Annotated in this window: 42 protein-coding genes and 1 pseudogene; 9 read left to right on the top strand and 34 right to left on the bottom strand. The window is 65.8% G+C overall.

Features of this window, described 5'->3' with window-relative positions; genetic code table 11:
• The 3 genes from JKG68_RS20635 to JKG68_RS20625 form a co-directional block, all read left to right on the top strand.
• Window positions 1-438: GTP 3',8-cyclase MoaA family protein (locus JKG68_RS20635; RefSeq protein ID WP_512699486.1), on the top strand; the 438-nt coding region annotated here is incomplete at its 5' end.
• Between the two features lie 10 nt (window positions 439-448).
• Window positions 449-1,255, top strand: coding sequence for an ABC transporter substrate-binding protein (locus JKG68_RS20630; protein WP_202063244.1), 807 nt, complete (start codon window positions 449-451; stop codon window positions 1,253-1,255).
• 47 nt (window positions 1,256-1,302) lie between these two features.
• Window positions 1,303-2,181, top strand: coding sequence for an NAD(P)-dependent oxidoreductase (locus JKG68_RS20625; RefSeq protein ID WP_281399180.1), 879 nt, complete (start codon window positions 1,303-1,305; stop codon window positions 2,179-2,181).
• A 52-nt stretch (window positions 2,182-2,233) separates the two neighbouring features.
• Here the strand turns inward: JKG68_RS20625 and JKG68_RS20620 are convergent, their stop codons facing one another.
• The 8 genes from JKG68_RS20620 to cobT all read right to left on the bottom strand — a co-directional run bounded on the left by JKG68_RS20620 (window position 2,234) and on the right by cobT (window position 6,744).
• Window positions 2,234-2,440 (bottom strand): hypothetical protein, encoded by a 207-nt coding sequence (locus tag JKG68_RS20620; protein WP_202063242.1) that lies wholly within the window; start codon window positions 2,438-2,440, stop codon window positions 2,234-2,236.
• Window positions 2,441-2,452: 12 nt separating this feature from the next.
• On the bottom strand, window positions 2,453-3,244 hold the full coding sequence (locus JKG68_RS20615) for an enoyl-CoA hydratase-related protein (protein ID WP_202063241.1): 792 nt from the start codon (window positions 3,242-3,244) through the stop codon (window positions 2,453-2,455).
• 132 nt (window positions 3,245-3,376) lie between these two features.
• Window positions 3,377-3,583 (bottom strand): hypothetical protein, encoded by a 207-nt coding sequence (locus JKG68_RS20610; protein WP_202063240.1) that lies wholly within the window; start codon window positions 3,581-3,583, stop codon window positions 3,377-3,379.
• 155 nt (window positions 3,584-3,738) lie between these two features.
• Window positions 3,739-4,089 (bottom strand): hypothetical protein, encoded by a 351-nt coding sequence (locus JKG68_RS20605; protein ID WP_202063239.1) that lies wholly within the window; start codon window positions 4,087-4,089, stop codon window positions 3,739-3,741.
• A 90-nt stretch (window positions 4,090-4,179) separates the two neighbouring features.
• Entirely contained in the window at window positions 4,180-4,389 is a 210-nt protein-coding gene (locus JKG68_RS20600; protein ID WP_202063238.1) for a CsbD family protein, read from the bottom strand.
• A gap of 122 nt (window positions 4,390-4,511) precedes the next feature.
• Window positions 4,512-5,147 (bottom strand): uracil-DNA glycosylase family protein, encoded by a 636-nt coding sequence (locus JKG68_RS20595; RefSeq protein WP_202063237.1) that lies wholly within the window; start codon window positions 5,145-5,147, stop codon window positions 4,512-4,514.
• Window positions 5,148-5,209: 62 nt separating this feature from the next.
• Window positions 5,210-5,722 (bottom strand): thermonuclease family protein, encoded by a 513-nt coding sequence (locus JKG68_RS33585; protein ID WP_202063236.1) that lies wholly within the window; start codon window positions 5,720-5,722, stop codon window positions 5,210-5,212.
• Window positions 5,719-6,744 (bottom strand): nicotinate-nucleotide--dimethylbenzimidazole phosphoribosyltransferase, encoded by a 1,026-nt coding sequence (cobT, locus tag JKG68_RS20585; protein ID WP_202063235.1) that lies wholly within the window; start codon window positions 6,742-6,744, stop codon window positions 5,719-5,721. Before cobT ends, JKG68_RS33585 begins: the two co-directional genes overlap by 4 nt.
• 78 nt (window positions 6,745-6,822) lie before the next feature.
• On the opposite strand from cobT, the gene JKG68_RS20580 reads away from it, so the two are divergent.
• The 3 genes from JKG68_RS20580 to JKG68_RS20570 are packed head-to-tail and all read left to right on the top strand — an operon-like array spanning window position 6,823 to window position 8,593.
• The gene (locus JKG68_RS20580; RefSeq protein ID WP_202063234.1) at window positions 6,823-7,659 is read left to right on the top strand and encodes an adenosylcobinamide-GDP ribazoletransferase; all 837 of its coding nucleotides are present in this window, start codon (window positions 6,823-6,825) and stop codon (window positions 7,657-7,659) included.
• A 14-nt stretch (window positions 7,660-7,673) separates the two neighbouring features.
• Complete coding sequence (locus tag JKG68_RS20575; protein WP_202063233.1) at window positions 7,674-7,889, top strand: DUF1289 domain-containing protein; 216 nt, start codon at window positions 7,674-7,676, stop codon at window positions 7,887-7,889.
• A complete protein-coding gene (locus JKG68_RS20570) occupies window positions 7,886-8,593 on the top strand; it encodes a retropepsin-like aspartic protease family protein (RefSeq protein WP_202063232.1) in 708 nt (235 codons plus the stop codon). The genes JKG68_RS20575 and JKG68_RS20570 overlap by 4 nt, the downstream gene beginning before the upstream one ends.
• 67 nt (window positions 8,594-8,660) lie before the next feature.
• On the opposite strand, the gene dusA is transcribed toward JKG68_RS20570, so the two are convergent.
• Complete coding sequence (gene dusA, locus JKG68_RS20565; RefSeq protein ID WP_202063246.1) at window positions 8,661-9,668, bottom strand: tRNA dihydrouridine(20/20a) synthase DusA; 1,008 nt, start codon at window positions 9,666-9,668, stop codon at window positions 8,661-8,663.
• Between the two features lie 223 nt (window positions 9,669-9,891).
• Here dusA and JKG68_RS20560 point away from each other — a divergent pair, with 223 nt between their 5' ends.
• On the top strand, window positions 9,892-10,680 hold the full coding sequence (locus tag JKG68_RS20560; protein WP_202063231.1) for a phospholipase A2 family protein: 789 nt from the start codon (window positions 9,892-9,894) through the stop codon (window positions 10,678-10,680).
• Window positions 10,681-10,693: 13 nt separating this feature from the next.
• On the opposite strand, the gene ybaK is transcribed toward JKG68_RS20560, so the two are convergent.
• The 7 genes from ybaK to JKG68_RS20525 form a co-directional block, all read right to left on the bottom strand.
• Window positions 10,694-11,164, bottom strand: a complete 471-nt coding sequence (gene ybaK, locus JKG68_RS20555) for a Cys-tRNA(Pro) deacylase (protein WP_202063230.1) — start codon at window positions 11,162-11,164, stop codon at window positions 10,694-10,696.
• A gap of 27 nt (window positions 11,165-11,191) precedes the next feature.
• Window positions 11,192-11,842: an urease accessory protein UreE gene (locus tag JKG68_RS20550; protein WP_202063229.1), complete on the bottom strand. Its 651-nt coding sequence runs from the start codon at window positions 11,840-11,842 to the stop codon at window positions 11,192-11,194.
• A gap of 73 nt (window positions 11,843-11,915) precedes the next feature.
• Complete coding sequence (locus JKG68_RS20545; RefSeq protein WP_202063228.1) at window positions 11,916-12,401, bottom strand: nucleoside deaminase; 486 nt, start codon at window positions 12,399-12,401, stop codon at window positions 11,916-11,918.
• Between the two features lie 273 nt (window positions 12,402-12,674).
• Entirely contained in the window at window positions 12,675-13,604 is a 930-nt protein-coding gene (gene xdhC / locus JKG68_RS20540; RefSeq protein WP_202063227.1) for a xanthine dehydrogenase accessory protein XdhC, read from the bottom strand.
• Window positions 13,601-15,931: a xanthine dehydrogenase molybdopterin binding subunit gene (gene xdhB / locus JKG68_RS20535; RefSeq protein ID WP_202063226.1), complete on the bottom strand. Its 2,331-nt coding sequence runs from the start codon at window positions 15,929-15,931 to the stop codon at window positions 13,601-13,603. Before xdhB ends, xdhC begins: the two co-directional genes overlap by 4 nt.
• Window positions 15,932-15,935: 4 nt before the next feature.
• On the bottom strand, window positions 15,936-17,417 hold the full coding sequence (gene xdhA, locus JKG68_RS20530; protein WP_202063225.1) for a xanthine dehydrogenase small subunit: 1,482 nt from the start codon (window positions 17,415-17,417) through the stop codon (window positions 15,936-15,938).
• Between the two features lie 153 nt (window positions 17,418-17,570).
• Entirely contained in the window at window positions 17,571-18,011 is a 441-nt protein-coding gene (locus JKG68_RS20525) for a VOC family protein (protein ID WP_202063224.1), read from the bottom strand.
• A 192-nt stretch (window positions 18,012-18,203) separates the two neighbouring features.
• On the opposite strand from JKG68_RS20525, the gene pepN reads away from it, so the two are divergent.
• The gene (pepN, locus tag JKG68_RS20520; protein WP_202063223.1) at window positions 18,204-20,855 is read left to right on the top strand and encodes an aminopeptidase N; all 2,652 of its coding nucleotides are present in this window, start codon (window positions 18,204-18,206) and stop codon (window positions 20,853-20,855) included.
• Window positions 20,856-21,158: 303 nt separating this feature from the next.
• Window positions 21,159-23,375 carry a PAS domain-containing sensor histidine kinase gene (locus tag JKG68_RS20515; RefSeq protein ID WP_246515667.1) on the top strand — a complete coding sequence of 739 codons (2,217 nt, stop codon included), beginning with the start codon at window positions 21,159-21,161 and terminating at the stop codon, window positions 23,373-23,375.
• 87 nt (window positions 23,376-23,462) lie between these two features.
• On the opposite strand, the gene JKG68_RS20510 is transcribed toward JKG68_RS20515, so the two are convergent.
• From JKG68_RS20510 to JKG68_RS20430, 18 genes and pseudogenes are all read right to left on the bottom strand, one after another.
• Window positions 23,463-25,679 carry a calcium-binding protein gene (locus JKG68_RS20510; RefSeq protein WP_202063221.1) on the bottom strand — a complete coding sequence of 739 codons (2,217 nt, stop codon included), beginning with the start codon at window positions 25,677-25,679 and terminating at the stop codon, window positions 23,463-23,465.
• Window positions 25,680-26,208: 529 nt separating this feature from the next.
• Complete coding sequence (locus JKG68_RS20505; protein WP_202063220.1) at window positions 26,209-29,166, bottom strand: bifunctional [glutamine synthetase] adenylyltransferase/[glutamine synthetase]-adenylyl-L-tyrosine phosphorylase; 2,958 nt, start codon at window positions 29,164-29,166, stop codon at window positions 26,209-26,211.
• A 184-nt stretch (window positions 29,167-29,350) separates the two neighbouring features.
• Window positions 29,351-30,784: a HAMP domain-containing sensor histidine kinase gene (locus JKG68_RS20500; protein ID WP_202063219.1), complete on the bottom strand. Its 1,434-nt coding sequence runs from the start codon at window positions 30,782-30,784 to the stop codon at window positions 29,351-29,353.
• Between the two features lie 10 nt (window positions 30,785-30,794).
• The gene (locus tag JKG68_RS20495; RefSeq protein ID WP_202063218.1) at window positions 30,795-31,493 is read right to left on the bottom strand and encodes a winged helix-turn-helix domain-containing protein; all 699 of its coding nucleotides are present in this window, start codon (window positions 31,491-31,493) and stop codon (window positions 30,795-30,797) included.
• Window positions 31,494-31,631: 138 nt separating this feature from the next.
• Complete coding sequence (locus JKG68_RS20490; RefSeq protein WP_202063217.1) at window positions 31,632-32,837, bottom strand: S1C family serine protease; 1,206 nt, start codon at window positions 32,835-32,837, stop codon at window positions 31,632-31,634.
• Window positions 32,838-32,943: 106 nt separating this feature from the next.
• Window positions 32,944-33,408: a cytochrome c-type biogenesis protein gene (locus tag JKG68_RS20485; protein WP_202063216.1), complete on the bottom strand. Its 465-nt coding sequence runs from the start codon at window positions 33,406-33,408 to the stop codon at window positions 32,944-32,946.
• Between the two features lie 3 nt (window positions 33,409-33,411).
• A complete protein-coding gene (locus JKG68_RS20480) occupies window positions 33,412-35,394 on the bottom strand; it encodes a heme lyase CcmF/NrfE family subunit (protein ID WP_202063215.1) in 1,983 nt (660 codons plus the stop codon).
• Window positions 35,395-35,409: 15 nt separating this feature from the next.
• On the bottom strand, window positions 35,410-35,868 hold the full coding sequence (gene ccmE, locus JKG68_RS20475) for a cytochrome c maturation protein CcmE (protein WP_202063214.1): 459 nt from the start codon (window positions 35,866-35,868) through the stop codon (window positions 35,410-35,412).
• The gene (gene ccmI, locus JKG68_RS20470; RefSeq protein ID WP_202063213.1) at window positions 35,865-36,965 is read right to left on the bottom strand and encodes a c-type cytochrome biogenesis protein CcmI; all 1,101 of its coding nucleotides are present in this window, start codon (window positions 36,963-36,965) and stop codon (window positions 35,865-35,867) included. The genes ccmE and ccmI overlap by 4 nt, the downstream gene beginning before the upstream one ends.
• Before the next feature lie 65 nt (window positions 36,966-37,030).
• Complete coding sequence (locus JKG68_RS20465; protein WP_202063245.1) at window positions 37,031-38,407, bottom strand: sensor histidine kinase; 1,377 nt, start codon at window positions 38,405-38,407, stop codon at window positions 37,031-37,033.
• A gap of 17 nt (window positions 38,408-38,424) precedes the next feature.
• Window positions 38,425-39,096: a response regulator transcription factor gene (locus JKG68_RS20460; RefSeq protein WP_202063212.1), complete on the bottom strand. Its 672-nt coding sequence runs from the start codon at window positions 39,094-39,096 to the stop codon at window positions 38,425-38,427.
• Window positions 39,097-39,246: 150 nt separating this feature from the next.
• Window positions 39,247-39,525, bottom strand: coding sequence for a PepSY domain-containing protein (locus JKG68_RS20455; protein WP_202063211.1), 279 nt, complete (start codon window positions 39,523-39,525; stop codon window positions 39,247-39,249).
• An 82-nt stretch (window positions 39,526-39,607) separates the two neighbouring features.
• Window positions 39,608-39,817, bottom strand: a complete 210-nt coding sequence (locus tag JKG68_RS33580) for a hypothetical protein (RefSeq protein WP_246515665.1) — start codon at window positions 39,815-39,817, stop codon at window positions 39,608-39,610.
• 320 nt (window positions 39,818-40,137) lie between these two features.
• Window positions 40,138-40,365: pseudogene (locus JKG68_RS34765) on the bottom strand (glycosyl hydrolase 108 family protein); the annotation flags it as partial.
• Window positions 40,366-40,376: 11 nt separating this feature from the next.
• Window positions 40,377-41,915, bottom strand: coding sequence for a DUF2793 domain-containing protein (locus JKG68_RS20445; RefSeq protein WP_202063209.1), 1,539 nt, complete (start codon window positions 41,913-41,915; stop codon window positions 40,377-40,379).
• 42 nt (window positions 41,916-41,957) lie between these two features.
• Window positions 41,958-45,812: a baseplate multidomain protein megatron gene (locus tag JKG68_RS20440; RefSeq protein ID WP_202063208.1), complete on the bottom strand. Its 3,855-nt coding sequence runs from the start codon at window positions 45,810-45,812 to the stop codon at window positions 41,958-41,960.
• 6 nt (window positions 45,813-45,818) lie between these two features.
• A complete protein-coding gene (locus tag JKG68_RS20435) occupies window positions 45,819-46,253 on the bottom strand; it encodes an NlpC/P60 family protein (protein ID WP_202063207.1) in 435 nt (144 codons plus the stop codon).
• Window positions 46,254-46,531: 278 nt separating this feature from the next.
• Window positions 46,532-47,422, bottom strand: a complete 891-nt coding sequence (locus tag JKG68_RS20430; RefSeq protein WP_202063206.1) for a phage/gene transfer agent baseplate hub protein — start codon at window positions 47,420-47,422, stop codon at window positions 46,532-46,534.
• Window positions 47,423-47,540 lie beyond the last annotated feature (118 nt).

The raw sequence follows: 47,540 nt of genomic DNA, 5'->3' as shown, positions 1-47,540 counted from the left end.
ACCCTCATCGAGGTGATGCCCCTGGGCGAGATCGACGGGCAGCGCATCGATCAGTTCCTGCCCCTCTCCCTGGTTCGTGCTCGTCTCGGGGCACGGTACACCCTGGAGGATCTGGAGGATCGCACCGGTGGCCCTGCCCGCTACGTGCGGGTGAGGGAGACCGGCGGACGGCTCGGCTTCATCACGCCGATGACCCACAATTTCTGCGAAAGCTGCAACCGGGTGCGGCTGACCTGCACGGGCCAGCTCTTCATGTGCCTGGGACAGGAGGACGCCGCCGACCTGCGGGCCCCGGCGCGCGCCTCCCAGGACGATGCCCTGCTCCGGCAGGCCATCGTGCATGCCATCGCCCGCAAGCCTAAAGGGCATGACTTCATCATCGACCGGCGCCATGCCCGCCCGGCGCTGAGCCGCCACATGAGCGTCACGGGGGGATAGGCGCTTTTCCATGAGTACGAGAGTTTCGATCTTCGGGCGCAGGGTGGCCCTTCTCGTGGGCCTGCTGGTGGCGTTCGGGGGACATGCGTCGCTTGCGAAGGAGGCCGCTCCGTCACCGCTGCCTGAGATCCGCATCGCCGTGGAAGGGGCCTACCCGCCCTTCAACTTCATCGACGCCAACAATGAGCTGCAGGGCTTCGAGGTCGATCTTCTCAATCGCCTTTGCGAGGCGATGAACGCCGCCTGCGAGCTCGTGCCCCATGCATGGGAGGGGATCGTCAAGGGGCTCCTGAACCGGGAATACGATGCGATCATGTCGTCGCTGGAGATCACGGAACGGCGCCAGAAGCGGATTGCCTTTTCCGATCCCTACTACCGGATTCCGGCCGTGTTCATCGGCTCCAAGGACGTGCCTCCGGGCGAAGTCTCTCCTGCGGCGCTCGTCGGCAAAAAGATCGGCACCATCGAGCGCAGCGATCACGAGACCTACCTGAAAACCTTCTACAGGGACTCCGAAATCGTCCTCTACGCCAAGGCGGACGAGGCCAATCTCGACCTGCTGGTCGGGCGAGTGGATGCCGTCTTTGCCGATGAACTGCTCCTTTCCAAGTTCCTGGAAAGCCGCGAAGGCGGCTGCTGCCATATCCTCGGCCACTCGCCTGCGGAGCCGGCCTATCGGCGCGAGGCCTACGGCATCGGCCTGCGCAAGGAGGACGAGAGCCTGCGGGAGCGTTTCAACCGCGCGATCGCGCAAGTGAAGGCCGATGGAAGCTACGACCGGATCCGAGCCAAGTATTTTTCCTTCGACACCAAATAGAGTCGTTTGACCCCGGCATTCTCTCTTCCTAGAACGAGAAGCGAATGATGGAGCACACGATGGCGAAGGTTGCTTTTCTCGGTCTTGGCGTGATGGGCTGTCCCATGGCGCGCCACCTCAAGGCGAAGGGTCACGAGGTCACGGTCTATAACCGCACGGCATCCAAGGCCGAGCAATGGACCTCGGAGCACGGCGGGCGTTCGGCCACAACCCCGCGCGAGGCTGCCCAGGGCCAGGAGATCGTGTTCGCCTGCGTGGGCAACGACGACGATCTGCGTCAGGTGACGCTGGGTTCCGACGGGGCCTTCCAGGGGATGAGCGCCGGCGCGATCTTCGTCGACCACACCACCGCCTCGGCGGAGGTGGCCCGCGAGCTTGACGCCGCGGCCCGGGAAAAGGGTTTCTCCTTCATCGACGCCCCGGTCTCGGGCGGCCAGGCAGGCGCTGAGAACGGCGTGCTCACCGTGATGTGCGGCGGCGACCAGGAGGCTTACGCCAGGGCTGAGCCCGCCATCATGAGCTTCGCCCGCGCCTCACGCCTCATGGGTCCGGCTGGCTCCGGCCAGCTCACCAAGATGATCAACCAGATCTGCATCGCGGGCCTTGTGCAGGGCCTCGCCGAAGGCATTCACTTCGGCAAGAAGGCGGGCCTCGACATCGAGGCGGTGCTCGAGGTGATCTCCAAGGGCGCGGCCGGCTCCTGGCAGATGGAGAACCGCGGCAAGACCATGAACCAGGGCAAGTTCGATTTCGGCTTCGCGGTCGACTGGATGCGCAAGGACTTGTCGATCGTGCTGGGCGAAGCCCGCAAGAACGGCGCGAGCCTGCCCGTGACGGCCATCGTCGACCAGTTCTATGCGGAGGTCCAGGCCATGGGCGGCAAGCGCTGGGATACGTCGAGCCTGATCGCCCGGCTCGAGAAGTAAATCTTAGAGCAGAAAGCAAAGCGCCGGAGCTTCCCCGCTCCGGCGGACAGCGTCAGCGCCGCGTCATCGAGAGGTAGACGACGAAGGCGCCGATCGCGAGGGCGAGCCCCATGATCACCATCTGGCGCGCCTCGCCCGTGAATGCCGCATCGCGATACATCTGCGAGAGGCGCCCGGCGCGCTCGGGGTCCTGGGACATGAACATCCCGATGACGATGCTCAAGGTGGCAAGGCCGATAATCCAGTAGGTGGGACGCATGCGCTTGTCTCCTTACCGTCCCTCGAACCGGGGTGCGCGCTTTTCGCGGAAGGCCGCGACTCCTTCGGCGAAGTCATGGCTGGAGCCTGCCTCCGCCTGAAGCCGGGCCTCCAAGGCAAGCTGCGCCTCCAGATCGTTCGACAGGCTTTGCGCCACCGCCTGCTTGGTCAGCCGGTAGGCGAGCCCCGGTCCGGCCGCGAGCTTCGACGCGAAGGCGGCAACATCGACCGCAAAGGAGGCATCGTCGAACACCTTGTAGACGAGGCCCATGTGCTGCGCCTCCTCGGCAGGGATCGACTCGGCGCTGAGCATGAGGGCGAGGGCCAGCTTGGGACCGACGAGCCGGGGCAGGATCCAGGTGCCGCCGGCGTCCGGGATCAGGGCGATCTTGGCAAACGCCTCCTGCAGGTAGGCCGAGCGAGCGGCCACCACGATATCGCAGGCCAGCGCGATGTTCATGGACGCGCCGACCGCCGGCCCGTTCAAGGCGGCGATCGTCGGCTTGGGATAATTGGAGAGCTTGAGGATCAGCGGGTTGTAGTCGCGGGTGAGAGCGGGTCCGAGATCGATGCGCCCCTCTTCGTCGCGCTTCAGGTCCACCGTCAGATCCTGCCCGGAGGAGAAGGCCCGCCCCTCCCCGGTCAGCACCACCACGCGGACCGCATCGTCCCGCTCGCACCGGTCCAGTGCGTCGCGAAGTTCGGCATGCATGGTGGCGTTGAACGCGTTCATCTTGTCGGGCCGGGCGAGCGTGATGGTCGCAACCGGTCCGTCGATGATGCAGCGCAGGGTGGTCAGGCTCATGCCTCAAGCTCCTTGTCGTCGAGCTTGAACATAGGGCGACCGGCCCGGTGAAGCACGAGCAAAAAATCCGGTTCAGACGAAGTAATGATCCCTCAAGGGACGGCAGCCCCCGCCGATCCGAGAGCTAAGGTCCTAGAGGCCTTCGGCCCGGGCGCTCAAGTCACTCTCGAAGGCAGCCCTGGTATAGGTTTCGCCCACGGCTTTGATCTCGTAACGGGGCTCTTCGCCGCCGGAGGGAAGAAGCTTGGTGACCACGAAGGCTCCGGTCCAGGCGGGACCGATGAAGCGCTTGGCCGTGAGCGTGACATGCTGGCCCGTGGCAAAGAGGTAGTTGGACATCGCTTGTTCCTTTCAGGACGTGGATCGGACTTGGTTTGCTGCTCAGAGAACCAGGATGCAGAACAGGCCGAAGGAGAAGATGACGCCCAAGCCTGCGAGGGACAGGAGGGTTCTGCCGTTCTTCGTCGGACCGGATTGTCGCGCGAACAACACTGCTAGTGCCTCAGCTGGCGGGGCTGCTCGTTCTTGTGCCGCGCCCGGCGAGGCAGGCTTGCCCAGGGCACAAGGTTGAGATTGGCCGCCTCGCTCATGACGTTCGAATCCACGAAACCCGGGATGTCCATTTCCTGAAATGCGCCGAGGGGCAGACCCTCGTGGCTGAGTTCGCCCTCGCCGGCCACGCAGTCGCAAGGACGGGCCGCGGAGCGGATCTGATATTGCGGTTCGGGACGCTTCGAATCCAGGCACCGGACGATGGTGTAAGGCTGCTTGCAGATCAGATGAGGGAAACGCTGCTCCGTATAAAGAACGCGTTGTCCGACGGCATAATGATGATGGGCTGTCATAGGGTATATCCTTCGTTCGCGGCATCCGTGCAGGCCGCCATACACGAACGGAGGTTCGCACCCATGCGGTCGATCGGCAGATTGATTCGATCAGAGGCGCCGATCAGAGCCCCAGATCTCGACATCCTGGGCTGCCACCTCGTGGGACATGCCGTACTGCTCTTCCAAGCGCGCGATCAGCTGCGCCTTGGTTTTGATCTGCGCGAGATCCGATATCGTGAGGCGATCCCATTTGGCTTGGATGTGGCGGATATGCCGTCCGGCGAAGATGTTGGTTTGGTCGACAGAACCATGCGTCATGAAAATGTTTAACCTGTGCAATGTAAACGTTCTCGGAACTCCGATGTTCCAAGATATTATTGTATATAGCTACCTTTTTACTTCTCGGCCCAAATAGACCTCGAGTACTTTATTTCGGAGCATCACTGGTCCTTCTTGAGCAGCCCCTCGACCTCCGCTTGGAGCACGGGCAGCAGCTCGGCCTCGAACCAAGGATTGTTCTTGAGCCACCCGTTGTTGCGCCAGGACGGATGAGGCAGCGGCAGAATGCGGGGCTTGTCCGGGCTTTCCAGGATGTCCCGCCAGCGCCTCACGGTCTCGGTCAGGCCATCGCGGAACCTGTCGCCCAGATGCCAGGCCTGGGCGTAATGGCCGATCAGGAGGACGAGTTCGAGATTGGGCATCGCCTCGAAGAGCGGCCGGCGCCAAGCCTCCGCGCATTCCCGGCGAGGGCCGAGATCGCCGCCCTTGGCGTCCTGACCCGGAAAGCAGGAGCCCATGGGCACGATGGCGACCCTGCTGGCGTCGTAGAAGGCGGCCTCGCCAATGCCGAGCCAGGAGCGCAGCCGGGATCCGGACCGGTCCGCGAAGGGAATGCCGCTCGCATGAGCCCGCGTTCCGGGCGCCTGGCTTGCGATGCACAGCCGTGCGGACGGGCTGCCCTGAAGAATGGGCCGCGGCTCATGCGGCAGGGGCGTTCCGTAGCGCGGCGCATCGCGGCAGATGCGGCAGGCTCTTAGTCGTATCGCGAGATCGTCGAAACCGGCGGGGAGGTTCATACCTCTCAGATGGGGAGCGCGGGGGCGTTTATCGAGGCTTCGGCAAGGGCGTGCCGGCCCGGTCAGCCCCGCCCCCTATGCTGCCTGCGCCAAGCCTGCGGGCGCTCGAAATCACCCTCCCACAGGCCCGCCGAACGGCGCTGAGCGCGAGCCTCCTCGGCATCGTAGTCCCGCCCATAGGAGACGGCCCAGCCCCTCTCCACCATATGGGCGCCGATGTCGCTGCCGTTCACGGTGCAGCGGGCGAGAACCCGTTTGTAACGATCGCGACCCGAGGCGCGGCAGCGGACGGTCTCGCCGGAGACAAGCTCGATCAGCTCCCGGCGGGCGGTCTCGCCGCAGGCATAGGAGCGCCCCGAGCGGGTGCATCTCTGCTCCATCTCCGGCGCATCGACGCCCTTCAGGCGAATGCGGGTCTCGCCGATGCGGATCGTGTCCCCGTCGGTCACTTGGGCCCGGCCCTCCAGCGCCCGTCCGTTGGGCTTGAGAGCAAGCGCAGCCACACCCGCGAGCGCCAGCGCCAGGATCAGCGACCCGATACCACTCGGCCGGGAGCGGCGGCTTGGAAACCTCACGACAGGCGCTCGGAGACTCCCGCCTGCCCGAAGGTGGCCATATCCCGGTGAACGGCGGCGGCGGCCTTCACGAGGCCCGCCGCCAGGGCCGCGCCCGAGCCTTCGCCCAGGCGCATGCCGAGCGCCAGGAGCGGGATCTTGCCCAGGCGCTCCAGCACGTCTTGGTGCGCGCCCTCGGCGCTGAGGTGCCCGGCGATGCAGTGATCGATGGTGGAGGGATGGATCGCGTGGAGGATGGAAGCGGCGGAGGTTGCCACATAGCCGTCGAGAACCACCGGAATGCGCTGGAGCCTTGCGGCCAGGATCGCACCCGCCATGGCGGCGATCTCGCGTCCGCCGAGGCGGCGCAGCACTTCGAGCGGGTCCTTCAGGTGATCGCCATGATGAGCGACGGCCGCCTCGACCGCCGCGACCTTGCGCGTCAGCCCTTCGTCGTCGAGGCCCGTGCCGCGCCCCACCCAATGCTCGGCCGGTCCGCCGTAAAGGACCGTGTAGATGGCGGCCGCGATGGTGGTGTTGCCGATGCCCATCTCGCCGATGGCCAGAAGATCCGTACCGCCGGCAATCGCCTCCATGCCGAAGGCCATGGTGGCGACGCAGGACTTCTCGTCCATGGCGTCGGCCTCGGTGATATCGCCGGTCGGCATGTCGATGGCGAGATCGAAGACCTTGAAGCCCAGCCCATAGGCGGCGCAGATCTGGTTGATGGCGGCCCCGCCCGCCGCGAAGTTCTCCAGCATCTGGCGGTTCACGTCGGAGGGAAAAGCCGACACACCCTTGGCGGTAACCCCGTGGCTTGCGGCAAACACGCAGACGAGCGGACGGTCGACGCTCGGATTGGGCTTGGCCTGCCAGGCGGCGAGCCACTCGGCGATCCATTCCAGGCGGCCGAGGCTGCCGGCGGGCTTGGTGAGCATGCGGTCCCGCGTCCGCACGGCCTCGACGGCGGCCTCGTCCGGACCGGGCATGGTCGTGATCAGGCGGCGGATATCGTCGAAAGGTGAGGACACGGCATCGGTCATGAGGGGCTCCAGCCCGCAAGGGCATTGCAGAACGCGAAGAGCCGTGACCTATAACGGCCCATCGACGCGGGGTGAAGCATGTCGGAGCAAATTGAGCAGGGTGAGGCGGAGCCCCTGGCAGCCTGGAAGGCCGTCACGGTCGATCTGGCCCATTGCGTGCGCTTCTATTCCCGCCTGCCGGTGCCGGTCCTGCCGTGGGAGCAGGACCCCCATGCGCTGCCGAGTTTCCCGCGCCTCGTGCGCGTCGTTCCTCTGGCGGGTCTGGTGATCGGGCTGCTCCCGGCGCTTGCGCTGGGCGGCGCCCTCCTGCTCGATCTCGGCCCCTGGCTTGCCGCGATCCTCTCCGTCGCCGCCATGACCCTGACGACCGGGGCTTTGCATGAGGATGCGCTGGCGGATACCGCCGACAGCTTCGGCGGCTCGACTCGCGAGAAACGCCTGGAAATCATGCGCGACAGCCGCATCGGCTCGTTCGGCGCCTCCGCCCTGTTCCTCTCGCTTGCCCTCCGGATCGGGGCCCTCGCGGCCCTTGCCTCGCGCATTGATGGAGGCGCGGTCATGGCGGCGGTGCTCATCGCGGCGTCCGTGTCTCGCACGGCGGGCCTCATGCCCCTGGCCTTTCTCGCCCCGGCCCGCCGAGACGGACTCTCGCAGGCGGTCGGGCAGCCCTCACGGGAAACCTTCTGGCTCGCGGCCGGGCTTGCAGGTGGCATTGCGGTGGTCCTGGGCGCATTGGCAGGCCTTCCGCCCCTCGGGATCGCCCTGATGCTGGCGCTCTCGGCTCTTTCTGGCCTCGCCTTCATCCGCTTCGCGGACCGGCACCTGGGAGGACAAACGGGGGATGTTGCCGGCGCGGCCCAGCAGGTCGCCGAGATTGCCGCGCTCATCGGCCTCTTGACCGCTCTCCAGCCATGACGACATGAAAGCATATGAGCCGAGCAACCAGCCCCTGCATCCGCGTCTGCACCCTCGATCCCGGCACAGGCCTCTGCGAGGGCTGCGGCCGTACCCGTGAGGAGATCGTCAGGTGGTACAGGATGACCGAGGAGGAGCGCCTCCAGATCATCGCCGAGTTGCCGGAGCGCATGCGCGCAGCCTTCTTCCCTGAGGGGGCCCTGACTCCCCAATCCGACCGGGCGGAATGATGCCGGGGATTCGCGGCGCAGGCCTTCTCCTGCTCATCGCGGCGCTCCTGGTGGGGCTCTTCGCCGATGAGGCAATCGGGGAGTTCTCGCCTCTCGAGGCCTCGGCCCTGCTGAGCCTGGGCGGCGTCACCCTCCTGATGGCCGCCTCCATCGTCGAAGGGTTCTCCCGCCATTGGACCTATGGGGTGCAGGCCATCGCCGTCAGCGGCGGCCTGTTCATCGCCATCCTCGTGACCTACGCCTCCCGGGACGAGTTGCAGACCGTGCTCGACCGCGCCATCGGGGACATTTCGGTGGGCCGGACCGTCGTGACGCCGGAAGGCGAAGTGGTGGCGGCCCGCAGGACCGATGGAAGCTTCGTGGTCAGGGGCGAGGTGAACGGCCGCGAGACCCCGTTCATCTTCGACACGGGCGCCAGCACCGTGGTCCTGCGCGCCGAGAACGCCGCGGCCCTCGGCTTCAAGCCGGAGAGCCTGAACTATTCCATTCCCGTCTCTACCGCCAACGGCAGCGCGCTCGCCGCGCCGGTGATCATCGAGACCCTGTCGGTCGGCTCGATCACGGAGCGCAATGTTCGCGCGCTGATCGCCCGCTCCGGCGTCCTCCACGCCAACCTCCTAGGGATGACTTTCCTGGAGCGGCTGGGATCTTACGAAGTGCGGGGGAACAGGCTGATCCTGAGGGGCAAGGGCAGCGCGGGTTAGCAGCGCCATGTGATCCCAGGTCCGCGCAATGATGCCCGCCTGTGCGGGGATGACTATGAGGGCGGTTCTATTCCGCAGCGCTGAGCCTTGCTTCCGAAGGCGCGGTCTCAACCCGAGACACCAGCGCCACCGCGTCCCGCAGGGTTTGCAGGTTCGCCCCAGGCTTGGTCGCTTCCGTCGCGAGGTGGCGGCGGTAGGCCCGGGCGCCTGGGCGGCCTGTGAAGAGCCCGAGCATGTGGCGGGTCATGGTGTGGAGCCGCTCGCCTTCGGCGAGGCGTGCTGCGATGTAGGGCTCGTAGGCCTCGACGGCCTCGAACCCGTCCGCCACAGGCGCTTTCTCGCCGTAAAGCTCAGGGTCGACGCAAAGCAGGATCTCCGGCTCGTGATAGGCCACGCGGCCGAGCATCGCGCCGTCCACGTGCTTCAGGTGCTCGTGCACCTCGGCAAAGGTCTTGATGCCGCCATTGATGGCGACCGGCAGATCCGGGCGGGCGGCCTTGAGGCGATAGACGCGGTTGTAGTCGAGAGGCGGGATGTCGCGATTTTCCTTCGGCGACAGGCCCTTCAGCCAGGCCTTGCGGGCATGCACCGTCAGCTCGTCGCAGCCGGGCGCGACCACGCAATCGGTCAGGCGGTCGAGAGCTTCTTCCGTATCCTGATCGTCCACGCCGATCCGGCACTTCACGGTGACCGGCAGGGACACGGTAGCCTTCATGGCCGCCACGCATTCGCCCACGAGCACGGGCTCCTGCATCAGGCAGGCGCCGAAGCGGCCGTTCTGCACCCTGTCCGAGGGACAGCCCACATTGAGGTTGATCTCGTCATAGCCGAAATCGGCGCAGATCCGCGCGGCCTCCGCCAGATCCTTCGGGTCCGACCCGCCAAGCTGCACCGCCACCGGATGCTCCACCCCGGAAAAGCCCAGCAGGCGCTCGCGCGGTCCATGGATGACCGCGCCCGTGGTCACCATCTCCGTATAAAGCCGCGCCCGGCGCGACAGGACGCGATGGAACGCCCGGCAATGCCGGTCGGTCCAGTCCATCATGGGGGCAACGGTGAAAAATTTCTGGGTCATCATCGATGCAATTTTTAGGAGAGCTTTCCGGTCCATCGGACCTTTAAGCAGGCTTTTCCGATATGGTGGCTCCGATCTCAAGGAAAATAAGCGGTCAGCGATGTCACAGAGCCGCAATCGATAAGGCCACGCTACCGCAATCTCGCCCGAATACGCCTGTGACCTGACTGTTCGGTCGGGCTGAACCGCCCCGAAACCAGACGCTTCAGGAGAGGATCGATCCATGGAGATCAATTGGCTGAAACTGACGGAAGGTCCCGAGGGCATCCCGGTCCCAACCTATGGTCAGTACGGCGGCCCCAACTGGTCAGGAGGCAAATTTGTCGGCGATGACGAGCCGGGAAACTACACAGTCAAGCCGGAGGACCCGCTCGATAAGCTGTTCAAGGACCATGACCAAGCCTACGATCAGCCGGATACTCTGCTGCGTGCCAAGGCCGACCTCCTGCTCATTCAAGATATCCTGCGGCAGTCTCCTGATGAAGTGAGGGGCGAAGGCGATCTCTATGCGGGCGCGGCGGCGCTGGCGATGCTCTACCAGATCGCCGTGGTCAACGGCCGCCCCGAACTCCTGCTCAAGGTCGATGTTGAGGAGATCGTCCACGGCGCCATCGATCGCATCGAAGAGGGCCGCGTCACGCCCGAGGCGCACGAGATCGCCGGACTGGTGGAGTGGCTCGGCAAGATCGGCCAAGCGCTGGCTGCCTCGGACAGCCCGGTTGCAAGAGCGATAGCCGAGCCGATTCTCGACTTTGCCGCCTCACTCGCCTCGGCCCCGCCGGCGGGTTTCCAGGATGCGCTCACGGATGGAGCGATCGACTTCATCCACGACGCGCTCCCGCAGCTTGCGGACACGGTCGAAGCCATCATCGATCCCCTCCCTCATTTTCCCGTCGAGAAGCTGTTATGCGAGGTCTCCGATCGGCTCGAAGATGCGGCGCCCTACCTCATACCTTCGGAATCGCTCAAGGTCGTAGCGAACAAGTTTGCAATCGGGGACTTCTTCTCCTGATGTAGAGCCCATCTCAGACCAGGGCAGCGGCTTTCGCGTCGAGGGCCGAGGCGGCATCGCGCGGATTGAGCCGGACCTGCAATCCACGCTGGCCGCCATTGATGAAAACGCTCGTGTGTTCGAGCGCGGATTGCTCGATCACGGTCGGGACGCGCTTCTTCTGGCCGAAGGGGCTGATGCCGCCGACGTGGTAGCCGGTGATGCGCTCCGCATCCGCAGGCTTCATCATCTGGGCCGACTTGCCGCCGAGAGCCGACGCAAGCTTCTTCAGGTTGACCTCCTGATCGGAGGGCAGGATCACGCAGGCAGGCTTGTTGTCCACCAGCACCATCAGGGTCTTGAGGACGCTGGCAGGGTCGGCCCCCATGGCTTCTGCCGCCTGCAGGCCGATGCGCTCTGCGTTCGGATCATAGTCGTAGCTGTGAACCGAGAAGGCGATGCCGGCCCCCTGAAGGGCCTGCGTGGCGCGGGTGGTCTTGGACATGGCCGAAGGATCGAGGCTCAGGACCGATCAGTGATCGTGCTTATGGCCATGATTGTGGCCGCATCCGCAGCCCGGGCCGTGCTCGTGATTATGGTGATGATGGTCATGCGCGTGATCATGGCTGTGGTGCCCATGGTCGTGGTGAGCATGGTCGTGATGCGCATGAGCGTGCGCATGGGCATGCGCGTGGCTCTCGCTGTGGCTGTGGGAGTGGCTATGGCTGTGACCATGATGATGGTCGTGGTCGCAATGGTGGGCGCTGCGCTCCGGCCGGAAGGGGCGCTCCACCGGGGTTGCCGTGCAGCCCTGCCCGCGCACCAGCTCGGCCACGGCCGGGTTGTTCTCCACGTAGAGGGCGTCGGCTGCCACCTCCACCAAGCCATGCTGGCTGCCGAGGTGCCAGGCGAGCCGCGTAAGCCGCAGCGGGTTTTCGGCCTTCACCTCCAGCAGGGGCTCGGCCGCGGCCTTCACCTGCACGAGGCTTCCGTCTTCCAGCCGCAGGGCATCGCCGTCGTTGACGGTGGTCTCCATGTCGAGATCCAGCAGGATCTCGGTGCCGCCCTCCCCTTGGAGCCTGGCCTGGCGGCGGTTGCGGGCCTCGTGATCGAGGGTGATCGTGTCGACGATACGGTCGGCCTTCACGGCGGGCTTGCGGACGATGGTGGTGACGCGGGGCATGGGCTCGTCTCGGTAAAGATGGGGTGGAACTCAGATAGGAAGCCTTGCCGGATGCGGCTATCCCGTCGGCCGATTAATAGCCCACCTTGTCGGGCTTGACAGCCCAGGCATCGAACACCGCCTTGGCCTCCAGGCTCGGCTGATGGTCCATGGGGATGATGCGCTCGGAGATGGGCTTGGGGATTTCGTCGTAGATCAGGCTGTCGTCGAAGCCGATATCGGCCGCATCCTGCCGGGTATTGGCATAAACGATGCGGGAAACCCGTGCCCAGTAGGCGGAGGCCAGGCACATGGGGCACGGCTCGCAGCTCGTGTAAAGGGTGGCGCCTTCGAGGGAGAAATCGCCGACGGCCTGGCAGGCGCGCCGGATCGCCGTAACCTCGGCATGGGCCGTCGGGTCGTTCGCCGAGGTGACCTGGTTCCATCCCTCGGCCAGAACCCTGCCGTCACGCACGATTACGGCGCCGAACGGCCCACCGGCGCCCTCCTCCATGTGCTCGCGGGACAATTCGACGGCGCGCGCGAGATGGCGCTGATCTTCGAGTTTGTTGGTGCTCATGGGGCCTATTTACCGTTTGAGGCGGCGGGAGGCGAGAGATTTTCCGTGGCGTCATCCTCGGGAGGGTGGGAAGCGCGGGAAGGGAAATTCAGAACGCTGGGCGCGTGAGTGGATCCCCTTCCCTCGCCTGCGGCTCGCCGGGGATGACAGGGCGGCGCTGACCTTGGTGTCATTCCCGGCCGAAGCGCAGCGCAGGGGAAGGGAATCCACTCACACGGGCACCGCCGAGGCCCCCCTTCCCGCGCTTTGCGCGCCGGGGATGACGGTGGGACGTCAGTCTTTCATGACCTTCTCCCGAACCTGCAGGAGCTGCGCGGTCACGGAGGCCGCGATGATGGCAGGGTCCTTGTCGGCAATGCCGTGGAGGCCGATGGGGCAGACGAGCGAGCCGATTTTTCCCTGGGACAAGCCGAGCTCCCGAAAGCGTTTCTCGAACCGCGCCCGCTTCGTGGCGCTGCCGATGAGGCCCACATAGGGAAAATCCCGCTTCAGGGCCGCCGCCGTAATGGCCATGTCGAGTGGATGGTCGTGGGTCATGACCAGGACGAGGGAGCCCGGCTCGGCTTCCGCGATCTCCGCCTCCGGGTCCCGCATGCGCACCGCTTTTGCGTTGGACGGAAGGTACGACGGAAAGGCATCCTCCCGGGCGTCGAGCCAGCGCACGGCGAACGGCAAGGGCGCGAGCGACAGCACGAGGGCGCGGCCCACATGTCCAGCCCCGAACAGAAGAACGGGCGTGCGGGCCTCCCCGTGAGTTTCGCGCCAGCCAGCCCTAGGGCCATCGCCCACGGACGACGAGACCTCGCGTCTCACCCGGCCCTCCTCAAAGCGGCACGCCACCTCGAACAGGCGATCCCTGGCTTCCACCTCCGCCAACCCTGCGAGGTCTTCCAAGTCCTGGGGCCCGAAGGTCTCGATCAGGATCTTCACCCGCCCGCCGCAGCACTGGCCGAGATCCGGCCCGAGCGCCTGGTCGACGATCCGCGCCGGCCCGCGCCCTTGCGCCAGCATCTCGCGGGCGATGTCGAGCATGCGGAATTCGAGCTGGCCGCCGCCGATGGTCCCGTGGAAGGCGCCGTCCGGGCGCACGACCATATGGGCGCCGGTCTCCCGCGGCGCGGAGCCTTTCACGTCATGCACGGTGATGAGGGCGGCGCTTTTGTGCCTTGCCACGAAATCGGTGAGCTGGCGCCAGACCCTCACCCCATCGGCCTCCCTCGCAGCGCCTCGCAGGCCCTGAGGATAGCCTCCGGCGTCGCAGGCGCGTTCAGGGGCACGGGCTTCGACGGATCGAGCGCATGAACCGCATCGGCCAGCGCGCAGAACACGCTGTTCGCCAGCATGACCGGCGGCTCGCCCACGGCCTTGGAGCGGTAGATCGTCTCCTCCCGGTTGGAGTTGGGATAGAGCGCCACGTTGAAATCGGCCGGAATGTCGGACGCGACCGGAATCTTGTAGGTGGAGGGCGCATGGGTGAGCAGATGCCCCTCCTTGCTGAAGACCAGCTCCTCGGTGGTGAGCCAGCCCATGCCCTGCACGAACCCGCCCTCGATCTGGCCGATGTCGATGGCCGGGTTCAGGGAGCGGCCCACATCGTGCAGGATGTCGGTTCGCAGCAGCCGGTTCTCGCCTGTAAGCGTATCGACGATCACCTCGGAACAGGCTGCCCCATAGGCGAAGTAGAAGAAGGGCCGACCCGTGGCCTTCTCGCGGTTCCACGTGATCTTCGGGGTCTTGTAGTGCCCTGCCTCCGACAGCGACACGCGGGCCAGAACGCATTTCTTCACCAGCTCGTCGAAGCTCACGCTCTCGTTGCCGACGAAGACCCGGTCGTCGCGGAACACGATCTGCTCCTCGGGGACGTTGTAGGTCTCGGCCGCATGGGCAATCATGCGCCGCTTGATCGCTCCGGCCGCAACACGCGCCGCCATGCCGTTGAGATCGGACCCGGACGAGGCCGCCGTCGGCGAGGTGTTGGGCACCTTCGCGGTTGTCGTCGCGGTGATGCGCACCCGCTCCATGGCGATGCCGAACTCCTCGGCCACCACCTGCGCGACCTTGATGTAGAGCCCCTGCCCCATCTCGGTGCCGCCGTGGTTCAAGTGCACGGAACCGTCCTGGTACACGTGCACCAGGGCGCCGGCCTGGTTCATGTGGGTGAGCGTGAAGCTGATGCCGAATTTCACCGGCGTCAGCGCGATGCCGCGCTTCATGATCGGCGAGGACGCGTTGAAGGCAGCGATCTCCTCGCGCCGTGCCCGGTAGTTCGAGGTCTGCTCGAGGGTGCGCACGAGATTGACCAGGGTGTCCGTCTCCTCGACCTCCATTCCGTAAGGCGTGAGGTTCTCACCCGGCCGGTAGAAATTCGTGTAGCGCACGTCGAGCGGATCGCGTCCCGTCGCCCAGGCGATCTGATCCATCACGTGCTCGATGGCCAGCATACCTTGCGGACCGCCGAAGCCGCGGAAGGCGGTGTTGGAGACCGTGTTGGTCTTCAGCCGTTTCGAGGCGATGCGCACGCTCGGCATCCAGTAGGCGTTGTCAGCGTGGAACATCGCCCGGTCCACCACGCCGCCGGAGAGATCCGCCGAATTGCCGCAGCGGGCGAGCAGATCGACCGCATAGCCTTGGATGCGCCCATCCTCGTCGAAGCCGACATTCCAGTCGCAGCGGAAGTCGTGGCGCTTGCCGGTGAGGATGAAGTCGTCGTCACGATCGAGGCGCAGCTTGCAGGGCCGGCCGGTCGCGCGCGCCGCGAGCGCTGCCGTGACGGCCCATTGCGTTGCCTGGCTTTCCTTTCCGCCGAACCCGCCGCCCATGCGGCGAGTCTCGCAGGTGACATAGGCGTCGGGGATGTTCAGGACGCGGGCGACCACATGCTGCACCTCGGTTGGGTGCTGGGTCGAGGAATAGACATGAACGTCCCCGTCCTCGCCGGGAATCGCGAAGGCCACCTGGCCCTCGAGGTAGAAGTGCTCCTGCCCGCCGATGCGGAACCCACCGTCGAGCCGGCGCGGCGCCTGCGCAATGGCGGCATTCGGATCGCCGCGTCCGTAAGCGTAATCCGGCAGCACGGTCTCCCCGCGCTCCAGCGCGTCTTCAACGGTGATGCTGGGCGTCTCGGCTTCGATCTCCATCACCGCCTTCTTCACCGCCCGGCGCGCAACGTCGCGGGTCGTGGCGACGACCGCGAAGAGCGCTTGGCCCAAGAAGCTGATTTCGCTGTCGACGAACAGCGGATCATCGCCGAAGGCAGGCGACACGTCGTTCTTGCCGGGAATGTCGGCCGCGGTGAGCACGGCCACGACACCGGGGAGGCTGCGCACGGCCGAGACATCGAGGGAGATCAGGCGCCCGCGCGCCTTCGGCGACTGGCCGACCGCCACGTGGAGCGTGCCCTCGGGCTCACGGATGTCGTCGATATATTGCGCGGAGCCCTGGACGTGCTTGACGCCGGAATCGTGCGGCAGGGGCTGACGCACATGGCGGAGTGCCTCCGCATCCATCGTCGGTTTGGTGGGTGCGTTCATGGCCCTACTCCGCCGCCTGGAGCGCGTCGCGCTGGCCGACGATCCGCGTCGCATGGGTCTCGCCGGATGCGGTCTCGCTCAGGGCCTTGAACACGAGATTGCGGGCCACCGTCGAGCGGTACGAGGCCGAGGCGCGATGATCGTCGAGGGGCTGGTAGTCGCGGGCGATGGCCGCCATCGCCTCGCCCCAGGATGCGGGCTCGTCGAGGGAAAGGCCAACCAGGGCCTGTTCGGTCTCCTTGGCACGCTTGGGGGTTGCCGCCATGCCGCCGAAGGCCACCCGCGCTTCCGCGATGCGGCGTCCATCGAGGGTGAACTTGAACGCGCCCATTGCGGCCGAGATGTCCTCGTCGAAGCGCTTCGAGATCTTGTAGGCGCGAAAGACCTCGCCCACCTTGAGCTTCGGCACCGTCACGCGGCGCAGGAATTCGCCCGGCAGACGGTCCTGCCTGCGATACGCGATGAAGAAGTTGTCGAGCGGAATGGTGCGGGTGTTCTCGCCCTGGCGCAGCTCGAGTTCCGCGCCGAGAGCGATCAAAGCCGGAGCGAGATCGCCGATGGGAGAGCCGTTGGCGATGTTCCCCCCTACCGTTCCGGAAGCCCGGACCTGCGCCGATCCGAAGCGGCGCATGAGTTCGCCGAGATCGGGGTCGATCCGCGCCAGCGATGGATAAACCTCCGCATGGGTCACGGTCGCCCCGATGCCGAGCGCCTCGGCGCCATCCTCGATCAGATCGAGACCGGCCACGCGCCCGAGCCAGATGATCTTCTCGATCTCGGCCATGCCTTTGGTGATCCACAGGCCCACATCGGTGCAGCCGGCGACCAGGGTTGCGTCAGGGTGCTGGGCGTAGAGGGCTGCAAGCGAAGCTTCGCTTGAGGGGGCGGCAAAGAAACGGGTCTCATCGCCGATGAAGACATCCTGCCCGTCGGCAAGCCGTGCCAGCCCCTGGACCGTCTGTTCCATGCTTTGGGTAAAAGTGTCGTCCGGCCGCCGGCCGCAAGCCTGAAGCGCCGCATCGGCAATCGGCCTGTAGCCCGTGCAGCGGCAGAGGTTGCCGGCGAGCGCATCGTTGACGCTCTCGCGGCTCAAAACCTGCTCGCCTCCGTGGTAGAGGGTGAACAGGCTCATCACGATGCCCGGGGTGCAGAAGCCGCACTGGGAGCCGTGGCTTTCCACCATGGCGGACTGGACCGGATGCAGGTCGCCATGGGCGGCCAGATCCTCGACGGTCACGAGTTCCGCTCCGTCGATCTGGCCGAGGAGCAGGATGCAGGCATTGAAGGGTTCGTAATGGACGCGCCCGTCCCTCACCCGCCCCAGAGCCACGGTGCAGGCGCCGCAATCGCCCTCCGCACAGCCCTCCTTGGTGCCGACGCGGCGCTCCTGAAGTCTCAAGTAATCCAGAAGCGTGGTGCGCGGGCGAAAGCCTGAAACCTCGACTGCTCGTCCTTGCCGCCAGAAGCGGATAGTGTCTCGTACCACGATGATCCTCCGCCGGTTGGACCCGGCCTTGTTATGGTGGGCCGGGTAGAATGACGGAGCAAGGCCTTTTCGCCAAGGGGATCGAACGGAAGGGGATCGAACCAGAAGTCGCACCCGGGGGAGCGAGCCGGTTCGACCGCCCCGGGTGCCGGCTTACCAGGTGCCGGTGTTCTGCATCGACGCCCAAGGCTCCTGCGCGGGCTTCGGATCGCCGCGCTGGAGCAGCTCGATGGAAATGTTGTCGGGAGTTTTGACGAAGGCCATGTAGCCGTCGCGGGGGGGACGGTTGATGGTCACGCCCGCATCCATCAGCTTCCGGCAGGTCTCATAGATGTCGTCGACCCGATATGCGAGGTGGCCGAAATTCCGTCCGCCCGCATATTCATGCTCGTCCCAGTTGTAGGTGAGCTCCAGAAGCGGCGCCCTCGTGTGCTCGGCCTTCTCCACATCCCCGGGAGCCGCCAGGAAAACAAGGGTGAAACGCCCCTTCTCGTTCTCGATCCGGCGCACTTCGACAAGGCCGAACTTGTTGCAGAAGAAGTCGAGGGATTGATCGAGATTCGAAACGCGAACCATCGTGTGAAGGTATTCCATGGTGTCTCCCCTTACGCTCGGGTAGGTCATGGCGTATTTGCCGGAGAGATCAAGAGGTACCTTTTTATCGCGCCCGAAATGCCTTGGATTTGCTCAAGAAAGGATGACTTTAAACAAGCTCTGTTTCACACAGCCTTGCAGCCTGTCGCCGCAGCCCCAAACTTAAACTTTATTACAGTCAAGAGAGTTTTCATGCGAACCGATACAGCCCAGATCGTCCGCCTTGTGGACTACCGGCCCAGCGACTTTCTGATCGACAGCGTCGAACTCGATGTCTCCCTTCATCCGACGGCAACACAGGTCAGGGCGACGCTTGTGGTGAGGCCCAATCCGGACGGGCGCCCGGGCGCTCCCCTCGTTCTCGACGGCGACGAACTGAACCTCAAGGCCGTGGCTCTCGACGGACGCTCCCTGGCTGAGGAGGAGTTCGAGGCCTCGCCGCAATCCCTGACGATCATGCAGCCACCGCGGCAGTCCTTTACGTTGACCGTCGAAACGGAGCTCAATCCGACGGCGAACACCAAGCTGATGGGGCTTTATCGGTCGAGCGGGAATTACTGCACGCAATGCGAGGCCGAGGGTTTTCGGCGCATCACCTATTTCCTCGACCGGCCGGACGTGCTGGCGGTCTATACCACCCGCATCGAGGCGGACCGCGACGAGGCGCCGGTTCTTCTGGGCAACGGCAATCCCGTGGAGAGCGGATCCGTCGAAGGCTCGAACCGGCACTATGCCGTCTGGGAGGACCCGCACCCCAAGCCGTCCTATCTCTTTGCTCTTGTGGGGGGAAGGCTCGGCCGGGTGTCCAAGTCCTTCACGACCATGAGCGGCCGCGCGGTCGAGCTTGCGATCTATGTGGAGCCCGGCAAGGAGGATCGCGCCGACTATGCCCTGGACGCGCTTGAACGCTCCATGGTCTGGGACGAGCGGGTCTTCGGCCGCGAGTACGACCTCGACGTGTTCAACATCGTTGCCGTGTCCGACTTCAACATGGGCGCGATGGAGAACAAAGGCCTCAACATCTTCAACGACAAATACGTACTGGCGAGCCCGGAGACCGCGACCGATATGGACTATGCCCATATCGAGGCGATCATCGCCCACGAGTATTTCCACAACTGGACAGGCAACCGGGTCACCTGCCGCGACTGGTTCCAGCTCTGCCTGAAGGAAGGCCTGACGGTCTTCCGCGACCAGGAATTCTCGTCAGACGAACGCTCCCGCCCGGTGCATCGCATCGCGGAGGTGAAAACCCTGCGGGCGCGCCAGTTCCTGGAGGATTCGAGCCCCCTGGCCCATCCCGTGCGGCCGACCCAATATCGCGAGATCAACAACTTCTATACCGCCACGGTCTACGAGAAGGGGGCCGAGATCGTCCGCATGCTCAAGACGATCATCGGGAACGAAAGCTTCCGGCGCGGCATGGATCTTTACTTCGAGCGTTGCGACGGCACCGCTGCCACGGTCGAGGATTTCCTGGAGGCCTTTGCGGAGGTCAGCGGCCGCAGCCTGTCTCATTTCGCCCGCTGGTATGAACAGTCGGGCACGCCGCGGGTTACGGTCAAAAGCCATTATGATAAGGCGGCCGGGACCTACCGCCTCGATTTCACGCAGAGCACGCCGCCGACCCCCGGGCAGCCGAACAAGGAGGCAATGGCGATTCCGGTCGTCCTCGGCCTGGTCGCCCATGACGGGTCCTCCGTCGAGGCGGCCTGCGAGCAGGTGGATGAGCGGGGAGTCTTCATTCTCGACAAAGCCGCGGACAGCCTCACCTTCACGGGCGTGACGTCGCTTCCCGTCCCTTCGCTCTTCAGGGGCTTTTCGGCTCCCGTGAAGGTCACCCTGGATCTGCCGAACGAGGAACTGCTCGTCCTCCTGCAGCACGACTCGGATGCATTCAACCGCTGGCAGGCGGCGCAGACCGTCGCGATGCGCCATCTGGCGGCTCTCTCGAATGGAGCCCAGGTTTCAGACGAGGAGATCGACGCCTTTTCGACTGCTCTCTGCTCCTTCATGGACACGGATGCGCTGCGGGATCCCGCCTTCGCGGCCCTTGTCCTGACCCTTCCCAGCGAAGCCGACATTGCGCAGGAGATCGGAAAGGATGTGGATCCCGATGCCATTCACCGGGCGCGGTCGGACATGCGCCGGCGTATCGGAAAAACCTGCTCCGCGCATCTGCATCGCTTCTACGAGGAGCTGGCCGATTCAGGCCCCTACAGCCCCGATGCGGCAAGCGCCGGGCGCCGTGCCCTGCGCAACGCCTCTCTCGACCTCATCGCAGCGGCCGACCAGGCAGCCGGCGAAGAGCTCGCAGCGGCACAGGCCGAGTCCGCGAGCAACATGACGGACCGCCTTGCCGCCCTCAGCGTCCTGACGACCCTTCCGGGCGCGGCGCGCGAGGAGGCGATCACCCAGTTCGGCGAGCGCTACCGCAACGAACCGCTTGTTATGGACAAGTGGTTCACCTTGCAGGCGGCCATCCCGGAGGATGACACGCTGGAGAGGGTGAAGGGTCTGATGGAGCACCAGGCCTTCTCAATCGGCAATCCAAACAGGGTGCGCTCGTTGATCGGCAGCTTTGCGATGCTGAACCAGGTTCAGTTCAACCGCATCGACGGCGCAGGCTATGACTTTCTTGCCTCTATCGTGCTTCGAGCGGACGAGCTGAACCCGCAATTGGCCGCACGTCTCCTGACGGCCTTCAGCACCTGGCGGATGATGGAAAGCACCCGTCGGGAACATGCTCAGCGGGCCCTCTGGACGATTTCCAGAAAGCCCAATCTTTCCCGGGATGTAGGCGATATCGTGAGCCGAACGCTCGATGGTGACGACGCTAAATAACCTATATGTTTGAAGAGGTTGCATGACTTATCCAAGCTTTCCCCAGGGCACTGCGCAGCAGGGAATTTTTTATTAACCCTCGGGTTCTACTAACTAGACAAATCACCTTCCCAAGATTCTATTGTTAGTGATTCGGAGAGATGCGGCACGTCCTCCGAAACAGGACGAAAATGGTTCCGGAGGGAGCATCGCATGGCGGGGGCGGTGACCGCATGCGTACCCGCGCGTGCGGGTACGATTCTAGGGGTGACGCGGTCAGACGCGAACCCGACATATCGACGGCTCGAGCAATATGAGCCCTTGTTGAGACTGGCCGTTCCGGCCCTTCTCATCCTGTTTCTCGTCACGTTGGCGGGAAGCGCCTGGATCCAGATTCGGGACGGTCGCAAGGACACTCTCTTCGACGCCATCAACGACATCGACATCATCGCATCGCTTTCGGCCGCAAAGCTTGGAGGCTATTCGGCGCCCGCGAGCTCGGTCGAGGCTGCTGCGCATCTTGAGCTGCTGGCAAAGGACATGCCGCCGAGCGCATTGACGCAAAGCCGCACCCTGATGCTGGTCGACCAGACGGGCGCCATTCTGGCGGTCTACCCGCCCCTGGAGAATGCGCCCGGCAAACTCAGCGACATCCTGGGCGATGCGCAGCCCCTGGCGCTCTTTGCGGATCGTGCCGGCGTCATGACCATCAAGCTGCCCGGCGGCCATGAGGGCATGGCCACCGTTCGCGCGCTGCCGGCCTCCTCCGGCCAGATCGCGCTCGTGCAGCCGATGCCTCACATCCTGTCCGGCTGGTGGACGCGCACCATCGGGCACGTGTCACTCCTGGGCGCCACCATCGTGGTTCTTCTCGGGATCGGCGTAGCCTATGTGATGCAGGCCAACCGCGCACGCGCAGCCGACGAGGTCTGCGAGAAGGTGCGCGATAGGATCGACTCCGCTCTCAACCGCGGACGCTGCGGCCTGTGGGACTGGGATATCGGCCGCGGACGCATCTACTGGTCCGATTCCATGTACGAGCTGCTCGGCTACGAGCGGCAGGACGAGTTTCTCTCCTTCGGCGAAGTGAATGCCATGATCCATCCCGAGGATCAGGATCTCTTCACCCTGGCCGAGCAGCTGGCCTCCGCCAGCACGTCGCTCGTCGATTACGAGTTCCGCATCCGCAGCCTCACGGGCGACTGGGTGTGGCTGCGCGCCCGCGCCGAGCTGATGAACGATCCTGACGACGCGGCGAGCCATCTCGTGGGCATCGCCGTGGACGTGACCGAGCAGCGCGGCCTGGAAGAGAAGACCGCCAAGGCCGATGCACGCCTGCACGACGCCATCGAGGCGATCTCCGAAGCCTTCGTGCTGTGGGATGCCAACAACAACCTCGTGCTCTGCAATTCGAAGTTCCAGAAGCTGCACGAGCTGCCGGCCGACGCGCAGCTTCAAGGCAAGCCCTATGCGGAAGTGATGGCGCTCGGCCGGCCGCCGGAAGTGCAGCACCAGTTCCTGCGCCGCGAGCAGCAGGATGTGGGCGCCCGCACCTTCGAGGCGCGCCTTCAGGACGGCCGTTGGCTTCAGATCAACGAGCGCCGCACCAAGGACGGCGGCTATGTGTCCGTCGGCACGGACATCACCGCGCTTAAGCGTCATGAACACCGCCTCGTCGAATCCGAGAAGGAGCTCATCGCCACGGTTCTCGATCTGAAGCAGTCGCGCCAGAAGCTCGAAGCGCAGACGCATCAGCTCGCCGACCTTGCCGAGCGCTACCTCGACCAGAAGGCCCAGGCCGAAAGCGCCAACCGCGCCAAGTCGGAGTTCCTGGCCAACATGAGCCATGAGCTGCGCACGCCGCTCAACGCCATCATCGGCTTTGCGGAAGTGATGCAGAGCGGCATCTTCGGCTCGCTCGGCTCGGACAAGTACGAGGAGTACTGCACCGACATCCGCTCGAGCGGCGAGTACCTTCTTTCGGTGATCAACGACATTCTCGACATGTCGCGCATCGAGGCGGGCCGCACGACGCTCACCAAGCAGCCGCTCGAGGTGCATGCCTCGATCCAGCGCGCCCTCAAGCTCGTGGGCGAGCAGACCAAGGCGAAGAACCTCTCGGTCAGCGTCGACGTCAACCCGGACACCATCGTGGTGCCGGCCGACGAGCGCGCGCTGCACCAGATCCTGGTCAACCTGCTCCAGAACGCCACGAAGTTCACCAGCGACGGCGGCTGCATCACGGTGCGCACACGCCAGGCCGGCAACGCTGTGAACATCTATGTGGAAGACAACGGCATCGGCATTCCCGATCACGCCCTGCACAAGCTGGGACAGCCCTTCGAGCAGGTCGAGACCGAGTTCTCCAAGAGCTACAAGGGCTCAGGCCTCGGCCTTGCCATCGCCCGCTCGCTCACCGAGCTCCATGGCGGGTCCTTGCGCATCAAGAGCCAGGAGGGAGTCGGCACCATCGTGCTCGTCCACCTGCCGCTGACGGAAGCCACCCACGCCGACATCGCATTGGCGGATGCGGCGGCATAAGTCGCATCCGTTTCCAGAGCTCAATAAGAAAAGCCGGCGCGTTGCAGCGCCGGCTTTGTTGTTCGTCCTGTGCTCAGCGTGCTGGGTTTAGGCCCAGATGAGGGCGAAGCTTGAGGCGGAGAGCGCGAGGCCTTTGCCGATGGTGGCAAACTGCACCTGGGCGGCACCCCCCGCCCCGTCCGCATCGTACGACACCGCACCCGTGCTGCTGTTGTAGATCAGCCGGTGCGACGCCGCGCTCGCCGCAGCCCCGATCGTGAACTGCCACGAGTCGACCGAGCCCTGGTTGGCAAAGGCCGTAAACACCGACCGGCTCAGCTGCAGCAGATCAGGCCCGCCATAGCCGAAGTCGTTCACAACATCCACGTTGCCCGCACCCAAGGCGCTGTCGAAGCGGAAGATGTCCGTGCCGTTGCCGCCACTCAGCGCATCACAGCCTGCGCCACCCACCAGCAGGTCGTGGCCCTCGCCGCCCACCAGCCAGTCGCCGTCGCCCAAGCCGAACAACTCGTCGTTGCCGTTGTGCCCGAACAGCTCGTTGTAGCCCTCGTTGCCGGTGAGATGATCGGCATAGGCCGAGCCGGACAGCGCCTCGATCGACACGAACGTGTCGCCCGAAGCCTCACCCGCGCTGCTGCCAATCGCAAAAGCCGTGACCGCCGACAGGCTGGCCCGCACGCCGGAGGCGGCATGGTTGTAGCAGGCAAAGTCGAAGCCGGCGCCACCGTCGAGCACGTCCGCGCCAGTCCCGCCATAGAGCCCGTCCGCGCCGTCACCGCCGGAGAGCGTGTCGGCACCGCCATCGCCATACAGCTCGTCGTTGCCGCCCTCGCCGAGGAGCCGATTGGCGGCCTCGTTGCCCGACAACCCGTCATTGAAGCTCGAGCCGATCAGGCCCTCAATGGACACATAGGTGTCGCCGGCGGCTCCGCCGGAGTTGATCCAGGGCAGGCCGAGCCGCGCCTGCACGCTGCCCCAGGAGGAGGCATAGCTGACGAGATCGAAGCCCTCGCCGCCGTCGAGCGTGTCGGCGCCCGCCCCGCCTTCCAGCCGGTCGTCGTCGTGGCCGGCGAGCAGGTGATCGTTGCCGGACATGCCGACGAGGATGTCCTGACCAGAGCCGCCATGGATGATGTTGTGGTCGTTGTTGCCGGTGAGGTGGTCAGCATAGTTGGAGCCGAACAGACCCTCGATGCTGTCGTACTCGTCGCCCGCCGCATCGCCGGTGTTGCGCCAGCTCTCGAGCAGGTTGGCAGTCACGGCCGTGTTGTAGGCGGCGGAGTCGAAGCCGGCACCACCGATCAGCCAGTCGCCGCCGGCCCCGCCCGAGAGGGTGTCGTCGCCAGCTCCGCCGACCAGGTAGTCGCGGCCGACCAGCCCTGAGAGCCAGTCGTTGCCGTCATGGCCGTACAGGTTGTTGTTCTCACCATTGCCGGTCAGGCTGTCGTCGTATTTCGAGCCGGCCAGCGCCTCGATGCTGTCGTACGTGTCACCCTTGGCCTCGAACGTATTCTGCGAGGCATCGGAGAGGTTGGCCACCACCCCGGCAAAGGCATTATAGTAGCTCGCAAAGTCGTAGCCTTCGCCGCCGTATAGCAGGTCACCGCCCACACTGCCCTCAAGGGTGTCGTTGCCGCCGTTGCCGTAAAGCACATTGTTCAGAAAGCTGCCGGTGAGTTCGTCGGCATAGGCCGAGCCTTCAAAGCCCTCGATCAATTTATAAGTGTCGCCCCCCGCCTCGCCCGTGTTCTCGGCCGCGTTCGATAGGTTCGCGACGACACCGGCAGAAGATTGCGCATAGCTGGCGAGGTCGAAACCCTCGCCGCCATCAAGGATATCAGCGCCGAGACCGCCGGTCAGGATGTCATGACCGAGCCCGCCCGCCAGCAAATCATTGTCAGAGCCGCCCATGAGGGTGTCGGCCCTGTCGCCACCAGTGAGAGTATCATCGCCCTCGAAACCCGACAGACCTCCATTTCCGACCAAGTGGTCAGCCTTAGCCGTCCCTCGCAGAATTTCCACAAAGTACGCGTTCCCACCGACGACGAACTGTGCGACTTTGTGGACAGGCTGAGGATTCTCCGGAGTTTCAGGGTCTGAGCCGACCGTAGTGGCACCCCAGTCAGTATCCTGCTCGATCTCTCTCGGGTCTCTGGGAGGACCTAAGAGGAATCCGGCGATGACTGCACCGATTGGAATGGTGATACCAATGGCGGCTAAGCTGTAACCGCGGCCAATGATGCCAAGGGTGGAGGCTTCAGCCCCGACGATGCTGGCGGTATAGGGGGCAGCCGCGTCGCTCATGCTCGTGAGGCCGAATACAGAGGCCTCCACAAAAAACACAGAATCAAAGACAACATAACTCGCAACGGTGTGTATTCCTGCAAAAAGTGCCCAATCGGACCAATCATTAAGGCCAGCCGTCCCTGCAGTGCCCGAACCGCCGGTGCCACCTGTGTCGGTGCCACCTGTGCCTGTCCCGCTAGAAACAGGCGGCGTGGTAGGAGTTGACGTATTGGAACTCGAGTTTGGGGTTTGAGCGACGATAAAAACCCCGCTCCCGTACCAATTGGACACCGCTGCGCAACCTGACTCCTGACGGCAAAAATCGTCCCATATTGACCATGCCATTGATGCCATTGAACTGCCCCCATAATTCTGAGGTGCAATTTTTACTTTCTATTGAGAGTCACAACTCTCCGTTCGAGCAGTATGGCTATTATCATTCAGTATTTTTAAGAGATTTATTACTACAGATATCTATTTCCTAAACGTCAGATAACTTGCTAGTTGCAATTGTTCTGTAAATCTCAAGCCAGAAGATCACTCAGCTTCAGTGAGCATCCATGGCTACCCTAAACACCTCCCGCACTCTTCCGCACATCCCACCCAAATGCTCCAGCAAAACCTTCGCGCTCGGCAACCCGGCAACGGTGGCGAGGCGCTTGAGGATGACCGGCGGCACCTTCTCGGCATCGAACGAGCCCTCGATGGTCAGGCGCTGCCATTGGAAAATGTCGTTGAAGAGCCTGTGCGCCTCGATGAGTATCCTTGCGTCATCTGACTGCAGCAAACCAAGGGATTGAGCCTCAGCGAAAGTGGTCTCGGTTGAGAGGCCAGCCAGCAAAGGATGCGTGTGCGCATGAGCCAGCACCAGGCCCTGCGCCATGAAGTCGAGATCGGTGAGGCCACCGCGGGCAAGCTTCATGTCCCAGGGGTCGCTGTCGCCCTTCTCCTGCGCTATCAGCTCGCGCATGGTGCGGACCTCCTTGAAGACGTTTTTCGGATCGCGCTTCGTGGTGAGGATGTCCTTGACGGCCTGCGAGACTTCCGCACCGAAAGCCTCGTTACCCGCTAGCACGCGGGCGCGGGTGAGCGCCATATGCTCCCACAGATCGGCTTCGCTCTTCTGATACGCGACAAAGCCCTTGAACTGGGAGGCGACGGGTCCCTTGCCCCCCTGTGGGCGCAGGCGCAGGTCCACTTCGTAAAGCAGGCCGCGCCGGGCCGGTACCGTCAGTGCCGAGACGAGACGCTGCGTCAGGCGCGTATGGTAGACCACTACATCGAGGCTGCGCGGGCCTGTGCTTTCGCGGGCATTCTCGTCGAAATCGTAGATCACCACGAGGTCGAGATCGGAGCCTGCCGTGAGCTCGCGGCTGCCGAGACGCCCGAGGCCGAGGATCGCCACGCGGGCGCCGGGCACCACGCCATGATCGGCTTCGAAAGCGCGCCGCACTTCGTCGAAAGACGCACGGATCACGGCGCGCGCAATGGCGGCATAGGACTCGCCGGCCTGTGCTGGCGAGAGAACGCCGGAGAGAAGCCTTGCTCCCGTGACAAAGCGCATCTGTCGCGCCGCATCGCGGATGCGGTCGAGGAAGTCCTCGAAGTCGCGCGGAGGACCGATGAGCTGCCGGATCTGCTCCTCGATCGCAGCATCGTCTGTGGTGGGCGTACCGAAGGCGGGATCGATGAGCGCATCGAGCACATGGGGCGACAGCGCCACCGTGTCGGCGAGGCGTGGCGCGGTGCCGAGAAGATCGGCGAAGAGGAGCCGCAGGCGGTCGTGGGATTGCAGGATGGTGAGGAGTTCGACGGCAGCCGGCATGCGCCCGAAGGCGCGGTCGAGGGCAGCCAATGCCCCGTCGGGATCGGCGGTGCCGCCGAGCGCCGACAGCAGCGCGGGCGTGAGTTCGGTCAGCACCTCGCGGGCGCGGGCGCTCTGGATCGCGGGACGACGGCCGAAATGCCAGCCGCGCACGGTCTCGGCCACGCGCTCGGGCTCGTGGAAACCCATGCGCTGGAGGGTTGCAAGCGTGTCGGGATCGTTGTCCGAGCCGGTGAACACGAGGCTGCCCACATCGGAGGCGAGCTCCGGCCCTTCCTCGAACAGAAGCGCGTAGTGCCCCTGCACGATCTTCGCCTGATCGGTCAGCGCTTTGGAGAAGGCCTTGAGATTGGAATAGCCGCAGAACCGGGCGAAGCGCCGGAGCTGCTCCTCGTCGGAGGGCAGGCGCTGGGTCTGCTCGTCCGCCACCATCTGCAGCCTGTGCTCGATGGTGCGCAGGAAGCGATAGGCGTCGGAGAGCTCGTCCCGCGCGTGTGCCGTGATCCAGCCCTCGTCGTGGAGCGCTTTCAGCATGTCGAGGGTGCGCCGCCCGCGCAGGCCAGGACGGCGCCCGCCGAAGACGAGCTGCTGCGTCTGCACGAAGAACTCGATCTCGCGGATGCCGCCGCGACCGAGCTTGATGTCGTGGCCTGCCACAGCGATCTGGTCGTGCCCGCGCACCGCATGGATCTGCCGCTTCATGGCGTGAACGTCGGCGATGGAGGCGAAGTCGAAATACTTGCGCCAGATGAAGGGGCGCAGCTCCTTCAGGAAATTTTCGCCCAGCGCCAGATCTCCTGCGATGGGTCTCGCCTTGATGAAAGCCGCACGCTCCCAGTTCTGCCCGACGGTTTCGTAGTAGACATAGGCTGAGGACAGGGACACGGCGGTGGGCGTCGAGCCGGGATCGGGGCGCAGGCGGTAGTCGACACGATGCACATAGCCGTCGGCGGTGCGCTCCTGCAAGAGCTTGGCGAGCTGCTGCGCGATGCGGGTATAGACCGTTGCGGCCTCGGAAGGATCCCGCAGCACCGTCGTTTCCGGATCGAAGAAGATGACGAGATCGATATCGCTGGAATAGTTCAGCTCCCCTGCCCCGTGCTTGCCCAAGGCCAGCACCGTGAAGCCGGAGCCCTCGCCTGGAGCCTCGGGATCTCGAAGAGCGATGCGTCCAAGACCGGCGGTTTCGGTGAGCACCAGGTTCACGCCGCCGGACACCGACGCATCCGCGAAATCGGAGAGCGCCTGGACGACCTGCTCCGTGCTCCAGAGGCCGCCGATATCCGCAAGAGCCACCAGCAATGCGTGGGTGTTGCGGTTCTGCCGGAACGCCTGCACGGCATCGTCGCGCGTGATCGTGCCGGAGCGCAGCTCGCGAAACAGGCCGGTCTGGTTCTCGACGAGGGCGCGGTGCACCTCCTCGGGCGCCTCGAAGGCAAGCCTCGCCATGCGAGCCGGGTCGTTGACGATCAGCTGCCAGAGAAATGGGGAGTGGTCCGCCAGCCCAAGGAGGAGATCGCATGGAAGGCCGCCGTCGAGATGCCCCAACAGGGCTGCAGCCCGGGGCTCCTCCCTTGCACGCGCGACAAAGTCCTTCAGCTGCGCCTTCGCCCTCCCTTGATCGGCAACAACAGGAGCTTTGGAGAGACGGCTGAGAAGGGATCGACTTGATTCCGGCACGGGCGTTCCATCGGGTTCGGGCGAATGGCCCGAGTGTTCACGCCGGGGAGCCGGAGGCAACCGAAAAGTGCCGTGGCGCCCTGCCCTAGAGCTGTTTCCATTGACATGGAATCAGCTCTTTTCTTGGCTGTGCCGCCTTTTCAAAGGTGAGCCGGATCCACTTCACCTGAGAATGCTCTAGGGCTCAGGCGGCCGATTGAAGCGACGGCTGGGGAAGCTCGGCGGCTTTGAGGGGCAGGGCCAGCACGACCCGCAGCCCGGGCTCGTTGCTCTCGAGCCGCAAGGTCCCGCCATGAAGCCTGGCGACGGCGGCGGCCAAGCTGAGCCCCAAGCCGAATCCGGGCCGGGACCGCGCCGTTTCCAGTCGGACGAAGCGCTCGAGCACCCTGCCCCGCTCCGCCTCCGGGATGCCGGGACCCCGGTCGGCCACCACGATCCGCATTTCGCCGTCCGCCCGATGGGCCGATACGCTGATGGCCCGAGCCCCCCCGCCGGCTGCGGCGCCGTATTTCAGCGCATTGTCGAGAAGGTTTGCCATGGCCTGCCCGAGAAGCTCGCGGCTGCCATGGATTGGCAAGCCGTCCTCGACGGAAACCTCCAGCGCGACCCCGGCCTCTTCGGCCAGCGCTTCGTAGAGCTCGGCCACATCGCGCACCGCCTCCGCGGCATCGAAGTCGTCCAGACCCTCGCGGGCATTGCCGGCCTCGAGCCGCGCGATCATGAGCAGCGCATTGAAGATGCGGATCAGGTTGTCGCTTTCCTCGATGGTGGCCTCGAGGGCGGTTTTCAGCTCGTCAGGGGTGCTTGCCGTCCGCAGGGCCTCGTCGGCTTTGTTGCGCAGGCGCGTCAGCGGCGTCTTGAGGTCGTGGGCGATGTTGTCGGAGACCTCCTGCATGCCGCGCATCAGTTCGCCGATCCGGTCGAGCATGTCGTTCAGGTTCTGGGCGAGACGATCGAGCTCGTCGCCGGTTCCGGCCACCTTCAGCCGCCCGCCAAGATCGCCGGCCATGATGTGGCGCGTGATCTCGGTCATGTCGTCGACGCGCTTCAGCACGCGCCGGGTGATAAACCATCCGCCGACGCAGCCGAGGACGCCTATGAACAGGAGCGAATAGCCGAAGGCGCGGTGAATGATCTCCTGCAGGCGCCGTCGCTCCTCGATGTCGCGGCCGACGAGGAGCTTGAATCCGCCGGGCAGGAGATAGACGCGCACGATGGCTGCATCCGGCCGGGTCTCCGTCTCGTCGGTGCGGTTGTAGAGCGTCTCGAACTGGCCTGTCCGCCCGAGCACGTCAGGAGGCAAGGCGCCGACATTGCCGGCGACGCGTTCGCCCGCCTCCGTCGTCACGAGATAGAGCAAGGCGCCCGGCGCCCGCGACCGGCGCTCGACGCTGTTCACGAGACGGCGAAGGCCCCCGAATCTGTACAGGTTGGACAGGCTGTCGATCTCGCTCTCGATGGTGGAGATGAACTGTTCTGTGAGAAGCCGCTGGGCGTTCCAGGCCACGTAGCCGAGCCCCACGAAAGCAAAGATGGTGAAGATGAGCAGATAAGCGAAGGACAGCTTGAACGCGGTCGTGCGCACCAGCTTGCCGAGAGCGCTCATGGAAGCGTTCATCGCCGCACGCTCATTCCTCGTCTCCCTCCGCGCCCACCCGCACCATGTAGCCCGCGCCCCGGATGGTGTGGATGAGAGGCTTATCGAAGCTCTTGTCGATCTTGGCGCGCAGGCGCGAGACATGGACGTCGATCACGTTGGTCTGAGGATCGAAGTGGTAATCCCATACATGCTCCAGCAGCATGGTGCGGGTGACAACCTGATTGGCGTTCTTCATGAGGTATTCGAGCAGCCGGAACTCGCGCGGCTGCAGCACGATCTCCTGCCCCGAGCGCGTGACGCGATGCGACAGGCGGTCGAGTTCGAGATCCGCGATCCGGTAGACCGTCGGCTCCGCGTTGGGAGCCGACGCCCGGCGGCGCGAGAGAACCTCCACGCGGGCCAGGAGTTCGGAAAAAGCGTAAGGTTTGGGGAGGTAATCGTCGCCGCCCGCGCGAAGACCCTTGACCCGGTCGTCGACCTGGCCGAGGGCCGAGAGGATGAGAACGGGCGTCTCGACCTTCTGCTCGCGCAGGGAGCGGATCAGGGAGAGACCATCGAGCTTGGGCAGCATGCGGTCGACCACGAGCACGTCGTAATCCCCTGCCTCCGCCATGGCGTAGCCGTCGAGGCCGTCGGCGGCATGATCGGCCACATGGCCTGCCTCGCGAAACGCCTTGACGAGGTAGGAGGCCGCCTCTTTGTCGTCCTCGATGATCAGAATCCGCATAAGCCTACTGTCACGCACGAAAAAGCCCGACGGCAGGCCGGCCCTGGAGGGGAAAGGCCAGCCTGCCGTGGGCAGAAGACACCAGGTGTCGGGGGCAATCAACACTAAAGCTCTGGCGTCCTACTCCGTTTTGAAGGATCAGACGCCCTTGGGCTGGCTCGCGACCTCGAGGGTCACGGTCCGCTCCTTGCCCTCACGCCAGAGGGTGAGCGACACGGTCTTGCCCGGGGCGACGTTGGCCACCTTGCGGGACAGGTCCTTGGCCTCGGCGATGGGCTGCCCGTCGACGGCGATGATGGTGTCGCCCGTCTTGACGCCGGCCTTGGCGGCAGGACCGTCCTTCATGGCCTCTGCCACGAGGGCGCCCTTGGGCTCCTTCAGGCCGATGGCTTCCGCGATCTCCTTGGTCACCGGCTGCATCTGCACGCCGATGAAGCCGCGGGTCACGGAGCCCTTGTCCTTCAGGGAGGCCACGACGGTCTCGACCGTGCTTGCCGGAATGGCGAACGCGATGCCCACATTGCCGCCGGACGGCGAGAAGATCGCCGTGTTCACGCCCACGACCTCACCGGACAGGTTGAAGGTCGGGCCGCCGGAATTGCCCCTGTTCACCGAGGCGTCGATCTGGATGAAGTCGTCGTAGGGGCCTGCGCCGATGTCCCGGTGCTGGGCCGAGACGATGCCGGCCGTGACCGTGCCGCCGAGGCCGAACGGGTTGCCGATGGCCACCACCCAATCGCCGATCCGCGCCTTCTGGCCCGCCATTCGCACGTAGGGGAAGTCGCTGCCTTCCACCTTCAGGAGGGCGAGGTCGGTCTTCGGATCCGTGCCCACGACCTTGGCGTCGAGCGTCTTGCCGTCATCCATGGTGACCTGCACCTCGGAGGCGTTGTCGACCACGTGATTGTTGGTCACGACGTAGCCGTCGGCTGAGATGAAGAAGCCAGAGCCGAGCGACTGCCCGAACTGGCGCGGCCGCTCACGGCGCTGGCCGCGATCGCCACGCTCGCCATCGCGGAACTGGCGGAAGAAACGCTCCATCGGATGGCCCGGGGGCAGATCGGGCATCGAGAACTGCTGGCCGTCATCGTCGTTGTTGCGGTCGGCCACGTTCTGGACCTTGACCTTCACGGCCACGACGGCGGGCTTCACCCGCTCGATCACATCGGCGAAGGAAGGCCCGCCCTGCACCGGCTGCGCCATGGAGCGCAGTTCCGCATGGGCGGCATTGGGGGCAACCAGACCGCTCTCGACGGCGCCGCCGGCGATCAGGGCGGCAACGGCCGCAGCGCCGAGCCATTTCGCGGTGCGCTTGCGGACGGGAGTGGAAACCTTGTCCAACATGTCTTGTCTCTCCTGGATGAACCCTTCTCGGTTCGTCATGAGAGCAAGATAGGGATGGGCGCGTTACGGTACCCTCACCCGGAGATGAAATCTTGGTAAGGTTTGCTCAGGAAGCGGATCGGTCCCGCTGCAGCAAAGCCTCCAGTGCCTTGCGCTCGTCATCGTCGAGCGCGGCCGCGCTGGCTTGGGGGCGCCGTCGCATCGCCGCGTAGGCGCCGATCCCGCCGAGCACCAGGACCAGGGCCGGAGTCAGCCACAGCAGCAAGGTGTGAGCACCGAAGGTGGGCTTGAGCAGCACGAACTCGCCATAGCGCTGAACGAGAAAAGCCTCGACCTCCTGGTCCGTGTCCCCGGCGACCAGGCGCTCGCGCACCAGGAGGCGCAGGTCCTTGGCGAGCTGCGCGTCGGAATCGTCGATGGACTGGTTCTGGCAGACCAGGCAGCGCAGGCCCGTCGAGATCTGGCGCGCGCGCCTCTCGAGCGCCGGATCCTTCAGCACCTCATCCGGCTGGACGGCGAAGGCGGAGCCGCTGAACAGAAGGGCGGCGATGAGAGCCAGGACGAAGCGCATGGCCTACTCCGCCGGCACCGGTGCGGCAGGCCCGACCTTCGCGCGAACCGGAGCACCGATGCGCAGGCGCCGGTCCGTGAGCGACAGGGCCCCGCCGGCCGCCATCACGACGGATCCGAGCCAGATCAGCAGAACCAGGGGCTTGTGGTACAGCATCACGCCCACGGAGCCGTCCGGCTGGATCTCGCCGAGGCTCGCATAAACCTGGCCGAGGCCGACCGTCATGATGCCGGCTTCCGTCGTCGGCATGCCGCGGGTCACGTAAAGACGCTTCATGCTGTCCACGGTGCCGAGTTCCTGCCCGTTGCGGAAGATCGTCAGGGTGGCGGCATCCTCCCGATAATTCGCCTCGACCCGCGGGACGACGCGCTCGAGCCGGGCCTCGTAAGCGCCGGCCTTGAGACGCTCGCCGGTTTTGAGAGTGCCGAGCCCCTCGACGCCCCAGGCGGTCGCCGCAATACCGATCACCGTCAGCCCAACGCCCGCATGGGCAATCGACGTGCCCCAGGCGGAGCGCGGCAGGCCGCTCGCCTTGCGCCAGGCGACGGCCAGGGAGTTCCCCTTGGACCAGGAACGGGTGACGATCTCGTTGAGGGATCCGAGGATCAGGTAGACGCCGAGGCCTACGCCAATTGGGGCAGCGACCGGCCCGTCGTAGGTGAAGGCGAACATCGCGACCGTTGCCACCAGCGACAGACCGAACACCGCATAAAGGCGCTGGGCCGTGCCGAGGAAGTTGCCCCTCTTCCAGGCGAGCGTCTGGCCAAGCGGCAGAAGCAGCAGGAGCGGAACGATCAGCGGCAGGAAGGTGAAGTTGAAGAACGGCGCGCCGACGGAGATCTTCTCCCCCGTCAGCACCTCCAGCGCCAGGGGATAGAGCGTGCCGATGAACACGGTGGCGCAGGCGGTGGCGAGAAACAGGTTGTTCAGGACCAGAGCTCCCTCGCGGGAAACCGGCGCGAACAGGCCGCCCTGCCTCAGCATCGGCGCGCGCCAGGCGAACAGCGCCAGGGAGCCGCCGATGAACAGGATGAGAATGCCGAGAATGAAGGTGCCGCGCTCAGGGTCCACGGCGAAGGAATGCACCGAGGTCAGCACGCCGGAGCGCACCAGGAAGGTGCCGAGGAGCGACAGGGAGAAGGTCAGGATGGCGAGCAGGATGGTCCAGACCTTCAGGGCATCGCGCTTTTCCATCACCACGGTGGAGTGCATCAGGGCGGTGCCGGCAAGCCATGGCATGAGCGATGCGTTCTCGACCGGATCCCAGAACCACCAGCCGCCCCAGCCGAGCTCGTAATAGGCCCAGTAGGAGCCCATGGCGATGCCCAGCGTCAGGAAAGCCCAGGCGCCCAGCGTCCAGGGGCGAACGATTCGGGCCCAGACAGCATCGATGCGCCCGTCGATGAGCGCCGCGCAGGCGAACGCGAAGGAGATCGAGAAGCCCACATAGCCGATGTAGAGAAGCGGCGGATGGATCGCGAGGCCGGGATCCTGGAGCAGCGGATTGAGGTCCTGCCCCTCCGCAGGCGCCGGAACGACCCGCGTGAAGGGATTCGAGGTCGTGAGGATGAAGAGCAGGAATGCGATGGTGACGGCCGCCTGCACCGCAAGCGTGTTCGCCTGGAGCCGCATGGGAATGGTGTTGCGGGACACGGCCACCACCCCTCCGAACAGGGCCAGGATCAGCACCCACAGGAGCATGGAGCCCTCATGGTTTCCCCACACGCCCGAGATCTTGTAGATCAGCGGCTTGGCCGAGTGCGAGTTCTGCAGCACGTTCAGCACCGAGAAGTCGGAACTCACATACGCAAAGGTCAGGGCCAGGAACGAGAAGGCGAGGCAGCCGAGCACGGCGAGCGCGCTCGTGGGCGCGACGGCCATCAGAACCGGATCGTTGGCCCGTGCGCCCCAGAGCGGCACGACGAATTGGATCAGAGACAACCCTAGCGCCAGCGCGAGCGCAAAATGTCCGGCCTCGACCAACACGAGGGTTCTCCCTTGTTACTGCGTCTTGGGCGCGGCGTTGGCCTCGCCCTGCCAGTGGCCCTGCTTCTTGAGCGTATCCGCCACCTCGCGGGGCATGTAGTTCTCGTCGTGCTTGGCCAGCACCGTGTCGGCCCGGAACACGCTGGGGCTTTCGAGCATGCCCTCGGCCACGATGCCCTGCCCTTCGCGGAACAGGTCGGGCAGCAGGCCCTTGTAGTTCACCCGAATCGAGGCCTGCGCGTCCATGACCTCGAAGGTGATCTGCTGGTCGCCGCCGCGCTGGACGGTGCCCTCCTTGACGAGGCCGCCGAGGCGGATGCGCGTGCCGGGCTGTACGCTCTTGGCCTGGATGTCGGCCGGAGAATTGAAGAACACGATGGTGTCGTTCATGGCGTAGAGCACAAGACCGAGCGCGACCGCGAGGACGCATCCTGCGACACCGATGAGGGTCAAGCGGCGTTGTTTTCTGGTCATGGCTGAGCGTCGGTCAGTTTCAGTTCCTGCGCCATCGTATCGATGGTTTTCAGCGCAGCGTCGTCCTGGGACAGGGCCTGTCGGGCGCGCTGGGCTGCGGCAACGGCTTTATCACGCTGCCCCAGGACCGCATAGGAGCGCATGAGTCGCGCCCATTCGTCGGCGGTGCCGCCTTGCGCTTCCAGGCGGTTGGCGAGGCCCGAGACCATGCGGGCGATGTCGTCCGCCCCGATCTGCGGCTCGCCCTGTTGTCCTGCGGCCGGCTGCGGCTCCCCGAGGGCGGCCAGTTCCTGCTTCACCGCTTCCGTCCAGGGCGCATCGGCAGGCGATGCGGACAGAAGTTCCGCATAGGCTGCCCTGGCCTTGTCCGCATGCCCATCCTGGGCGGCGGCGCGGGCCAGATAGAAGCGGGGTTTCGGCAATGCGGGCTCGAGCTTGAGCGCCTCCTCGAACGCCGCCTGCGCCTGCGCGGACACCAGGCCGTCCTTGGCGAGCACCAGCACTTCGCCGTAATTGGCCAGCCGGTTCGCCTCCGGGCCGAGATAGCGGATCGCCGCCTCGTAGGCCCTCGCGGCATCCTCGGCGCGTCCCATGCGCAGATAGACCGGGGCGATGACCTCCCAGCCACGGCCGTCCTGCGGGTTCTGCGCCAGATGGGATTCGATCTGGGCCACGGCCGACATCAGATCGAGACTGCCCGCCCGCTGCTGCATCTGCACGCCGGGGGGCTCGGCCAGCAGTTGCGGCGAGCCATAGATCTCGTAGGTCGCCAGCGCCAGGATCGGAATGACGGACAGGGCCAGGGTGGATGCGGCCCGGCGGCGGCGCAGGGCCGGCTCGCCGACGGCAGCGAAGGCCTCGCCCTGCATGCCCGTGGCGCGCAGGAGCCTGCGGCCGGCCTCGGCCTTGGCGGCCTCCGCCTCGCTCGGCAAGAGCACGCCGCGAGCCTGGTCGCGCTCGATCTCGGCCATCTGCTCGCGGTAGAATTGCGTGTCCGGATCCCCTTGGCGCCCGACGGCATAGTGGCGCGACAACGGCCACAGCACCGCCATCACGGCCGCCGCCGTCATTGCCAGGAGAATGATCCAGATCACCATAAAGTCCTATTTACTGCGTGTCCTCCTCAAGCACGACGGTGGCACGGTGTCACGCGTAAATGTCCTTACGTCTGGCTCCTATCCCCCGGGAGTTCGAGGATCGCCCGCAAGCCGCCCATGGGGGAGGCGTCGAGCTTCAGGGAACCGCGGTAGAGCGCCGCCAAGTCGCTGACGATGGACAGGCCGAGCCCGGAGCCGGGCTTCGTCTCGTCGAGGCGCCGGCCGCGCTTGAGCATCTCCTCCCGCGCCGCCTCCGGCAGGCCGGGCCCGTCGTCGTCGATCAGCAGGCGGAAGCGGGGCCGGTCCTCCTCGCGCAGGGTCTCGACCGTCACCGACACCTTGCGCGACGCCCATTTCGCTGCGTTGTCGATGAGGTTGCCGGCCATCTCCTCCAGATCCTGCTTCTCGCCGCGGAAGCGCAGATCCGGCGGAACCGCGAGCTCGACCTCCAGGTCCTTGTCCCGGTAGATCTTGGCGAAGGTGCGGGCAAGACCCGCGATCACGGGCTCGGCCTCGGTCAACGTGCCTAAAGTGCCCGCCAGTGCCGCGGCTCTTGCCCGGTCGAGATAGTAGTTGACCTGATCGCGCATGAGGGCAGCCTGCTCCCGCACCCGGGCGGCCACCTCGTCGGGCGCATTCTCCGCCTCGTTCATGATGATGCTGAGCGGCGTTTTCAGCGCATGGGCCAGATTGCCCACCTGGGTGCGGGCGCGCTCCAGGATTTCCCGGTTGGTGTCGAGGAGCAGGTTCAGCTCGCTGGCAAGGGGCGAGATGTCCCGGGGGTACTCGCCCACGATGCGCTCTGCCTCCCCCTGCCGGATGGCGCCAAGCGCGCTGCGCAGATTGGCGAGCGGCCGCAGGCCGAAGCGGATCTGAAGCAGCGTGGTGAAGCCGAGCGCCAGCCCCAGCAGCGCGAAGGTGACGGTAAGCGCGAAGATGAAGTCTCGAACGCCGGCATCGATCTCGTCCGCCGGCCCCGCAACGCGGATGATGTAGCGCCCATCCTCGCCAAGGTCGATGTCGCGCTCGATGATGCGCAGGGAGCGATCGTCGGGCGCGTTGCCGTAGCCGCGGCGGATCTGGCCGAACCGGTTGTCGCCCGAGGCGAGGGTCGGCAGCTGCCCGCCGAACAGGGATTTGGAGGAGCGGATTTCGGCCGGAGCCGCATTGGGGCGCGCCACCTGCCAATACCAGCCCGACAGGGGCAGCTCGAACCGGGGATCGCCGATGGGGCCGAGATCCCGGTCGGGATCCCCCGGCGCGACAAGGTTGGACGCGAGCGTGTTGGCATACACGAGGAGGCGCTGGTCGAAGGCGCGCTCCGTGTTGTCCCGGTAGAGCGTGGACAGGATCAGCCCTGCGATCAGCAGGATCGCGAAGCTCCAGAAGACGGAGGAGACGGCAAGGCGAACCGCGATCGGCCGCCCTGCGAAACGTTGCACGAGCGGTCGGAACCCGGTCACGTCTTCGTCTGGCCCGCATCGAGGAGGTAACCCAGTCCGCGCACGGTCTGGATGATGTCCACGCCGAGCTTTTTGCGAAGCCTGCCGATGAAGACCTCGATGGTGTTGGAGTCCCGGTCGAAGTCCTGGTCGTAGAGATGCTCGGTCAGCTCGCCCCGCGAGACGATGCGGCCGGTGTGGTGCATGAGGTAGGACAGGAGCCGGTACTCGTGGGAGGTGAGCTTCACCGGGTTGCCGTCCACGGCCACGCGGCCGGAGCGGGTGTCGAGCTTCACGGGCCCGCAGGCGATCTCGCTCGTGGCATGGCCGGTGGCCCGGCGCAGCAGGGCGCGGACGCGGGCGAGAAGCTCTTCCATGTGGAAGGGCTTCGTCACGTAATCGTCGGCGCCGGCGTCGAAGCCCTGCACCTTGTCGCTCCAGCGGTCGCGGGCGGTGAGGATGATGACGGGGGTCTTGCGTCCCTCGCGCCGCCAGGCGGTCAGCACGGAGACGCCGTCGACCTTCGGCAGGCCGAGGTCGAGGATGATGGCGTCGTAGGGCTCCGTATCCCCGAGGAACTGCCCCTCCTCGCCATCCATGGCGGTGTCCACCGCGTAGCCCGCCTGTTCGAGCGCGGTCACGATCTGCTGATTGAGGGTTCTGTCGTCCTCGACAACGAGTAGGCGCACGGTTGGAGCTTTCTCTGCAGCATCGGACTAAAAAAGCGATTTGCACTCAAGGGATCGATCCGATGCACGATCCCTCCAGTGGCGCATCGTTCGAAACCGGAAAACCGGTCCGCTTTTCGCGGACGCGAACCTCCGGTTCCGCACGCTGCGCTATTTAACCGATCTCACGCGCCCGGAGGAGCCGTCGATCATCACTTGCACGATGCGACCGTCCTTTTGCAACGCCATGATCACATAGACAAGGGCATCGCTGCTGCGGCAGAGGCTGGCCCGAACCACGTCGGCGTCAGGAACCTGACGCCGCGCCGTGATCACGGCGGCGGCGGGCGCGACAACGCCCTTGGAGGCCACCGCCTCCTGCATCTCGCGGGGCGGCAGGCAATTCTTGAGGGCGGCCGACGCGCTTTGCGCATACGCTGCCTCCATCATTGCCCACAACCCGATGACCAACCAAACCGGACGCATAACAGAACGATGCCTTTGCCGCACTGAACAAAGCCTGAATGTCCGTTTAGTTCATGATTTGCTTGGTGGCGAGGATCCGAAACACGGTCGAGGCCATGAAGCTTCCCGCCGCGATCAGCTGAACGAACGCCTCCTCGAAGGCTCCCGTGGCGAGGGTGGAGGTGTCGAAGCCGAACAGGCCGAGGACAAGGGCTGCGAACCCGATGAGGTTGGCCCAGATCGTGCGGCTGGCCAGAATGGTCTTGGTTTCGAACAAGGCAAGGCTCCTTGAGACGGATGGGGAATGGACGCGAGCCGGAGAGCCTCCTGCTCGACGCTGAGAACCCGCCGGCGCCAGCCGCGCCCGAAGACGGGCCAGACCCCGAGGCGGGAGAGAAAGCCGAGGCGTGCCCGGGTCAGGCGGCGGATGGCATCCCCTGCATCGGCCTGCCGGGCGGCCTCCAGGGTGACCGGGCCGACGACCCCGTCCGCCTGCACGCCGAGCAGGCCCTGGAGCGTCCGCGCGGCCTTGGCCGGTCCCGAATGAACGGCAAAGTCGAACACGGCGAGGTCGAGCCCGGGCGGAAGCTCATCGGCCAGCACCGCATCCCAGTAGAAGCGGCGGTAGATCGAGGCTGCCTCCTCTTGCGTGAGGTGGCGAACGTCGTCGACGGAAGCGGAGCGCCCCCGCGCCCGGGACAGGGTTTGGCGGGTGATGCCGAGATTCGTCGCCCCGCCGGGATCCCTGGGATGCCGGACGAAGCCGCCCTCGTGCCGCAGCACGAGGGCGAGGGACAGATCGAAGCGCGATTGAGTGCGGGCCATATGCGCCGTCCTCACAGCTCTGCCTGAAGGGCGATATAGGCCAGACTGCCCAGGTGAAGATGGCCGATGCTTCCGGCCGTGCCGCTGAAGGCGGTGCTGGCCTGGAGCCGCAGAGCGATGCAGGAGGGGCTGACGGGAGCCGCCGTCGTCACGCTCAGGGTGCCCGTGAGGGTCGCCCAGGCCGCGCCGCTGTTGTTGTAGAAGCCGACCTGGTTGCCCGTGGGAGACCCATTGGCCCAGCTGAAGGCGCTCCCCACGACGGCCGGATCGGCTCGCATCGGCACCGGCAGGGTGCAGAGAAAATCGATGGCGTTGGTCGCGACCCTCTGCCCCGGAGCACCGAGAAGCGCAGGGGCTCCGCCGGAGGCGGCAAGCCGCTGGTAGTAGCGGCGGCAGCGCAGTTCCTGGAACTCGAACGGTTCCCCGGTCCACGGGCTGGCCTGGGCCCCGAGTTCCAGCTTCACGCGCTTGAAGGAGCAGGAGCCCGTCGCCTGGAGGCGCACGGTCACGTTGCCCGCCTCCGACCCGTCCAGCGTGACCGTGGCCGAGCGTCGGCCGGAACCGGCCGGGATCGTGGCTGCTTTCGACCCTATGGTCACCGAGAGGGGCGAGGAAGGATCCTCGACCGACAGGGTCAGGGTCGCGCCCGCCAGGCTGGCGAGGCCTGTTTCGGCAGCCGCCTGGGCAGCATCGACCACCTGATCGAGGGCGCCGGACAACGTCATCGTTCCGTCTGCCGCCCGGCTGAGCGTGCAGCTGCCCGTTCCCGCCTTCCAGCGGTCGAAACCATAAGCGCCCGTCCCCAGGAGGCCGCCTGCAAACCTGCGCTGGTTCACGGCGAAGGCCGGGTTGAGCAGCAGGTTGGCTCTGGACACGTCGGCGATGCCGTTGGGAAACGAGACCATGCCGGTCTCGCGGCTGACGAGCATCGCATCGCGCCATTCGCTTCCGTCCGGGGACACGCGGATGCCGAAATCGTCGCTGCCGATCAGGCCCGTTTCCGCGCGCCCGCTGTAGCCCCGCTGATAGACCTGCGAGAGAACGCCGCCGGCTTCGCTCTTGCTCAGCACGAAGCGCAGATCGCCGGTTCCTCCCTCCTCCGCGGCCAGTGCCGCGAACAGGACGGCGTTGAGCTTTGCCGAGAGCCGGTTCAGGCCGTCCGCCGTGGTGCCGATCCCGAGCCGATCCAGGTTGTGGAGCTGCTCGGGAACCGAGCCGGATGCCTTCCATTCGGCGCCGTCGAACGCCACGAAGATGCTTTCGGCCTCCACATAGGCCTGCCATCCGGGCCGCGGGGTGAAGAAGCGCCAGGCGCCGAGGTCGAACAAGGCGATCCTGCTCTCCTGGCCTGCAAAGCCTCCGGTCGCGCCGGAGCCGACGAGATAGCGGTCTCCCTCGGCCGGAGAGGCCGGCGGCGCGGCGCGCCCGCGCTCCTTGACCGCAAGATGCACGAGCGCATCGAGGGACACGATGGCCTCGTTGTGGGTGACGTGCTTTTGCGCCTGCGCCGCGGCAAGCAGCGGCAGGTCGAGATGAGGTGTTTGGGACATGAATGAGCTTGCTGCGAAAGAGAAACGAAAGAGACCGAGCCGTCAGCGAACGGGTATCGTGACCCGCCGCTCGAAGCCGCGTCCGGCAGTGGCGCTCAACTGCCCGACGCGAAGGGTGAGTGCCGATCGAGGCCCGCCGAAATCGGCACTCTCCTGAGCGGCGGGGTAGAGAACGGAAGGTTGCGTGCTCGCAAGAGTCCTGACCACCGATCCATCCCTGAGAAGGTCGACCTCGTAGCGCTCCGCATCTTCGCCAAGCGGCACGTCGGCGGCCTCCCATCCGTCCCCGCTCCGGCGCGTGCGGCGCGTCCATGCGATGCGGATGCCGCCCGCCTCCCGGCGCGCCGTCACATGCACGGGGCTGAGCGGCTCGAGCGCCTCGCGCCCAACGGTCGCAACGATCTCCGCGACCGCGGGATCCGCATGGTCGCGCCCTGAGGGGCCGATCCGGTAGCGCCAGGTCTGCCCGAGATCCTGCAGGCTCGCGGTCAGGGGAACGACGGCCTCGTCGAGCCTGACGATCAGGGCGCCCGCCGGCACCGTGCGGCCCGCCTCGGTCTCGGATCCCGCAAGGCCCCTCAGGAACCGGGAGAGCCGATAGGTGCGCTCCCCGATCATCTCGGCGCGCGCGGCGGACAGGATCTCCCATCGGTCGTCGCCGCCCCGGAGGGCGAACAGGTTGCCGCCAGCAAGAGCGGCCTCGTCGTCGATGGAGCTCAACGCGCCTGAGGAGATCTCCACATCGAGAACGGCCCGCGTGTCCCAGCGCCAGAGCGGGCCTGGAACGAGCGCCGTCTTCGTCCGCCCGATCACGGCGGGAAGGTCGAGGATGCGATGGGGCGTGAAGCTTGCGCCGTTGCCCGAACGCCAGACGGTCACGGCGCCCGGCCAGGGGTCCGCCGCCACGGCGATATGCTGCAGGGGCACGGGATCGCCGAGGGCGGCCGGCAGGTCGAGCACCACGGCCTGCGGCTTGCCCGGCACCGGCGGCGGGCGCTTGACCGGTCGCTGGACGAAAGAGCCCGGCCGTTCGAACACGGCGGGCTCCACGGCCCGCGTTGTGACCTTCCGCGTGGGCCCCTCGGCGATGCGCGTGATCCGGTGCAGCTTCGGCCCGCCATCCGTCGGAAGGGAGATGACGTCTCCCGGCTCCAGTTCCATGCGCCTGGGCGACAGCTCGAACTCGGCCCCTTCCCGTCCGGCCCACAGATCCTGCAGCCATGTATCCGCAAGGCGTTGCGCCTCGGCCCGGCGGGTGACCACCGCGCAATCCGCCCGCGCCTCGCGGCGGCTCGAACCGGACAGGCGGCGCGAGGCGACGGCCGCGCGGCGGTAATCCGTGTCGCCTTCCGTGAAACCGATCTCCACCTGCTGCGGCAGCTCGGTCTCCTGCGCCCGGGTGAGCTTGAGCGAAGGCTCCTTGTCGCCCAGCACGAGATCGTCCTTCGTGAGCTGCAGCACCGCGCGGCCGCCGCGTCCCCTCCAGACGACCCTGCCGCCGCCGGCAACCGCATCGACGCCGAAGAGGCGCATCAGCGGCTCGAGGGCGCCACGGGCCGACAGGGGCCGGTCGATCACGTAGCCGTCAGCGAAGCCGTCGACGGGCATCGCACCCGGATCGTCGAAGCCGTAATCCTTGAGGATGGCCGCGATCAGGCGGTCGAGAGCCACGCCCTCGATCCGGCCGGTGATCCAGTGCCCGGTCTCCCAGTTGCCGCCGTCGGCCCACACGGCGCTGAAATCGGGAAAGGCCGGAAAGGGCCGCGCGTCCCAGGCCCACACATAGATGTTGTCCGGGTCCACCATGCGCGCCCCTGACGGCGACACCGGATTGTACTCCGGCAGGAAACCGCCCAAGCCGGGATCGAAACGGGACAGGATCGCCTCCAGCGCCCGCGCCTGGATGAGGTCGTCGCGCACGCCGCGCGAGAAGGGCGGATAGGCCGATTCCGACGACTTGGGATCGGGAAAGACGTTCGGCCCGTTGGGGCCCTTGTCGACGGCCGGAACGCCGATTTCCGTAAGCCAGATCGGCTTCGAGCGCGGCTGCCAGGCGGTTGCGCCGGTCTCGACGCCGTTCACGCGCTCCACATGCGGATTCGACCACCAGGAGACGAGATCCTTCGGGCGAAAGATCCACGGTTTTCCATAGGCGCCGTCGGTGATGGGCGTTCGCGCCTGCGCCGCCCGGCTCGCGGCGTCCGCGTAGTACCAGTCGAAGGCCTCGCCGCTCCCGAGCCGCGCGCGCAGATAGTCCACGTCGTAGATGCTGCGCGCCGCCGCGAGGTCCGCGTGGCCCGGACCGTCGCGCCAGTCGGAGACAGGCGGGTAATAGTCGATGCCGACCGCATCGATGGCGCTGCTTGCAAACAGCGGATCGAGGGGAAAGCGAACCTCGCTGCCGCCGTTCAGCACATGCGCGCCGTATTCCGTCCAGTCGGCCGCATAGACGATCTTGGTGGCGGATCCGACGATGCCTCGCACCTGCGCCGCAAGGGCCCGCAGCCGCGCGGTGGCGGGATAGACGCCGCTCGATGACCGCACACGGGTGAGGCCGACGAGCTCGCTGCCCAGGATGAAGCCGTCGACGCGGCCGGCCTGCTTGGCCAGGTTCGCATAGTGAAGAACGAACCGGTCGAAGCCCCAGCTTCGGCTGAACCATTGGTCGACCTGCGCGGCGGCCGCACCCGTCCCGTCCGGCGAGCCGGTTCTGCCGGGAGCCGGATTGCAGGTGATGCGCCCGCGCCAGGGATAGGGCGGCTGACCGGTGCCGCCATAGGGATCCGGCAGGGTGTTGCCGGAGGGCACATCCATCATCACGAAGGGATAGAGCACCACCTCCAGCCCCCGCCCCTTCAGGTTCCGGATCAGGCGAATGACGGATTCATCCGAGGGCGTGCCGCCATAGGCGGGAGCACCCTCGACCAGGGACACGGCCTTGGCGCCCTGCCGGGTCAGGCCGGCGACCGACCAGGTGGCGCCGTCAGTGGTTTTGACCTTCACGTCCACGCGGGGCTCGATGGCGCAGGAGCCGGCCCTGAGATCGTCCCCGAACCAGCTCACCACGAGGGAGACGCGCTTGAGATTCGGGCACAAGGCCTGCAAGGCATCGAGGGAGGCAGCCGCATCGCTCGTGCGCTGGAGCTGATAGCGGTTCTCGGGCCGTGTCTTGCCGAGATCGAGAACCTGCGTCACGGGCAGCGTATCGTAGCCGAACTCGCTCGCGCCCGGAATGAGGCACACGGCGCGAACCATGCGGTGAAGCCCGCCGACGGGACGGATCACCTCAAAGGAGAATTGCGGGATGCGGTTGCCGAAATCGGCAAGCGGCAGGCGCTCGAACACCACATAGGCCAATCCGCGATAGGCCGGAGCATTGCCGACGCCCTCCTTGGCGACGATCAGCGGATCGGGATCCTGCGTCTGCGAGCCCTCATGCACCCGCATGGTGAGGGTGCTCAAATCGAGCTCCCGTCCATCGGCCCAGACGCGGCGGATGAAGCCGATGCGCCCCTCGCACAGCCCGACCGCGATATTGGCGAAGTAGGAATAGCTGGTGGTGACGGTTTTCGGCCCGCCCATGCCTTTGCCGCCCTGGCCGGAGCGGTCCGTCTTGGTGTTGACCACCTCCTCCAGGCGCGTCGCCCAGATGAGCTGGCCGCCGATCCTGGCCCGGCCATAGACCCGCGGGATCGGCGCACCCTCGGAGGAGGTCAGGCCGTCGATATCCTTGAGGCGCGGCCCCTCCACATGCTTCGTGGTGTCGCCGCCCATGAGCGCGTTGTCGATGGCGGCACCTGCCAGGGCGCCGAGCGCGCGGCCCGCCATGGCGCCGACCGGTCCGCCGACCATGCCGCCGACCACGGAGCCTACGGTTTGCAATACGATTGTGGCCATCGGGGTTTATCCGCAGGATCTGTCGGGAAAACGAAACGCATAGGCAAGATGTCGCCGCCACCACGGGTGGACCGCCACCTCCACGACCGATGCGCCGTCATGGGCATGGATCATGGTGTCGGGCGAGGCTGCGACGGCGCAGTGCTTGGCCGGCAGGGCGTCACGCCACCGGAAGAGCAGCACGTCGCCCGCCTCGAACGCCGCGCGGTCGATCTCGACGAGATGGCGGCGTGCGGCGGCCACCAGCGTGTCGGCCCCGGCTTCCGCCCAATCGGCCGAATAGGGCGGCGGCAGCTCGGGCTCCTGGCCCATGACGCCGCGCCAGACGCCGCGCAGCAGCCCGAGGCAGTCGCAGCCGACGCCCTTGAGCGAGGCCTGGTGGCGGTAGGGCGTGCCGATCCAGGAGCGGGCCTCCGCGACGATGAGGTGGGGTGTGGGCATGCGTTGTGTTCTTCCTCCCTCTCCCTTGCGGCGAGGGGCAGCCGCGGCAGCAGCCGGATGGGTGCGCAAAGTCGGAGCTCTGCGCCTTATTCAGGGGCACGAGGCGGCTACAGAGCCTCCCCTCTCCCGATTGGGAGAGGGGCAGGGGTGAGGGTGTGGCGTTTGACCGGAGAAGCGCTGTCATCTCGGCTGCAGACGGATGCCTCGGCCCCTCTTCCGGCATCGACCATCCCTCACCCCGGCCCTCTCCCACAGGGGAGAGGGAGAAGCGGCGCGCCTCACCGGAACAGGCTCCCGCCATCGAGTCCCGGCTCGCCCTGCTGCGGCATGCGGATGATGAAGTCGTTGCCCGGCATGTGCGGAAAGCCGCGGAAATTGAGGACGTTCCTGAACTTCGCCCGGCACACCGCATGGGTCTTGTCGCAGCCTGCCGTGACGCGGAAGGTGTCGCCGGGCTTGATCGCTTGGGGCGCACGCTGCCACAGGTCGAACTCGTCCGTGCCGTTGATCGCGCGGTGGATCTTGATCTCGACCGAGATGCCGCTGTTGCTGCCGCTCGTCCAGGTCAGCCTGCCGCCCGTGCACCAGCCGTCGGCAAAGCCGATCCCGGACGCCGCGATGCTCAGATGCCCGTCCGTTCGGGTGACGGTGCCCGCATCGGAATAGGCCGACGCGGCAAGATCGACGCCGCACGATCCATCGCCCAGATCCGCCGAGCATGTGGCGCGAAACAAGCGGCCGCGCTCCTCGTCGTAGCGGTGCATGAGGCCCCGCACCTCGGCCACGAAGCCGCCATCGGCGCGGCGGATCTCGCCGATGGCGCCGATGTCGAGAAGCACCCGCTCCTCCGGGTCGCTCCAGTTGACGAGCCAGGTTTCCACGCTTGCATCGTCGTAGAGGCCCGAGGAGATATCGTTTTCGGTGAGCCCTGCGGACACGAGCGCGCCGGACACCTCTCCGCCGCCGACCGCAAAGCCGATCTCGGCGGTCGCCTCCGCTGCTTCCAGCCCGGAGCGCGCCGCGTAAGTGGTGCCACTGGCGACGAGATCGCGATCGTGATCGGTAAAGCCAAAGGTCCCGCCGTCGCGACGGATAAGCCTCCAGCAATGACAAAGGGTCGTGGCCCCGTCGGCCAGATGGGCGGCGAGGTTTTGAGGAATTGTGCGCATGGCGATGTCGAACTTTGATTGTGATGCGAGATGGCGCGCCACTGTCATCCCCGCGCAGGCGGGGAGGTGAATTCACGGTTGAGGTGCAACACGGTTGATGATTGTTGAGAAGATCTCG

The organism is Microvirga aerilata, assembly GCF_016743775.1.
Lineage (GTDB): Bacteria > Pseudomonadota > Alphaproteobacteria > Rhizobiales > Beijerinckiaceae > Microvirga > Microvirga aerilata.
The sequence above is the reverse complement of the archived record's forward strand: the minus strand, read 5'-3'. Positions and strand labels throughout refer to the sequence as shown.

Excerpts from the sequence above, each read along its gene's own strand:
- JKG68_RS20630 (WP_202063244.1), top strand. The coding sequence starts at position 449 with ATGAGTACGAGAGTTTCGATCTTCGGGCGCAGGGTGGCCCTTCTCGTG.
- JKG68_RS20625 (WP_281399180.1), top strand. The coding sequence starts at position 1,303 with ATGGAGCACACGATGGCGAAGGTTGCTTTTCTCGGTCTTGGCGTGATG.
- JKG68_RS20620 (WP_202063242.1), bottom strand. The coding sequence starts at position 2,440 with ATGCGTCCCACCTACTGGATTATCGGCCTTGCCACCTTGAGCATCGTC.
- JKG68_RS20615 (WP_202063241.1), bottom strand. The coding sequence starts at position 3,244 with ATGAGCCTGACCACCCTGCGCTGCATCATCGACGGACCGGTTGCGACC.
- JKG68_RS20610 (WP_202063240.1), bottom strand. The coding sequence starts at position 3,583 with ATGTCCAACTACCTCTTTGCCACGGGCCAGCATGTCACGCTCACGGCC.
- JKG68_RS20605 (WP_202063239.1), bottom strand. The coding sequence starts at position 4,089 with ATGACAGCCCATCATCATTATGCCGTCGGACAACGCGTTCTTTATACG.
- JKG68_RS20600 (WP_202063238.1), bottom strand. The coding sequence starts at position 4,389 with ATGACGCATGGTTCTGTCGACCAAACCAACATCTTCGCCGGACGGCAT.
- JKG68_RS20595 (WP_202063237.1), bottom strand. The coding sequence starts at position 5,147 with ATGAACCTCCCCGCCGGTTTCGACGATCTCGCGATACGACTAAGAGCC.
- cobT (WP_202063235.1), bottom strand. The coding sequence starts at position 6,744 with ATGACCGATGCCGTGTCCTCACCTTTCGACGATATCCGCCGCCTGATC.
- JKG68_RS20580 (WP_202063234.1), top strand. The coding sequence starts at position 6,823 with ATGTCGGAGCAAATTGAGCAGGGTGAGGCGGAGCCCCTGGCAGCCTGG.
- JKG68_RS20575 (WP_202063233.1), top strand. The coding sequence starts at position 7,674 with ATGAGCCGAGCAACCAGCCCCTGCATCCGCGTCTGCACCCTCGATCCC.
- JKG68_RS20570 (WP_202063232.1), top strand. The coding sequence starts at position 7,886 with ATGATGCCGGGGATTCGCGGCGCAGGCCTTCTCCTGCTCATCGCGGCG.
- dusA (WP_202063246.1), bottom strand. The coding sequence starts at position 9,668 with ATGACCCAGAAATTTTTCACCGTTGCCCCCATGATGGACTGGACCGAC.
- JKG68_RS20560 (WP_202063231.1), top strand. The coding sequence starts at position 9,892 with ATGGAGATCAATTGGCTGAAACTGACGGAAGGTCCCGAGGGCATCCCG.
- ybaK (WP_202063230.1), bottom strand. The coding sequence starts at position 11,164 with ATGTCCAAGACCACCCGCGCCACGCAGGCCCTTCAGGGGGCCGGCATC.
- JKG68_RS20550 (WP_202063229.1), bottom strand. The coding sequence starts at position 11,842 with ATGCCCCGCGTCACCACCATCGTCCGCAAGCCCGCCGTGAAGGCCGAC.
- JKG68_RS20545 (WP_202063228.1), bottom strand. The coding sequence starts at position 12,401 with ATGAGCACCAACAAACTCGAAGATCAGCGCCATCTCGCGCGCGCCGTC.
- xdhB (WP_202063226.1), bottom strand. The coding sequence starts at position 15,931 with ATGAACGCACCCACCAAACCGACGATGGATGCGGAGGCACTCCGCCAT.
- JKG68_RS20525 (WP_202063224.1), bottom strand. The coding sequence starts at position 18,011 with ATGGAATACCTTCACACGATGGTTCGCGTTTCGAATCTCGATCAATCC.
- pepN (WP_202063223.1), top strand. The coding sequence starts at position 18,204 with ATGCGAACCGATACAGCCCAGATCGTCCGCCTTGTGGACTACCGGCCC.
- JKG68_RS20510 (WP_202063221.1), bottom strand. The coding sequence starts at position 25,679 with ATGAGCGACGCGGCTGCCCCCTATACCGCCAGCATCGTCGGGGCTGAA.
- JKG68_RS20500 (WP_202063219.1), bottom strand. The coding sequence starts at position 30,784 with ATGAACGCTTCCATGAGCGCTCTCGGCAAGCTGGTGCGCACGACCGCG.
- JKG68_RS20495 (WP_202063218.1), bottom strand. The coding sequence starts at position 31,493 with ATGCGGATTCTGATCATCGAGGACGACAAAGAGGCGGCCTCCTACCTC.
- JKG68_RS20490 (WP_202063217.1), bottom strand. The coding sequence starts at position 32,837 with ATGTTGGACAAGGTTTCCACTCCCGTCCGCAAGCGCACCGCGAAATGG.
- JKG68_RS20485 (WP_202063216.1), bottom strand. The coding sequence starts at position 33,408 with ATGCGCTTCGTCCTGGCTCTCATCGCCGCCCTTCTGTTCAGCGGCTCC.
- ccmE (WP_202063214.1), bottom strand. The coding sequence starts at position 35,868 with ATGACCAGAAAACAACGCCGCTTGACCCTCATCGGTGTCGCAGGATGC.
- ccmI (WP_202063213.1), bottom strand. The coding sequence starts at position 36,965 with ATGGTGATCTGGATCATTCTCCTGGCAATGACGGCGGCGGCCGTGATG.
- JKG68_RS20455 (WP_202063211.1), bottom strand. The coding sequence starts at position 39,525 with ATGATGGAGGCAGCGTATGCGCAAAGCGCGTCGGCCGCCCTCAAGAAT.
- JKG68_RS20445 (WP_202063209.1), bottom strand. The coding sequence starts at position 41,915 with ATGTCCCAAACACCTCATCTCGACCTGCCGCTGCTTGCCGCGGCGCAG.
- JKG68_RS20440 (WP_202063208.1), bottom strand. The coding sequence starts at position 45,812 with ATGGCCACAATCGTATTGCAAACCGTAGGCTCCGTGGTCGGCGGCATG.
- JKG68_RS20435 (WP_202063207.1), bottom strand. The coding sequence starts at position 46,253 with ATGCCCACACCCCACCTCATCGTCGCGGAGGCCCGCTCCTGGATCGGC.
- JKG68_RS20430 (WP_202063206.1), bottom strand. The coding sequence starts at position 47,422 with ATGCGCACAATTCCTCAAAACCTCGCCGCCCATCTGGCCGACGGGGCC.